This window comes from Gemella sp. 27098_8_149 (genome assembly GCF_041433745.1).
In the GTDB taxonomy this organism is placed as follows: Bacteria; Bacillota; Bacilli; order Staphylococcales; family Gemellaceae; genus Gemella.
The window spans coordinates 1-57,589 of record NZ_JAPWCB010000012.1; the positions used below are offsets into that span (position 1 = coordinate 1).

30 protein-coding genes are annotated in these 57,589 nt (G+C 34.0%); 7 read left to right on the forward strand and 23 right to left on the reverse strand.

Going from position 1 to position 57,589, the window contains the following annotated elements; all coding sequences use genetic code 11:
• The 12 genes from O3801_RS06095 to O3801_RS06150 form a co-directional block, all read right to left on the reverse strand.
• Window positions 1–3,105, reverse strand: a 3,105-nt coding sequence (locus O3801_RS06095; RefSeq protein WP_371454403.1) for a hypothetical protein, incomplete at its 3' end; no start/stop codon positions are given.
• A 483-nt stretch (window positions 3,106–3,588) separates the two neighbouring features.
• Window positions 3,589–4,833, reverse strand: coding sequence for a glycosyltransferase (locus O3801_RS06100; RefSeq protein ID WP_371454404.1), 1,245 nt, complete (start codon window positions 4,831–4,833; stop codon window positions 3,589–3,591).
• A gap of 3 nt (window positions 4,834–4,836) precedes the next feature.
• The gene (locus O3801_RS06105; protein ID WP_371454405.1) at window positions 4,837–6,420 is read right to left on the reverse strand and encodes a glycosyltransferase family 52; all 1,584 of its coding nucleotides are present in this window, start codon (window positions 6,418–6,420) and stop codon (window positions 4,837–4,839) included.
• A gap of 379 nt (window positions 6,421–6,799) precedes the next feature.
• On the reverse strand, window positions 6,800–13,711 hold the full coding sequence (locus tag O3801_RS06110) for a mucin-binding protein (protein ID WP_371454406.1): 6,912 nt from the start codon (window positions 13,709–13,711) through the stop codon (window positions 6,800–6,802).
• Window positions 13,712–14,260: 549 nt separating this feature from the next.
• Window positions 14,261–16,201: a PTS fructose transporter subunit IIABC gene (locus O3801_RS06115; RefSeq protein ID WP_371454407.1), complete on the reverse strand. Its 1,941-nt coding sequence runs from the start codon at window positions 16,199–16,201 to the stop codon at window positions 14,261–14,263.
• Between the two features lie 73 nt (window positions 16,202–16,274).
• Complete coding sequence (locus O3801_RS06120) at window positions 16,275–17,192, reverse strand: 1-phosphofructokinase family hexose kinase (RefSeq protein WP_371454408.1); 918 nt, start codon at window positions 17,190–17,192, stop codon at window positions 16,275–16,277.
• Between the two features lie 2 nt (window positions 17,193–17,194).
• Window positions 17,195–17,950 carry a DeoR/GlpR family DNA-binding transcription regulator gene (locus O3801_RS06125; protein ID WP_371454409.1) on the reverse strand — a complete coding sequence of 252 codons (756 nt, stop codon included), beginning with the start codon at window positions 17,948–17,950 and terminating at the stop codon, window positions 17,195–17,197.
• 565 nt (window positions 17,951–18,515) lie between these two features.
• The gene (locus tag O3801_RS06130) at window positions 18,516–19,292 is read right to left on the reverse strand and encodes a hypothetical protein (protein ID WP_371454410.1); all 777 of its coding nucleotides are present in this window, start codon (window positions 19,290–19,292) and stop codon (window positions 18,516–18,518) included.
• Window positions 19,285–22,878, reverse strand: a complete 3,594-nt coding sequence (locus O3801_RS06135; RefSeq protein WP_371454411.1) for an AAA family ATPase — start codon at window positions 22,876–22,878, stop codon at window positions 19,285–19,287. Before O3801_RS06135 ends, O3801_RS06130 begins: the two co-directional genes overlap by 8 nt.
• 707 nt (window positions 22,879–23,585) lie before the next feature.
• The gene (locus O3801_RS06140; RefSeq protein ID WP_371454412.1) at window positions 23,586–24,512 is read right to left on the reverse strand and encodes a nitronate monooxygenase; all 927 of its coding nucleotides are present in this window, start codon (window positions 24,510–24,512) and stop codon (window positions 23,586–23,588) included.
• Between the two features lie 76 nt (window positions 24,513–24,588).
• The gene (locus O3801_RS06145) at window positions 24,589–25,575 is read right to left on the reverse strand and encodes a YeiH family protein (protein WP_371454413.1); all 987 of its coding nucleotides are present in this window, start codon (window positions 25,573–25,575) and stop codon (window positions 24,589–24,591) included.
• A gap of 189 nt (window positions 25,576–25,764) precedes the next feature.
• Window positions 25,765–26,940: a CD0519/CD1768 family membrane protein gene (locus O3801_RS06150; protein WP_294683389.1), complete on the reverse strand. Its 1,176-nt coding sequence runs from the start codon at window positions 26,938–26,940 to the stop codon at window positions 25,765–25,767.
• 479 nt (window positions 26,941–27,419) lie between these two features.
• On the opposite strand from O3801_RS06150, the gene O3801_RS06155 reads away from it, so the two are divergent.
• Window positions 27,420–33,833 (forward strand): ZmpA/ZmpB/ZmpC family metallo-endopeptidase, encoded by a 6,414-nt coding sequence (locus tag O3801_RS06155; protein ID WP_371454414.1) that lies wholly within the window; start codon window positions 27,420–27,422, stop codon window positions 33,831–33,833.
• A 154-nt stretch (window positions 33,834–33,987) separates the two neighbouring features.
• On the opposite strand, the gene O3801_RS06160 is transcribed toward O3801_RS06155, so the two are convergent.
• The 4 genes from O3801_RS06160 to O3801_RS06175 form a co-directional block, all read right to left on the reverse strand.
• The gene (locus O3801_RS06160) at window positions 33,988–34,737 is read right to left on the reverse strand and encodes a DeoR/GlpR family DNA-binding transcription regulator (RefSeq protein WP_294683387.1); all 750 of its coding nucleotides are present in this window, start codon (window positions 34,735–34,737) and stop codon (window positions 33,988–33,990) included.
• A gap of 171 nt (window positions 34,738–34,908) precedes the next feature.
• Window positions 34,909–35,502, reverse strand: a complete 594-nt coding sequence (locus O3801_RS06165) for an RDD family protein (protein WP_294683386.1) — start codon at window positions 35,500–35,502, stop codon at window positions 34,909–34,911.
• Window positions 35,503–35,509: 7 nt separating this feature from the next.
• Entirely contained in the window at window positions 35,510–36,229 is a 720-nt protein-coding gene (locus O3801_RS06170; RefSeq protein ID WP_003144482.1) for a YebC/PmpR family DNA-binding transcriptional regulator, read from the reverse strand.
• 283 nt (window positions 36,230–36,512) lie between these two features.
• A complete protein-coding gene (locus O3801_RS06175) occupies window positions 36,513–36,848 on the reverse strand; it encodes a glycine cleavage system H family protein (protein ID WP_060914166.1) in 336 nt (111 codons plus the stop codon).
• A 294-nt stretch (window positions 36,849–37,142) separates the two neighbouring features.
• Here O3801_RS06175 and O3801_RS06180 point away from each other — a divergent pair, with 294 nt between their 5' ends.
• The gene (locus tag O3801_RS06180) at window positions 37,143–38,057 is read left to right on the forward strand and encodes an Rpn family recombination-promoting nuclease/putative transposase (RefSeq protein WP_371454415.1); all 915 of its coding nucleotides are present in this window, start codon (window positions 37,143–37,145) and stop codon (window positions 38,055–38,057) included.
• Window positions 38,058–38,265: 208 nt separating this feature from the next.
• Here O3801_RS06180 and lplA (O3801_RS06185) read toward each other — a convergent pair whose 3' ends face one another.
• From lplA (O3801_RS06185) to O3801_RS06205, 5 genes are all read right to left on the reverse strand, one after another.
• Window positions 38,266–39,288, reverse strand: coding sequence for a lipoate--protein ligase (gene lplA / locus O3801_RS06185; RefSeq protein WP_294683384.1), 1,023 nt, complete (start codon window positions 39,286–39,288; stop codon window positions 38,266–38,268).
• Window positions 39,289–39,426: 138 nt separating this feature from the next.
• Complete coding sequence (locus tag O3801_RS06190) at window positions 39,427–40,599, reverse strand: NADH-dependent flavin oxidoreductase (RefSeq protein WP_294683383.1); 1,173 nt, start codon at window positions 40,597–40,599, stop codon at window positions 39,427–39,429.
• Window positions 40,600–40,631: 32 nt separating this feature from the next.
• Window positions 40,632–41,654 (reverse strand): lipoate--protein ligase, encoded by a 1,023-nt coding sequence (gene lplA, locus O3801_RS06195; protein WP_294683382.1) that lies wholly within the window; start codon window positions 41,652–41,654, stop codon window positions 40,632–40,634.
• A 126-nt stretch (window positions 41,655–41,780) separates the two neighbouring features.
• Entirely contained in the window at window positions 41,781–42,653 is an 873-nt protein-coding gene (locus tag O3801_RS06200; protein ID WP_294683381.1) for an SIR2 family NAD-dependent protein deacylase, read from the reverse strand.
• Window positions 42,653–43,645 (reverse strand): MsnO8 family LLM class oxidoreductase, encoded by a 993-nt coding sequence (locus O3801_RS06205; RefSeq protein WP_371454416.1) that lies wholly within the window; start codon window positions 43,643–43,645, stop codon window positions 42,653–42,655. Before O3801_RS06205 ends, O3801_RS06200 begins: the two co-directional genes overlap by 1 nt.
• Window positions 43,646–44,107: 462 nt before the next feature.
• Here O3801_RS06205 and O3801_RS06210 point away from each other — a divergent pair, with 462 nt between their 5' ends.
• Both O3801_RS06210 and O3801_RS06215 read left to right on the forward strand, forming a co-directional pair.
• Window positions 44,108–45,286 (forward strand): NADH-dependent flavin oxidoreductase, encoded by a 1,179-nt coding sequence (locus O3801_RS06210; RefSeq protein ID WP_371454417.1) that lies wholly within the window; start codon window positions 44,108–44,110, stop codon window positions 45,284–45,286.
• 583 nt (window positions 45,287–45,869) lie between these two features.
• Entirely contained in the window at window positions 45,870–48,980 is a 3,111-nt protein-coding gene (locus O3801_RS06215; protein WP_371454418.1) for an SIALI-17 repeat-containing surface protein, read from the forward strand.
• A 105-nt stretch (window positions 48,981–49,085) separates the two neighbouring features.
• Here O3801_RS06215 and O3801_RS06220 read toward each other — a convergent pair whose 3' ends face one another.
• Together O3801_RS06220 and O3801_RS06225 are read right to left on the reverse strand one after the other, a co-directional pair.
• Window positions 49,086–51,494, reverse strand: coding sequence for a mucin-binding protein (locus O3801_RS06220; protein ID WP_371454419.1), 2,409 nt, complete (start codon window positions 51,492–51,494; stop codon window positions 49,086–49,088).
• A gap of 304 nt (window positions 51,495–51,798) precedes the next feature.
• The gene (locus O3801_RS06225; protein ID WP_371454420.1) at window positions 51,799–53,739 is read right to left on the reverse strand and encodes a KUP/HAK/KT family potassium transporter; all 1,941 of its coding nucleotides are present in this window, start codon (window positions 53,737–53,739) and stop codon (window positions 51,799–51,801) included.
• Between the two features lie 510 nt (window positions 53,740–54,249).
• Here O3801_RS06225 and nagA point away from each other — a divergent pair.
• The 3 genes from nagA to O3801_RS06240 all read left to right on the forward strand — a co-directional run bounded on the left by nagA (window position 54,250) and on the right by O3801_RS06240 (window position 57,291).
• Complete coding sequence (gene nagA / locus O3801_RS06230; protein WP_371454421.1) at window positions 54,250–55,398, forward strand: N-acetylglucosamine-6-phosphate deacetylase; 1,149 nt, start codon at window positions 54,250–54,252, stop codon at window positions 55,396–55,398.
• Window positions 55,399–55,416: 18 nt separating this feature from the next.
• A complete protein-coding gene (gene nagB / locus O3801_RS06235; RefSeq protein WP_371454422.1) occupies window positions 55,417–56,136 on the forward strand; it encodes a glucosamine-6-phosphate deaminase in 720 nt (239 codons plus the stop codon).
• Between the two features lie 120 nt (window positions 56,137–56,256).
• Window positions 56,257–57,291, forward strand: coding sequence for a cyclically-permuted mutarotase family protein (locus tag O3801_RS06240; protein WP_371454423.1), 1,035 nt, complete (start codon window positions 56,257–56,259; stop codon window positions 57,289–57,291).
• The last annotated feature ends 298 nt before the right edge of the window (window positions 57,292–57,589 follow it).

The window sequence follows — 57,589 nt, forward strand, 5'->3', positions numbered from 1 at the left end:
TACGTTGTTGTATTTATCAGAAACTTCATACACTCCACGGAAGACATATTTCTTACCATCTTTAGTGATTGTATCAACTTTCTTCTCAACTGCATTGTAGTTTACATCATTTTCTGTTACTTCATCACGAGTTGATAGTACAACATCACCTGATTTAGTAGCATATGTTTTCGTTGTTTTTACAACTGCATCTGTTACTGGATTTTCAGCATCTTTGATTTCATTGCCATCAGCATCTACATATTTAACAACTACTGAACCTTTCGTGTCAGTTACTGTTGGTGTTGTTTCTTCTTGTTTATCTAGAGTATAGCTGTAGATAACGTGTTTCTCACCTTCTGTTACGTCCCCTGTTGCTGGAGCTGAGTCAGATGTTGGTCCTACATATTTGTAAACTAATCCTGTAGCTTCATCTTTTAGAGTTAGGTATTGTTTATCTGTAGTGTTATATGTTTCTTTAACTGTGCGTTTTTCTTTACGTTCAGATACTTTCACACCTTTTGAGTAAGTTACATAAGTATCTTCATACTCTAGAGGAACATTGTTTTTCACTACTTCTGTTTCTTTTAATGTTTTTAAGCTTCCATCTTCGTTAATCACAACGTGTTTTACATCAACAGAACCTGTTTTTGTAACTTCTGATTTAGACGGAGTTTTTTCTTCTTCACTTACTAGACGGTATTCGTAAACAACTTCTGTTGTTCCTTCTACTACTTTACCACTAGCTGCTGGAGAACCTTGTTTTAGACCTACATACTCATAAGTAAATCCAGTATCCGCATCTACTAAAGTTGGATATTGTTTTAGAGTTGTGTCGTAGTTTTGTTCTACAGTTGCTTTTTCTTCTCGTTCATCAACTTTTGTTTCACCTGAATAACGGCTTACGATAGTTTTAGTTTCTAATGTAACATTATTTTTATTAGGCTCTGATTTTAATTGTTTTCCGTCAGTAGTTACGTACTTGATAACTACGCTACCTTGTTTAGTAGCTGTTGCAGTTCCTGCTTCTTCTCTTGTAATCTTCAAGTTATAGTAGTGAGTTACAACTGGTTTTGCTTCGCTCATTACTTTGTAAGCGCGGATTGGTGTAATTACCTCACGTTTGTTATAAATTGTTTCATTATGAGAGCTTTCAGCTGTAGCTGAGAAACCATTGGCATCATCAGATAAACGTAAAAATCCATCTGAATCAGGTTGCACCTCATTCGAATTTTCATTATCACGATCAAAACTAACACCTTTATAGAACTTATGAATAGGCATAGTTTCTACTGTTGTTAAAGTTACCGAACCGTCATCGTTAACTTTAACTGAACCTTTTTTAACTAAATCAGATGTTGCTTCCTTGGTTACAGTATCTCGACCTTCAAGATAATTAGATAAAATTGCTTCTTTTGTTGTCACATGTGTACGTTTTGTTGTTGTAATTGTTTCCAGTTCTAAACTACCACTATCTACAATCTTATAATTTTTCTCAACTTTTACAGTAGTTTCAATATCACCTGAAATAGATTTTGTTTCTTTAATATTCGAAAATGTTAAATTTTCAAAATTACTAGAAATATTAGGTAAGCTTGGATTAAGTAAATCGTTAGCTTCTTGACTAGCAAGAAAACGATTACCTTCATCTGAACCATCTGAAACAAAGTTGTATTTACCTTGAATATCACTTGAAGTAGAGTTCTTTACGTATGCAACTTTCAAACCTTTGCTCTCTAAAGTAGAAACTACCGAATCCAAATAAGCATCCACTTTAGACTTAGCAGCCCTTATTTTCTCTTTATCTGAATCACTAGTTGCCTGATTTTCTGCAAATTTTAAAATTTCATATAAAACGTAATACGATTCATGATTTTTTAAAGCGTCCTTTATACTAGGATTAGTAGTTATAGGTAAAACATTATAGTCAGGTAAATCAAAGAAAGGTTTCAATTCTTCCTTTAAAATATCTTTATCAGGGAGTTCATTTGAAAAATTAACAAGTTTATCACCTGTGACAGTTCGCTCCACATCATCAGACGTACCAAAAATACCGTCTTTACCTGCTTCTAAAATATTAGCTGTTTGATCTGCACTCATTTGCTGTAATGTATAAGTAGGATTATCAAATCTTACAGAACTATCAGTATCGACAGCATCTGGAAGCACTTCATAAGTTTCTGAACTATAACGTTTTTTAGTTTTCACAAGACTAGAATTTGCCACTGCGTAAGTATCTTTATCAAGAACAAGAACTGAATCACCTTCTCGAAGAGTTACATTTTCTTTCGTGAATTCCTTAGCATCTGCTTGACCTGCTTTCCACTTAGTAACTGCATCCTCATCACTAGTTACCCCATCATTCGCTACAACGTACTTACCGTATTTACCATCAGCCGTTTCTTCTACTAGGTAGACTTTTCCTTTAGTTTTTGTATAGTCAATTTCACCTAAACTATTGTGCATTCCTTCTGGAGAAACTGGTGCTTCAATATCATTAAAACGTGTTTTGTCATAAGCAAGTTTATCGGCATTTTCGACTTCAGAACGAACATACTCGTAAACCTTGTTGTTTGCTTCTACGGTATCTTTTTTACCAGTTGCTTCTGTAACAGCATCCCCAGTTTTAGCCACTGTTGATTTACGGTAGTCTTTACCATCTGTATCGTAAGCAATACCTTTTTTATCGTAAGGAGTTTTTACAGTACCTGTACCCACTTCTACTGTTTCTGCAGGTTTTAAGTCTGACTTATCAGAATCAAGTTTGTAATTTACAGTTGCTTCTGATTTGAAGTTTAATGTATCATTACCATCAACGTCGCCTGTATTGTTGTTGGCTTTTGTTGGTTCAGCTGTACCTTTTTCTAATACTGCGTCCACTTTTACTGTTTTTGTTGCATCTTTATCGTCCGTAAAGGTTGTGGCTGCTGTCGAAGCTACTTTCGATGTATCACTAACTACAGTAACACTATCTCCACCATTTGAACTTACATTAGCTAAGGCAGTTCCTCCACTAGCTAATAATCCCATACCTACTAATAGTGTTGCTCCTATTAGTTTCGAATCGGTACGTCCATCTTTATATTTTCTTAACGAGAATTTTTCTTTCTTATTGTTTTTAAACATGATTCTCCTTCTCCATTTCTTTGAATTTTATAAGCTATCTTTTATGATATATAACTTAAGTCCCTTAATAAAAATCATGCACTTCTTATAAATCAATCTTGAAAACAATAATTTTTATTAAATTTCCTAGTTATTTTTTTCAAAATAACTATATGAAATCTTGCTTATACATCAATAATCTATCTTAAAAATTTTATCATTTCAAGAAATATAAGTCAATTATTTCACTCTCCTTTTATCAATGTATTTAACAACATTTTTCATCTATTAAAAATTATAACCAACTATATTATCATAAACTTTTCTGAAAAATCCTATTTTATAAAATAACATATAAAGAGGAGATACTTTATATTAAACTAAATTTGCATATTTTATACATAAATTCTTGAAAACATAAAAATATCTTCCTGGACTTGCTCCAAGAAGATATTAAGTTAACATATATTTATTTACCTTTTTGATACAACAAGTATCTCTTTACTATAGTTTCAATACTTTCTTATAGCATTCCATCGCTTTACTCTTCACATATTCTCTAGCAAAAGTAGAAGACTTATATTCACCATCCTGTTGATATTTTGCTAGAATCTCTAATAATTCATTAAAAGAACTGAAGGTTTTCGTTTTTTTACAGATACTAGCATAGTACTTATGCCCTAAATCTACATTTGAAAGAAGACAAACCAAACCTTTCGATGATGCCTCTACCGCAGAGTTAGCGAAACATTCACTATATGAACATGAAATATAGCCTTCATGTTTTTCATATGGTACTTTTTCTACAAAACCTGCAAATCTAACATTATTCGGTAAATCTGCTTCTGTGTAACCTTTTGGTAAATTACCGTAAATCGTTAGGTTACTGTTAGGTGTATTCTTAAAGGCTTCTATAGCTATTTCACATCTTTTAATAAAAGTCATATTCCCAACTATACACCAATCTTTCACAGATGTATATACTTCTTCTTCAACCTGTTCAACATATACCGGCGGCAAAAATCTGACCTTATCACTCCCGAGGCATTCTTCCAGCACAGGACTAGCAACAATATTATTACACCAACCTTGAAAGACAAATTTCATAAACGGCGCTAAAATATTATAGTGCGTATAAGCAAAAAGCTGTCTATTAGTATTTTGGAAAAATTTTCTCAGTTGAAGAGGATATTTGTCTATCATATCTACAATAAATCTATCATCTGTGGTTGAATTTTCCGCTAGATACTCACTCACCAATTGCCATTGCGACATTATCGCTCCTGTTTTCTTTATGTGATAACTATGATAATTTTCCGAAACATCACCTTCTAATACTATACTATTTTTGTTAAAAAGAATAAATTTTCTTTCTTTTGATATATATCTATATAATAGTTGAGAAGTATAACATTCTACATTACCGTTATTATATCTAACTAATCCGACAAATCCTTCTTTAGTATATTCTACTGCTCTTATATCTTCTAAATTTTCTAAAAAACTTTTGTCTACAGCAGGCTTATCCCTAGCTATATCAGATTTTTCTAAAATCACGTGATAGAAGTTTTTAAAACCTAAAGTTTCAAGAGTTTCTAAAAAATTCGGCACTAAATTATGAAGATTCGTAATAACAAGTTGTTGTTCGATACCCATTTCTTCAAATATACTTTGACGTGCTAATTGGCTACTTTCAAAGCCGTATATACTACAGGGTACCCCCTCTTTTATTGTAAATACTTTTACCATTTTCTACTCCAATACATCATCTAACCTCAAACCTCGACTCTTTGCAAGCCTACTTCTAAAGATCATTCCTCTAGCTTTTTTATCAGCTACCCTATAATACGAGGTAATCGTATTAACCACCAAAGCATTATCCTTAGTAACCATCCTTGCCCAAAGATGCCAATCCTCAAACCCATCACACTGCGAATCATATTTCCCTGCTTTTTCATAAGCAGATTTTTTATAAATTACTGTAGAATGATTAAATACATTTCTATATGCCAGCTCCAACCATAGCTTTTCTCCGAATAAGTTATAATATTCTCTTCGTCTTATCCCACTATCCATCTTAGCCTTGTCGTCAATAACTTTCGATCCTATTATATCCAATTTATCATTTATTTCTAGTTCATACAATAGGTAGTCTAAATGCCACGGCATCCATTCGTCATCTGAGTCCTGCCTTGCGATATACTTCGCAGTCGCATGAGATATCCCGGTATTTAAAGCCCTAGAGATACCTCCATGTAAAATTTTATAATAGTTCACCCTAGGATCGCTTAGATATTTTTTACATATTTCTTCAGTAGCATCAAGAGAACCATCATCAACAATAATCAATCTGAAGTTTTTATACGTTTGATTTAATACTGACTCTATCGCATCTGCTACTGTCTTTTCACTATTATAAACCGGCATAACTACATCTACGGTAAGACTCGATAATGATAAGTCCGTTGATTCTATACCGTAACTACTTAGAATTTTCGCCTCATTAGTTGTTAAAAATGTTCTAAAACTATGAACGCTAACCCCTGGAATATCTTTTGTCAAAAGAAGAGAGGTAGAATAAAAACCATAAACCTCGACAAATTCATATTTAGCTAGCAATTCATAGATTTCTTCTTCGAAACATTTATCAGATTGAACAGTTTCAACACCTTCTACATCGACAAAAACGCGTGGATGTTGATAATACAGAGCATCCCCTAGACTTTCTAAAGCTTTCTTAGTAAGTTTTTTTGTAATTATAATATCTTTCTCATCTATACATGCTCCAAGAGCCTGGCCTAAGAACACCTTTACCCTTTTCCCATTAGTCGCTCTTATAAAATCTTTAGGTCCAGGATTAAACGAGATTTTTATAAGTTTCTCCACTGGAAATACAGTATTATTTTCAAATATTGTATAATGTCCTTGCGATAAATTAATTACATGTTGTAAAGTCAGACCATTTTTGGCTACTTTTCTATCAGTATATTCTGTATACATATTCGGCGAAATAACAGAAGTACTGCCATCATCAAAAGTAAAGAGATGCATAGAGTTGTAATTAAATATACTAAGTGCCACCGGATTATCCAAACTTGCCAGATAAAACTTTTCAATTTTTATATTTTCTAATTTGTTTTTAAGTTTTTCAGGCCAATGTTTATCTTCTATAAATAAAAAATCCTCACAAAACTCTGACATTTTTTCTGCGTATATTTTCTGTCTACTATCATGAGACATTTTTAAATATATACCAAAAAACTTCTCACCTGTAGCCTTAGCAATCTCTCTCGCTACTAAGACTTGAAACGGTGAAGTACAAAAAATAATATTCATACACTATACCTCTCTATTAATCACTCTATTAGGCGCAAAAAACTACGCCAAAAAGCCTGTTTCTTTTATAATTACAAATATTTTATCACGTGGAAAAATTCTAGTCAAATGTGGTAGGTGGGGAGTACCAAGAGAATAGCGTGGGGTTTGAAAGTTTATATATTAGAAACGACTGGGATTATGTAAATAACGGACACATCTCCTCTACAGTTGTAATAGTCGTTGAGATTACGTAAATAAAAATTAATATCTAATTCGTAATTAACTCCCTTTTATACTTTATAAATCCAAAAAGAAAGCACCCTCGAAAATTATCAAGGGTGCTTTCAAGCCATTTATTTTATTTACTACTTTGTCTTTATGATTTTATTTTTTATTCTTATTTTTCTTTACGACGTCTTGATGCTGCAAGCATTCCAGCAAATGTCGCAAGTCCTAATCCTGCTAGTCCAGTGTTAGTTTCTGTTGTTCCTGTGTTAGCTAATCTCTTAACTTGAGCATTTGCTTTTGGTTGAACTGGAGCATTGTTTTGACCTGATTTTTCAGGTGTTACAACTGGTTTAGGTTGAGGTTTTTGATCTTTGTCTTGTTGTGGTTTTGGATTTGCCACGTAGTTGATCGGTGTATCTTGACCTGGGTTTGTTGGGATATCTGGTACGATGTATCCTTTAGTTGGGTCTTGTGGATCTACTGGTTTAAGTGGGTTTCCATTTCCATCAACTGGAGTGTATCCTGGTACGTATGGTAATACCGGTCTATCACTTCCTGGTTTTGTTGGATCTTGTGGATCGTTTGGATATTTGATTGGGCTTGTTGGTTGTCCTGGGATGTTTGGTACCCATGATCCTAGTGGTTGATAAACATACGTTACTGTCGAACCATCTTTTCCAATCTTACCTTTAGCTTCTCCGTCTACACGTACAAGCACATATCCTGGAATCACTTTTCCACTTGTAGAGTACTCATCACCTTCATGTCCTTCTGTTGTTTCTGAAGGGATTAAATCTTTCCCATTTTCATCTACATATTTAACTACTAATTTTGCTTTATTCGCTACGTAGTTAATTACTGTATCTTGACTTGGATCTGTTGGAATGTTTGGTACTACATATCCTTTTGATGGATCTTTCGGATCAACCGGTTTAAGTGGGTTTCCATCTTTATCTTCTGGAGTGTATCCTGGTACATATGGTAACACTTCTGTTGGTTGTCCTGGTTTTGTTGGATCTTGTGGATCGTTTGGATATTTAATTGGACTTGTTGGTTGTCCTGGGATATTTGGAATCCATGATCCTAATGGTTTGTAAACGTATGTTACTGTTGAACCATCTGTTCCAATCTTACCTTTAGCTTCTCCATCTACTCTTACAAGCACATATCCTGGAATAACTTTTCCAGTTGTTGTGTACTCATCTCCTACTTTTCCTTCTGTTGTTTCTGCAGGGATTAAGTCTTTTCCTTTTTCATCTACATATTTAACTACTAATTTTGCTTTGTTCGCTACGTAGTTAATTACTGTATCTTGACTTGGATCTGTTGGGATGTTTGGTACTACATATCCTTTTGATGGATCTTTAGGATCTACTGGTTTAAGTGGATTTCCATCTTTATCTTCTGGTGTAAATCCTGGTACGTATGGTAATACTTCTGTTGGTTTACCTGGTTTTGTTGGATCTTGTGGATCATTTGGGTATTTAATCGGATTTGTTGGTTGTCCTGGGATATTTGGAATCCATGAACCGATTGGTTTATAAACGTATGTTACTGTTGAACCATCTGTTCCAATCTTACCTTTAACTTCTCCGTCTACACGAACAAGTACGTACCCATTGATTACTTTTCCAGTTGTTGTGTACTCATCTCCTACTTTTCCTTTTGTTGTTTCTGCAGGGATTAAGTCTTTTCCTTTTTCATCTACATATTTAACTACTAGGTTAGCATCATTTGCTTCGTAGTTAATTACTGTATCTTGACTTGGATCTGTTGGAATATTTGGTACTACGTATCCTTTTGTTGGATCTTGTGGATCTACTGGTTTAAGCGGTTGTCCATTTCCATCTTTTGGAGTGTATCCTGGTACGTATGGTAATGTTTCTGTTGGTTTACCTGGTTTTGTTGGATCTGTTGGATCGTTTGGATATTTAATTGGGTTTGTTGGTTGTCCTGGGATATTTGGAATCCATGATCCGATTGGTTTGTATGTTACTACTTCTGTAGTATCTTTTGAATCTGCAGTTACTTTTGTAGCTGGTACAGTTGCTTTGTCAGCTAAGTATCCTTTAACTACTGGTGATTCAACTTCAGCTAAATCTTGTTCTGGTGTCCAGTCTCCGTATGTAACTTCTCCTGTAACTAAGTTTACTTTTGCTTCACGTGTGAATTTAGCTTCTTGTGTTACTGTTTTTGGTGTTCCATCTTCATTTAACACTGGAGTTCCATCTGCGTATACGTATGTAATTGTACGCGTTACTGTTTTATTTAGATCTTTTTCTTCTAATCCAGCTGGGTATTTAGGTCCTTCTGGGTTGTTTGGATTTACTGGTGTTCCTAGTGTTTTCGGTTGATCTGGTGTTACTGTAACTTCTTTAGCTTTAAGTGTTACTTTGAACTCTTGATCTGTATCTTTATCTTTATCGAACTTACCACCTTCTGGGTATGTATTAGATACTAATTCATATCCTTTGTTTTCAAGTTCTTTAATCTTAGCTTTTACTTCAGCTTCTTTTGTTAATGGTGTATCTGAGTCACCTTCTTCTGTAATTGCGTCTACTCCTGGAATTGGGTTTCCTTTTTCATCTACGAAAGTTGTTTTCGCTTTTTGAGTATCTTTTACGTAGTTGATTGGAGTGTCTTGACTTGGATCTGTTGGAAGATCTGGTACGATATATCCTTCTTCTGGATTGTTTGGATTCACAGGTTTAAGCGGATTTCCATCTTTATCCTTCGGTGTGAATCCTGGTACATATGGTAATGTTTCTGTTGGTTTACCTGGTTTTGTTGGATCTGTTGGATCGTTTGGATATTTGATTGGACTTGTTGGTTGTCCTGGGATATTTGGCACCCATGATCCGATTGGTTTGTATTTTATCACTTCTGTAGTGTTTTCTGAGTCTGCAGTTACTTTTGTTGTTGGTACTGTTGCTTTATCAGCTAAGTATCCTTTAACTACTGGTGATTTAACTTCTGCTAAGTCTTGTGCTGGTGTCCAGTCTCCGTATGTAACTTCTCCTGTAACTAAGTTCACTTTTGCTTCACGTGTGAATTTAGCTTCTTGTGTTACTGTTTTTGGTGTTCCATCTTCATTCAATACTGGTGTTCCATCTTCATTCAATACTGGCGTTCCATCTTTTTCGTATACGTATGTGATTGTACGTGTTACTGTTTTGTTTAGATCTTTTTCTTCTAATCCAGCTGGGTATTTAGGTCCTTCTGGGTTGTTTGGATCTACTGGAGTTCCTGGTGTTTTCGGTTGATCTGGCGTTACTGTAACTACACGTTCTTTAAGTGTTACTGTAAACTCTTGATCAGTGTTAACATCTTTATCAAATACTCCGTCTGTTGGATATGTATTAGATACTACTTCATACCCTTTGTTTTGAGCTTCTTTAATTTTGTTAGCAACTTCCTCTGCTTTTGTAAGTTTTTCTCCATTTGTACCTGTTTCAGAAATAGGTTCATTTCCTTCTACTTGTTTAACATTTCCGTCTTTATCTTGGTAAACAAATGTTGTTGTTGCCTTTTGAACTGGTGTATATGTAACTACTTCATTAATATCTTCTGAAGCGCTAGTTACTTGCACTGTCGCTACTGTAGCTTTATCAACTGTGTGTTTAGCTATTTCTGGTGATTTAACTTCTGCTAAATCTTGCGCTGGTGACCAGTCTCCATATGTAACTTCTCCTGTAACTAAGTTTACTTTTGCTTCACGTGTGAATTTAGCTTCTTGTGTTACTACTTTTGGAGTTTTGTCTTCATTTAATACTGGAGTTCCATCTGCATATACGTATGTGATTGTACGTGTTACTGTTTTGTTTAGATTTTTTTCTTCTAATCCAGCTGGGTATTTTGGTCCTTCTGGATTGTTTGGATCTACTGGAGTTCCTGGTGTTTTTAGTTGATCTGGTGTTACTGTAACTTCTTTTTGTTTTAATGTTACTTTGAACTCTTGATCTGTATCTTTATCCGTATCGAACTTACCACCTTCTGGGTATGTATTAGATACTAATTCATATCCTTTGTTTTCAAGTTCTTTGATTTTAGCTTTTACTTCATCTTCTTTTGTTAATGGAGTTTCTGATCCACCTTGTTCAGTAATTTCAGCTACTCCTGGAATTGCATTTCCTTTTTCATCTACAAATGTTGTTTTCGCTTTTTGGATTGCTGTATATTTAACAACATATTCATAATCTTCATCTGTAGCTGTTGTTGCTTGTACTGGTACTTTTTCAACACTTGCGATATATCCTTCTTTTTGAGGTACTGCAAGTTCTGGAAGATCAGTACTTTGACCATCAGTTCCTTTCCAGCTAGTATAAACTGGTCTGTCATTAGAGTTAATTACCGCTTTCCCTTCTGCAGTTAACTTGATTGTACCTGTGTAACTTACAGTTTGTTTTTGTGATGGGAATACATCAGTACCCGCTAAACCTGCAACATTATCAGCGTATACAAATTTAATTGTACGGTTTACTTCTTCTACTTTTGTTTTCTTAACATAATTATATTCTGCTGGGGTAACAAATGCAGATCCATTTATGCCTTTAGCTTTTAATTCTTCTTCAGAATATAAATCTCTTGCTCTTGTCTTCGTAACACTTAGTGTTCCTCTTGCATTTTCAGCAGGGATATCTGCAAGAATGTATTCTTCCCCATTAACTTCTTTAACTAAGTCTACAGGATCATTACTTACATCATATTTATTTCCAAGTACATTAGTATAATCTTTTGCACCATCTTCACTTAAAGGAATATTCCCCGTATATCTTGTTGGTGCAAAACCTATAACTTCACCTGTCACTAAATCTTTGAATGTTCTAACAACAGCTCCTGTTGGTGGCTCACCCTTAGGTGTACCATCTCCTGTTATATTCCAACCATTTGGCACTTTAGTTATAACATCTTCTTTCTCACCGTTAACAGATTCTCCACCTGATACAGTAAGAGTTGCCGCAGTTTTATCGTTTCCTACATAACCTTGTTTAATTAATCCATTTTCATAAGTAATATTAGAATATTCACTTGTTAAAGTTTTGTCTTTTACTACTTTTTCAATACCTAAAGATTGTAAAGGCATAGATACTGTAGAACCTTCTTGAATAGTTCCTTCTGTAACTGTAAGTTCTAATTCTGTTGGCGAAATTAATCTAGGTGTTAATGTGAATCCAGTGTCACGACCATCGTTCAGAATCCAAACGTTGTTTTCATTAGCTTTAACATTAGCCCATCGACTAGCTGGACGATATGTAATACTATCTCCTTTATTAGGGTTAATAGTAGACGCTGTATTTAATCCATTTACAAAGTTAGAACTTCCTTCAAGTTCTTTAAATTCAGTAAAATTTGCATTTGGAAGTTTAATAGTAAATTTAGAACCAACTCCATAACGAATATCTGAATCAGTTTTTAATACGATTGAATCACTTCTACTTTTTAGCTCATTGTTAAGGTAGTTCAATCCATTATTTTCACTTAGTGATGCACTAGTACCTTGTTTTTGATAGTTAGCCTGTTGACCTTTTCTTGTATAAGTATGTTCAAGAACTGTACGCCCATCAATTTTAATAGTTGCTGTATACGGAGTATCTTTTGAAATTTCTGGTGCATAGTATCCACTCCCCGATAAGTTACTCGCTCCAAACGACACATTCGGATAGTCTTTTACTTTATCGTTCCACTCAATGTTGTAAGTATATGTACCAGTTTCGTTAGCTACCGCTGGTTGCTCAGCAAGACGCTGATCATAAGTCATTCCACGTTGTGTACGTTGGGCCCAATATGGTGTAGATTTGTTATTGTTGTTTCCTGTAGTTGTTTTAAAGTCGATAGATTTAACTTTACCAACTACCGTTCCATCAGCCGCTGTAATTTTCGTATTTACTGCTAAACCACTACCTAGCTCAGCTAAGTTAGTAAGTTCAATTTTTGTAATAGAACCTGCTTTAAGTGTAGATGTACTAATAACAGTGTCAAATCCCCATCCTACAGGTTTTGTGTTATCAGCATTCATATCAACATAAGCATTTGTTACAGCATTAACTGTTTCTCCGTCTTTAAGAACATCTTTTCCTGTGATTTTTGAAGCAGTATCAGCTAATACTGTTTCTACTCTTCCACGGTGTCCAGCACGTTGCATTGTTACATACACTGCTTCGATTGCTTTTTCTAATTCTTTACGTTGTTGATCTGCATCTTCTTTTGTTGAAGAATCCGAGTTGAAAATATCTAATGCTTTTGCAACTTCTTTTTCAGATGTCGCTACCGCTGCTTTGATTTCTGCTTTTGGTGCTTCTTCTTTAACTTCTTTTGTTGCGAATGTTGTTGCAGCTTGGTTTACTGCTTTTGCTTCTGAAACTGCTTTTTCTAAGTTTTCTTTAGCTACTTTTGTTTCAGATTTTTCTTCTTTTTTAGCTTCTTCTTTTTTGTCTGCTACTTTTTCTGCAGTTTTTTCAACTTTGTTTAAGTTATTAATAGCTGCTTCTAATGCTGCTACTTGTGCATCTACTTGTTCTTGTGTAACTGATGCTTGCGCTACTAAGTCTTTAGCTTTGTTTAATTCTACTGCAGCACTTACAGTTTTAACTTGTTTGTCTTCTGATAACTCTTGTCCTGCTAATGACACGAATAAGTTATCTAATTGGCTAATTTTTGCTTGAAGAGCAGTTTTATTTACTTCTTTAGCTTTTGCTTTCTCAGCTTTTGCTTCTTCTGTTTTTTCTTCTTTAGCAGCTGCTTTTTCTGTAGTTTCTTCTTTAACTTCAGCTTTTGGTGCTACTTCTTTTGTTTCTGCAGTTTTTTCAGCTACTTTTTCAGCTACTTTTTCAGCTACTGCTGGTGTTTCTACTTTAGCTGTTTCTGCTTTTTCTTCAGTTGTAGTTGCTGCTGCTTTTTCAGCTACTGCTACTGTTGTTTCTTGTTTGTTAGTATCTGCTGCTTGCGCTGCTCCACCTAGGAACATAAAAGCAGATGCGATAAGAACAGATGCTGTTCCTGCATTAAACTTTTTGATACCGTAGTGGTTAACTTTCTCATATTGTTTTTTATTATTCATTTTTGTATTGTTTTTACTAAACATTACCGTCTCCTTTTTCCTTTAAATTAAAATTGAATAAAATATAAATCATAATGACTACAAAAGATATTCTACAAAACTTAACTTAAACGTACCTAAAATTCTAACTATAATTTATATATTTTTTATAGCTAATATTTTCATTTTAAAACACAAGAAAAATACTGTTACATCAATATTCTTGGAATTGAAAAACATCCAAAACCCCTACTATACAAGTAAATTTTAAGTTTGTTTTAAGTTTAAACTTAAATTGTTTCATCTTGAAAATTATGAAAATATAATCGAAAAATATATTTTTGACTTTATTAAATAATTGACATTTATTTTATTTTTACTTTAAATATAATTTAAATTTTAAAAGAAAACGTTTTTAAAATTGTTTTTTATGTGCAATTATTTGTTTTTCTTCTATATAATTATATATTCTTTAAAAATTACTTCTCTATGGACTTAGTTTTATAACTTATAAAATTCATTATAGTTAAAAAAACACCACCTCAGTTTGCACTGAAGTAGTGTTTTCTACTATATTATATTTAATTTAATATCTTATTCTACTATCTTTTTACCAAAGCTTAATGATGCGATTAGTAGTAATGCACCTAATACTGCACCGATTACTAAAGCTAATAGATACATAAGCGGGTTACTTACTGCACGGGCAAGAACAGCGAAGATTCCTCCGTGCGGAGCTTTCGATACAATTCCGAAAGTCATACTTAACGCTCCAGCGATACCACTTGAGATGAATAATGGTGGAATAACACGTGCTGGGTTACTTGCTGCAAATGGGATAGCTCCTTCTGTAATGAATGATAATCCCATTACGTAGTTTACTAATGCTCCACTACGTTGAGCTTTTGGCCAGATGTTTTTGTTGATTGTTGCTGATACAGCGATTGCTAATGGAGGTACCATACCACCGATCATAACCGCAGCCATTACGTCACTTCCTGCTGAACCTGCAGATGTTAACAGAGCTGTTCCTGTTACGTAAGCAGCTTTGTTAATTGGACCACCCATATCGATAGCCATCATAGCAGCTACTACGAATCCAAGGATGAATTTACCGCTTCCGTTAAGACTTTCAATAAAGTGTTTTAATCCTTCCATTACACTTGCCATTGGCGCGTTAATTAGGAAGATCATTAGTAATCCCATAATTAGCGAACCTAAGATAGGGAATAGGAAGATTGGCTTAATACCATCTAATGAACGAGGCATCCAGCTGAATGCAATTTTTAACACGTGGATAATTCCACCAGCTAAGAACCCGGCTACCAATGCTCCTAAGAATCCTGAAGGAGTGTACGCTAATAAGTCACTTTTCAGACCTAAAATACTTGGGTCTGCCAAAATACCACCGATCATACCAACGATAAATCCAGGACGGTCAGCGATAGAGCGACCGATGAATCCAGCTAGGATTGGTAACATCATACTAAATGAAATTTTACCAAAGTAGAATAACACTTCTGCAACTTTGTTGTAAGATGGGTCTTTCGGATCAAATGAGTTAATACCCCAGATGAATGATAATGCGATAAGAATACCACCAGCTACTACGAATGGTAGCATGTTACTTACACCTTCCATTAGGTGTTTGTAAGCACGACGTCCGATACTTTCATTTGCTGAAGAATCTTCTGAAGCATCTACAGCTCCGTCGTGTTTGTAAATAGGAGCTTTTCCATCTAAGATTGTTTGGATAAGTTCTTCTGGTTTGTTAATTCCATCAGCTACTTTTGTCATAATTGTTGGACGTCCATCAAAACGTGCAACTTCCACTTTTTTATCAGCCGCAACGATGATTCCCGCTGCTCTTTCGATATCTTCTTTTGTAAGTTTGTTTTCTACACCGATTTGACCATTTGTTTCTACTTTAACATCTAGCCCCATCGCTTTAGCTGTTTCTTTGATTTTTTCTGCAGCCATGAATGTGTGAGCAATACCTGTTGGACAAGCTGTTACCGCAATGATATATGGTTTTTCTCCACTTGGAGCTGTTGGTTTTTCTTCTTTTGGAGCTTCTGTTTTCGCTACGAAGTCTGAAAATACTTTTTCTACATCTGCTTTCGTAGTAGCTTTATCTAATTCTGCTTTTACATCTGCATCCATAAGAGCTTGTGATAGTGAAGCTAGCGCTTTAAGGTGCTCGTCTGCTCCACCGTCTGGTGCACAGATCATAAAGATGTGTTTTGCAGGTTGTCCATCAAAACTTTCCCACTCAACACCTTCGTCACTTTTCGCGTAAACAATCATTGCTTTGTTGAAGTCTGCACTTTTTGCGTGAGGGATAGCTACGTTTTCTCCTACTCCTGTAGTTGATTGAGCTTCACGAGCTAGTAAGGCATTTAAGAAGTTTTCTTTACTAGCGATAATATTTTTTTCCACTAACATACTTGTTAGTTTGTCCAGAGCTTCTTTTTTGTCAGCAGCGCTGAATCCGAATTGAACTAAGTCATAATTTAGAACATCTGTTAATTTCATTTCTTTCTCCTTTGTTAATTATATATTTCCGAGGAAATATTTTATTTTTTTCTATAAATAATTTATTAAAATTTTATTTTAATTTCTTAACTTCGATTTGTGGTAGTAATTCTTCAATTAGCTTTTTACTTCCTACTCCTACTGAGAATGATGTCGCACCACCTGCAGCCGATGCATAGCGTAGGGCTTCTTGGTAATCTTTTGTTTCGTTGTATTTTGCAACGAACATCGCAAGCATACTATCTCCTGCCGCAACAGTCGATACTATTTTACCTTTAGCTACGTTAACTTCGAATACTTCTTTATCTTCAGTTAGTAGTAAAGCTCCGTCTGCTCCACGTGAAACAAGGACGTTTTTCGCACCGCGTTCTTGTAGTTTTTCAGCGTATTGTAAGATTTCTTCTATACTATTTAAAGTTACACCAAACATTTCACCAAGTTCGAATTCATTCGGCTTAACTACAAACGGTTTATACTGAAGTGTGTCTAACACTAACTCCTTATTACTATCTACAACTAATGTTGCCCCTGATGCCGATACTTTCTTAGCGATTGCTTTAAAGTCTTCAACACCCATCCCCGCGATAACATTACCTGATAAGAATACTACATCTTCTTTCGTCAATACTTCTAGTTTTGTAAAGAAGTCACTCACGTTATCTAGATTTACACTACTACTTTGACCGTTAATTTCTGTCTCAGTTTCTGTAGTTAACTTCATATTGATTCTAGTAGCTCCACGTGTTTCTACAAAATCATGTTTTACACCTAAGTTATCTAGTTCTGATTTTATAAAATATCCCGTGAATCCTGCGACAAACCCCCACGCTTTACTATCAACATCAACGTTGTTTAGTAAGATAGAAATATTAATACCTTTTCCACCTACTACGTACTTCGCTTCTTGTGTTCTATTTAGTTTCCCAAGTGAGAAATTTTCCGCCGTTGTCAGCATGTCAACAGCTGGGTTTAAAGTAATTGTATAATACACTGTTAGTCCTCCTTTATACTTTTTACTTCTATTATATTTTCAAATTTCTTATATTCTTCTGGAACTTCATACGATACTATAATCACATCGTCCAATTCAGCAAATTTTTGGAATTTTCTATGACCGAATTTTGATTTATCGGCAAGAATGTATTTCCTCTTACCGTTTTTTAACGCCGTAGCTTTTATAAATGCTTCATTCTCTTCAGCAGTTGTAATCCCAAAACTCTCATCTACTCCATTGCAACCTACAAAGCAAATATCAAAACTATATTTCTTCAGTTGTTCAATAGCGACAGAACCGATGACAGCTTGAGTAGAATGTTTTATCGTCCCACCTAAGATTATCGTATGAATTTTATTATTAATAAGTTTCGGTAAATGATATGTTGAATTCGTCACAACAGTGATCCTTCTATCACGAAGGTATTCTATCATTTCATATGTCGATGTCCCCGCATCAAGATAAATCGTCTGTCCTGATTGTAAGATATTATCGCAAAGGTACTTCGCGACTGCTCTTTTTTCCTGTAGGAAGTCTGCACGTTTCGCTTCGACACTTTCTTCACTACCTCGGGCCGCTGAGCGTTTCATCGCTCCACCATGTGTTCTATATAATAAATTTTTATCTTCTAGATTCGTAAGATCTCGTCTTATTGTAGCTTCTGAAACATTACAATGCTCCATCAACTCCTTTAGATTCAATGAACCTCTCTCATCTAATAAATCTAAAATCTTATTCCATCTTTCATTCAACATTTTCTTCTCTCCTAACTCCCATTGATTATTATATCTAATATAATATAGCTATTCAATCAAATTCAAGCAAAAACACTCATAAATAATCAGAATTAATGATTAAAATGAGCGTTTTAGTTTTAATATTTGATTGTTTTTCTAAATAATGAGCGTTTTTTATTTTTTCAAAGTTATTTCTAAAGAGTTTTCATGACGGAGATAAATGAACCCTAGTTAATTTTTTCAAATTCTCACTGTGAAGATTTTTTCGCGCAACTTATGAGCGATTTCTAGTATCTATAATCTAAAATAAGCATCTAAATACTGTTTTCCACTTAATCCGCAAAATTATTTTTTAATTTAGTTTAATCAATTTTTTACTACTCGTGAGTATTATACTTTAGAGTAGTAAAATTATCAAATTAGAAAAAACAAGAATTCATGTTAAAAACACCCAAAGAATAATTAATTAAAAATTATTTCTTTGAGTGTTTTCTTAATTTCAGAAGGAAAATATATTAATTCGGTAGACTCAATAAAATCGATTTTTTCGAAATTACAATTTTTGAGCCACTCCCTCAGTTAATTAATAGTCTCCTCTTTCTTCTATTAAAGCAGTATATTTTCTTAACGTTTTTTGGTGAGTGAATAATGTGTAGAACGCAATAGGTATGTTTATTAATAATTTTAATAATTCCATTGCAAGATACGTTAACAAGAATGTTGTTACTGTATCTGATATACTTCTTCTTGAGCTCATTTTATAACCACCAGTCCATGTTTTTTTCACACTTCCTGTAGTATGATTCATTCCGCTTGCGATCGAAGCACTCGCTGATATTGAGTAATATCTTTGGAATAATTGTGATCCTGGACCACCTTTATATCTTTGATAATCCGCAAACCAACAATACGTAAAGTTTGAAGCCGCTATATAAAGCGTTAGTATCACTTTTGTAAAATCACCAAAACTTCCAAATACAACAAATATCAATAGCATCCAAATTAAATATCCTGATAAATAGAACTTAATCCCCATTTTAGGAGTTTTAATTTTATCTTCATTCATTTGTGTTTGTCCTGCGTTTCGACCATTCTGTGGTGGTGCTACCACATTACCTGGTCTTTGCGGCGGCGCTACTACATCACTTGGTCTCTGTGGTGGTGCTACAACATCACTTGGTCTTTGCGGTGGCGCTACTACATCACTCGGCCTTTTTGGTGGCGCTACTATATCATCCCTTTTTGGTGGTGCTACAACATCACTCGGCCTTTTTGGTGGCGCTACTACATCGTCTTTTTTGGGCGGTGCCACTACATCATCTTTTTTCGGTGGTACTACCACATCGTCTTTATTAGCCATCAATTCTCTCCTTTACTTTTTCTATATCTTCATTTGTTATTTCATCAAGGTTATCTCCACCTTCTCGCGCTATACGAGTCGACATATTAGTAATGATTTTTTCATTTATATTTCTTACCCAACGACCATTACTTCCGTCATTATTTCTGTATAGATTTTTAACTACTTCTCCATAGTATTCGCGGTCCAGCTCATAACCATATTTATCTAATCCTAGAAGTCCAATCTCTACGATTTCTTCTTCTCTATAGTCTTCAAAATCAAATGTATTCGGAATTCTACTACGTAATCCTGAGTTCATATTCAAGAACTCTCCCATTTCTTTTGTATATCCTGCAAAGATTATTACGATATCATCTCTGTGATCTTCCATAAACTTAAGAATCTCATCTAGTGCTTCTTGGCCAAAATCATTACTACCTCCACTATTTAACGTGTAAGCTTCATCTATAAATAACACTCCTCCTAGGGCACTTTCTAAAACTTTTCGAGTTTTTTCAGTTGTTTGACCTACGTATCCTGCCACTAAGTCTGTTCTACTTACTTCTACAAGTTTATCCTCAGATATTACACCTTTTTGATACAGAACTTTTCCTACTAATCTAGCTACAGTTGTCTTACCTGTTCCTGGGTTACCTAAGAACATTGAGTGTAATGAAAACGATGAATTTGTTTTTCCTTGTTCAGCACGTCTCTTATTGACTTCTGCAAGTGCAACAAATTGTTCAACCTGCTCTTTAACTTTCTTAATTCCAATAAGTTTGTTAAGTTCTGTCATAGCATCTTTTTCAGATATATCTCTAACATCCTGCTCAACTAATTTACCGATATCTTCATTTGTTATTTCATCAAGAACTTCCCCACCTTCACGCGCTACTCGTGTCGACATATTTGTAATGATTTTTTCATTTATATTTCTTATCCAACGACCATTACTTCCGTCATTATTCTTGTAAAGATTTTTAATTACTTGACTATAGTACTCTCGATCTAGTTTGTAATTGTATCTATCTAATCCTAGAAGACCTATTCCTACAATTTCTTCTTCTGTATAATCTTCGAAATCAAATGTATTCGGAATTCTACTACGTAATCCTGAGTTCATATTTAAGAACTCTCCCATTTCTTTCGTATATCCTGCGAAGATTATTACGATGTCGTCTCTGTGATCTTCCATGAATTTAAGAATTTCATCTAACGCTTCTTGTCCGAAGTCATTACTGCTTCCACTATTTAATGTATACGCCTCATCTACAAACAGTACTCCGCCTAAAGCACTTTCCAATACTTCTCGTGTTTTAACCGCAGTATGCCCTATATGAGTTCCTACTAAATCTGTTCTAGTTACTTCTATAAGTTTATTTTTAGCTATTACACCTTTTTGATACAATACTTCCCCTACTAATCTAGCAACAGTAGTCTTACCTGTTCCTGGGTTACCTAAGAATAGAGAATGTAATGAGAATGACGAGCCAACCATCCCTTGTTCCTCACGCTTTTTATTGATTTCTGCAAAAGCAACGAAGTTTTCAACTTGTTCTTTAACTTTCTTAATTCCAATAAGTTTATTAAGTTCTGCCATCGCATCTTTTTTAGTTCCATCATCTTCATATCTTCCGATGTTCTTAACAGCTTCAATATCAATATTTTTAATTGTTGTAACGTCATCATCATCATTTTCAATAACTCGACTCGCTAAAGCTTTTAAGATGCTTTCATTTGTATTTCTGATCCATCTCGCATTACTCTTATCTAGGGATGCTTTATACGCATTCTTAACATAATTATTGTAATAAGATTGATCTTCTAATACATAACTCTTGCTTTCTAGATATTTATTACCGATCTGAACAATCTCATCTGGTGAATAGTCTTCGAAATCAAATGTATTCGGTACACGAGATTTTAATCCTGGATTTGATTTTAAAAATTGATCCATTTCTTTTGTATAACCTGCAAAGATTATCATTATTTCATCACGATAATCTTCCATAAACGCTAAAATTGTATTAATTGCCTCAATACCAAAATTCACGTTACCTTTTTTATCTAGAGTATAGGCTTCATCTATAAACAACACCCCACCTAAGGCTTTGTCTAATAACCTTCTAGTTTGTAACGCTGTACCACCAACATTAGATGAAATCAAGTCTGATTCTTTCGCTTCTACAAAGACGCATTTTCCATCTCTTCCTGGTAAAACTCCTTTTTCAAATAAGATTTTACCCATTAAACGCGCAACAGTAGTTTTCCCTGTCCCTGGGTTACCTACGAATACTGCATGCAATGCTTGTTTTTCTGGAGTATGCCCTTGAGCTATTCTCTTATTGTTAAAATCAACTATACGTAACATCTTAGAAACTTCTTCCTTAACTCTTCTAAGACCAATAAGATTATCAAGTTGTTGGATAGTAGGAACACTTTCTTTAACTTTTCCAGTTGACGGATCGTTTTCTGTTGCTACACTTTCTTCTTTAGTTAAACTATCTAAGTCAATAATTTCACTCAAATCATCTGTTTTAAAATTCAGGTCTTTTTTATCTACATTTTCTGTATATAGTTCTTTAATTCGCACTAATGAATTACCAAATACATTCACATTTGGATAAGCGATTCTATTCAAAATTAAATTCTCAGCACTAAACACAGAGTTGTCATCTACTGCTATATCTATTTTTTCTGAATTTTCACCTTTAATATCTAACTCTCCCTCAGAAATACATAAACTAAAATCTCCGATAGAAAGTACCTCTGATATAATATTGTCACGTAATATAGCTCGACTTCCAACTATTCCCATATTTGACACTAGACTATTCTCTAATTCCAAGCTTGAATTATCGCGTATAAAAATCGCAGTTGTATACTGTGGTTGTATGATTGTTGAATTTTTTATAACAACTTTACTATTACCTCCCCAGACAACTGGATATCGTTTTTCTACATCGGCTGGACTACCTTCTATATATGAATCTATTATTTCTAATTTTGATTGTTTAGAATTGATTCCATTACCTGTGTGATTAATAATTCTGCTATTAACTATACTTGTTTCTGAATCGGTAGAAAAAACCATAAATAAATTATTACTATTTCTAATATTTAATATACCCTTATTTGTAACTGCTATTAATTTTGATTTCCCTTCTAATGTAAGTGTTATATTGTCTATGTCTAATTGCCCACCATTGTTCCAAATTAAGTCATAGTCATTATCAGTTACACTCGTTCCTATAATAGAACCTGCTAACTTTAATTTACCCCCTTTTCTTACAACTACAGTCGTAGTTGCTTTATTAGAATACAGACACATATCTTCTATTACTACATCCGCATTTTCCGCTATTACAATTTTCCCATAAAATGAACTAAATAGCATTCTTCCACCATTTTCATTCATCTCAACATAACCACAAACGGTAATATTCTTTTCAATAACCCAACTATCACCTGATAAATTAAAGCTGAAGTCTCTTTCAAATTCAATGATATCGCCATCTACAACAGCAGCATATGCATCCGCCAGATTCCACGTATCAGAACCATTACCTACTATATATCTTCCCATACAAACTTTTCCTTTCATTAATTTATCTAAATTATTTTCAACTACTGTCTCTTACTTTATTAACTACAAAAATAACTATTTCATATATTAATACTTTAATTTTCTACAATTAGCTAAAAAATACCATCTAAAACCCACACACTTTTCACCAAATAAAAATAAGAGATGACATTCTCTATCTCTTACTCTACTCTTTACTACATTTAAAAATAAATTTTTTGATTTCATTTTGACTCTAATATTCAATAACAATTTAAAATTTCGATGTACCTAAAATTTATTCAGTATTTGCATTAGAGAGCTGTTTTATTTCACTAAAAATAGATTTTTACTTAAATTAATTATTTAACAATAAACTCTATGCTAGAATAATAATTATCTCTACTATTTTATCAAAAAAGCATGAATTATTCAACAGCTACAGGGACAAAATAGAAATATATTAATTCTAATAAACAAGCATGTTATCAAGAAAAAATAGGATATTTTAACTACTTTCAATCTGCTAAACATAATAAAAAATATGTTATTTTATATCTATATAATCTCTCTTTGTTTTTCTTAGTTTATTTATGTTAATTACGAAAAATCCCTAGAGGCTAATATCATATTTTTATGATAAATATTCCTCCAGGGATAGTTTTGTTGTTTTTATATCTTTGTAATATTATTCTTTTTTAAAATTATTGCTGAACTTCATCAAATGCCAAAAAAATCTTATTATCTTATATTTCTGTTTTTTTCAACACTTCTCGCGCTTCTTTTATTACATCTTTTATTATGTTCTTAACCGGACGAATTTCATTAACTAGTCCTGCGATTTGTCCTGCCATAACAGAACCGTTTTCCACATCTCCATCATATACAGCGCGTCTTAACGACCCTAATGTCAACTCTTCTAACTCCATAAGAGTTGAAGATTGTTCTTCTAGTTCATGATATCTTTTTGTAAGTTCATTTTTAATACCACGCACAGGCGCTCCGAATTTTTCTCCAGTTAAGGTAGTAGATGTATCAACCGCTTCTAAGATCATATTTTTATATGCATCTGTCACCGGACATTCTTCTGAAGCTAAGAATACAGTTCCCATCTGAACTCCACTCGCTCCTAAGCAATATGCCGCAGCCATTCCACGTCCATCAGCAATACCACCAGCCGCAATAACCGGGATATTCACCGCACTTGTTACTTGCGGCAATAGCGCCATAGTCGTGCTAGTTCCAACATGTCCTCCAGCTTCCATTCCTTCGACAACAATCGCATCACAACCTAACTCTTCCATTTTCTTCGCAGCTTTCACAGAAGGAATAACCGGAATAACTTTTATCCCAGCTTCTTTTAGGCGTGGCATGAACTTTCTAGGTGTTCCTGCTCCTGTTGTGACGATTTTAACACCTTCTTCAATAACAACATCGATTATTTCATCGATATTCGGCATCATAAGCATTAGATTAACCGCAAATGGTCTATCAGTAAGCTCTTTACACTGTTGAATCTCTTTGCGTAGTTCTTCAGGACTCACTCCTCCTGAGGCTAGTATTCCTAACGCCCCAGCATTAGAAACAGCAGAAACAAGTTCATGACGCGCAATTTGCGCCATCGCCCCTTGAAAAATCGGATACTTTATCCCTAAAAGATTAGTAATTGTCATAAATGTTCTCCTCTATTGATTTTTTATTTTTATTCCACCTAGCTACTCTTCCTAGAAAACACTCTTAATCTTCTCATTAGAAAATAAATCTAGCAACTACGTAGCAAACTATCATCAAGATTGCTGATGATAAGAAGCACGCTGTGAATACTCGTGCACCTCGTTCTTTAATAACTTTAAAGTTAACACTCATGCCAAGAGCTGCCATCGCCATACCTAAGAAGATATACGCTGCATCAACGAAGTAAGGCGCTAGAGGTTTTAAGAAAGTAACATAGCTTCCTAAAATACTCATAAAGATAAATCCTAAAATAAAGTACGGCATTGGAACTTTACCTTTTGTTTCATCTTGAGTTTTTTTATTAACAACAATCAGCACTCCCGCTACAACAATAAGCATAAGAACACGTGACAACTTAGCAAGAATCGCAGCATCAAGAGCTACTTGTCCACCTGCACCACCTGCCGCAACTGCGTGAGCTATTTCATGAAGACTTCCTCCAGTAAATACTCCGTAGCTATACGCATCGAGCCCTAAATAAGGTTGTAAGGCTACTTCTATCAAGGTAAACACTGTACCTAAAATCGCAACTACCGCAACAGCAAGGACACTGTTATCAGTTTTCGCACGAAGTTGACCACTTACCCCCATGACAGCCGCAGCACCACAGATACCACAACCACATGAAGAAAGCAATGCAAGTTCATGATCTACTTTAAACGCTCGGCACATAAAGTACGTTAAAGTAATCATGAATAGTACAATAAAGAAGGCAACAACTAATGTTTTCTTCCCTTCGGCTAAAAGTCTATCTAACGCCAACTTAAATCCTAATAAAATTATCCCAAGGCGCAAGAACTTATTACTTATAAACGGAATATCCGCCTTAACCTGTTCTTTCAATCCTTTTGACATTTGTAGCGCCATACCGATAACAAGTGCAATTACCAAGTGTCCAAAAAGTTTTAACGCTGGTACTTGCGCAAGATATTTCGCAGCTAACGAAATGACTAACATTATACCTAAGGTATAATAAAAATTAACACTCTTAAATCTTTCCATAAAAGATTTCCCCTTTTATAATATTTGTAAAAAAGTACATATAGTTTAATTATACTACTTCCAGTACTTCTCTTCAAGGAATCATAAGAATTAATAACGTCCATCAATGGTTTTTCAAATAAAAATTTCTAAAATTTTCTAACAACAAAGAAAGACGTAACTTTCAAAGCTACGTCTTTTATAATTCTATTACCCTAATAGTACGAATAAGTAGTGGGCTACAATTCCTGCGACTATACCACCTATTGTGTGAGAAAGAATGGCTTTTGAAGATAGTTTTCTAACTCCAAGTGCATCCATCATACCGATGTGTGTACTTAAGTATCCACTCCAGCACATTCCCATCGCTGTAAATACTGCGATATCATTTGGTCCGATAAGACCACTTCTTAAGAATTCTGGTACTAATGAGATTGCTCCTCCTACAGCTCCTAACGCTGTGATTGGGAAGGCAATTGCTTCTGCAGAATGGAATCCAAATAGTGGTTCAAGAATAAATCTTAATTTCTCACCTAACCAAGGTAGGAATCCAACTCCTTCATACGCTGCTCCAGTATATCCTCCAGCAGGCATTTTGAATGTTAACATCATTACAAAAGTACAAACGATAAGTACTCCTGGAATAATCGCCATACCCATTTCTACCCCCACTTTTCCACCTTCTAAGATAGTATCTAATGTACGTTGGAATAAGTTACCATCACGCACGATTCTAACTTTATCTAGTGATTGACCTTCAACTTCAGCATCTACAACTGGATCTTCAGCTTCGTCTCCGTAGTATTTCTTAGTTTGTCTTAACATTAGACGTACACTTATTATACTTCCTATAATAGCTCCGACATTTCCGATAATCGCGGCTTTAACGAAACCAGCTCCTTGCCCCATCATAAACATCGTTACAATAAGTCCCATACCGAATGCTGTCCCTAAGTTACATAATGCTGGAACTTGGTATTTTTTGAAGAAAGCTATAAAACGTTTATCTTTTGAGAATGGAATAATTGCTGGGTTATCTGATAAGTACGTCGCTACTGCTCCAGTTACACTGGCCCCAGGCATTCCCCAAAGAGGTTTCATAAGCGGTGCAAATATTTTATTAATTAACGCTATTGCCCCGAACTCTGATAACAGAGCACTCATAGCTCCGGCAATAACAGCCATCGCCATAATGAAAAATACTGTATTCAGTAATAAATCATGAGCTGTTGCCATCATTGTTTTAAACATAAGCGGTGTTCCCATTTTTCTCGCCATCAGTCCAAATATCGAGAAGAATATTGCTAAAAAGACAAATGTTTCTAAGCTTACAGCCTTTTTAACAACTACATTCTTTTTATGTTTTTTTGTTGTTTCTTCGCCCATAAAAATCTTCCTTTCATAATTTTTTATTCTAATATTTTAATTTCAAATTCAATCTCCTCAAACTGTAATAATACAATTTAATTTATATATTATACCATAAAACCTATGTAGTCGCAACTATTTCAATATTTTAGTAACTATTTAAACCTTCCCTTTCAATACACGTACGTTGACTAATAAACTAACTATTATTTCCTATACACAATATATGTCAACAAACTATAATCCACTCTTTTTATAAAAGTTAATTTTTTATAAATTTTATCATTTACTATACTTCTGTCTTAACATATTTTATTTTTATATATTCTATAGAGCTAACTTTTATATAAAATAACAATATTTACCATTCTAAACTTTTTAAAACTAAAATAATTATCAAATTTTCATCAGTTTATGTAAGCTAGATTAATTGCAATAACACGCCTTTTTTGGTAGAATTAAGGAGCAACAAAAAAATGTATAGGAGAAAAAATTTAATGCGATTGAAAAATGAAAATAATAATAAAATTTTAAAGTTTTCAATTAGAAAATTATCTCTTGGTGCAGCACCGGTTGTTATCGGGGCTTTATTTTTTGGAAGTCATGCACCGAGCGAAGCGCTTGCCAATGAAAACAACTCAAGCGTTAAGTATACTTACTTAGCTGAAAATGAATTGACCGAAGCTGAAAAAAGCTTAATCAAGAGAAGTATACCTGAAAATGTAAAAAACAACGAAACATACTACATGGTTTATAAAAAAGAAGCTAAACCTTCTACAGAAATTAAATCATTACCAAATACTGGACAAAGTTCACTACCTGTAGCTGGACTTGGAATTGGGACTGCAGTATTAGTAGTTCTTCTAATGTCGAAAAAACACAGAAACAAAGTTCTTAGCGTTGTGTTAATCGGAGCTATGGGACAAAGCATGGTTATGCCTTATCAATCATTCGCTTTCGAAAACAAAGAATTAGTACGCTACAACACACAAACAACAGTTGCTAATTCTAGTGAACTTGCGAATGGTGTAATCAACATCGATGGATATCGTTATGTTGGATATTTCACACTTAGCGATTTAGGCGGATTACCTCAACCAGAACAAAAAGTCCTACCAAAACAAACGCAACCTATCGTTGAGCCGACACAACCTCAACCAGAACCAACTCCAACACCTAAAGTTGAATATAAAACTACACCTGAAGTAGCACCTAAAACATTAGTAGAAAACAAACCTGAACTTAAATCTACTACTGAAGCTGTTCCTTTCAAAACTGTAGAACAAGCTGATGCTACTCTTCCTAAAGGGCAAACTAAAGTTGTTCAAGAAGGGGTTAACGGTGAACAAATCGTATTTAGCGAAGTGACTACTGTTGATGGTAAACAATCTAGCAAAGTTATCAAAACTTCAATTACAAAACAACCTGTAGATAAAGTAATTGCTATTGGTACTAAAGAGGAAGTTGCACCTACTCCAGTCGTTACTCCAACAACTAAAGTAACACCTACTGAAGGAGAAAAAAAACCATCTGTAAAACCTGAAGTTGTAACTTCTACAGAAGTAGTTCCATTCCAAACTATCACTCAAAATGATGCTACTTTACCTAAAGGACAAACTAAAGTTGTTCAAGAAGGGGTTAACGGGGAACGTACTATTTTAACAGAGGTAACTACTGTTGATGGTAAACAAACTAGCAAAGTACTAGAAAATACAATCACTAAACAACCTGTGAACAAAGTTATCGCTGTTGGAACTAAGGAAGAAGCAGTTTCAGCTCCTCAACCTGTTAAACCAGAGGAAACTAAACCAACTCAACCTGAAAAACCTGAAGAGACTAAACCTGAGGAAAAAGTTGATAAAACAGCATTAAAAGCTCAAATCGATAGAGCTCTTGCGCTTGTTCCTGCTGATTATTCAGCTGCAAGCTACGAAGCTCTTAAACCAATTTTAGCAGCTGCACAAAATGTCTACGCTTCTAACTCTGTAAAACAACCAGAAGTAGATAACGAGACTGCTAAACTTAAAGCTGCTATCGATGCTCTAAACGTCGACAAAACGTACTTAAACAAAACTATCGCTGATGCGAAATCAAAAACTAAAGAACACTACAGCGATGCAACTTGGGCAAATCTTCAATCTGTATTAGCTGAAGCTGAAAAAGTTACAAGCAACCCAGCAGCAAAACAAAGCGAAGTAGACCACATTAACGAAAAACTTAAAGCCGCTATTGCTGGATTAAATACAGATAAGACTGAACTTGAAAAACAACTAGCATCTGCCAACTCTAAAGTTTCTACAGACTTCAGCCCTGCAACTTGGTCTGCATTAGAAGAAGCGAAAAAAGCTGCTCAAGCGGTAGAGGATAACGCTACCGCTACTCAAGATCAAATTGATGAAGCTGCTAAAAAACTTAAAGCTGCTATCGATGCTCTTAATGTTGATAAAACAAAATTACAAGAACAAATATCAATTGCAAATACTAAACAAGAAGCTGATTATAGCCCTAAAACTTGGAATGATTTCAAAAACGCTGAAATAAAAGCCAAAGAAATCAACAACCAAACTACTCCACTTCCTAAACAAAGTGAAATAGATGCGGCTACTAAAGCTCTTCAAGACGCTATTAAGGCTCTTGCTGTAGATAAAACTGCATTACAAAATGCTATTAACACAGCTAACAGCAAACGTAAAGAAGAATACACTACTCAAACATGGAAAGCTTTAGAAGAAGCTCTTGCAGCAGCAAACCCTGTAAATGCAGATGTAGCTACTACTCAAAGCAAAGTAAATGCAGCTACTAAAAAATTAGAAGAAGCTATCAAAAACTTAGTTCCATTAACAGAAAAACCAATACTAAAATTCATAAATACTAACAAGAAAGTATTAGATAAAGAAGTGGTTGCTAAGTATTCTCTAGAAAATCCAACTAAGACAAAAATTAAATCAATCACAGCTACTCTGAAAAAAGATGGACAAGTTGTTAAGACAATCAATTTATCAGAAAACAACTTAGATGCATTATTAGATAATCTAAAATACTACCAAAAATATACTCTATCTACTACCATGGTTTACGATAGAGGTAATGGTGAAGAAACTGAAACTTTAGAAGATCAACCAATTCAATTAGATCTTAAAAAAGTTGAAATTAAAAACATTAAAGAAACAAGTTTAATAAGCGTTGATCCTGAAGGTAACGAAACTGACATCAGTCTACTTTCAGAAAAACCAGCGAATGTTGCACCACTTTACCTACGAGTTACAACTCATGATAACAAAGTGACAAGACTATCTGTTGATAAAGTTGAAGAAGTAGTTAAAGATGGAAAAACTTTATACAAAGTTACTGCAACTGCTCCTGATTTAGTTCAACACACAGATGCTTCTAAATTAGCTAATGAGTACGTTCATTACTTCGAAAAACAAAAATTAAAAGAAGGTAATGTTTACTATAACTTCAACGAACTTGTAAAAGACATGCAAGCTAACCCTACTGGAGAGTTTAAACTTGGTGCAGATCTTAATGCAGCTAATGTAAAACCTAATGGGAAATCTTATGTAACTACAACATTCAAAGGTAAATTACTAAGTAATGATGGTGGAAGATTTACTATCCATAACTTAGCACGTCCTCTATTTGGTAGAGTCGAAAATGCCCATGTTCATGATATTAACTTAGGTAATGTAGATATTAACTTACCTGGGGACAATAAAGTTGCACCTCTTGGTGAAATGTTCAAAAACTCAAATATCGAAAATATTAAGGTAACAGGTAATGTTGTAGGTAACAACGATGTTACCGGTATGGTTAACAAACTTGATGAATCAAATATGCGTAACGTTGCATTTATCGGTAAGATTAACAGTCTTGGAGATAAATCTTGGTGGTCTGGAGGTCTTGTAAGTGAAAGCTGGAGAAGTAATACAGATAGCGTTTATTTCGATGGTGATATTGTAGGTAACAACTCTAAATTCGGTGGACTTGTCGCTAAAGTTAACCACGGTGGAAACCCTAACGATTTCAAACAACGTGGTAGATTAACAAATTCATTTGTTAAAGGTACTATGACACTTAAAAACCACGGTCAAAGTGGTGGTTTAATCCACGAAAACTATGACTGGGGATGGGTTGAAAACAACGTTAGTATGATGAAAGTTACAAACGGAGAAATCATGTATGGAGCAAGTTCAGTTGACACTGGAGATTCATACTTCGGATTCGATAACTTCAAGAATAACTTTTATGTAACTGATGTAGCTACAGGATTATCTTCATACAACAAATCTAAACAAATTAAAGGTATTACTGAAGCTCAAGCATTAGAAAAATTTGCTAAAATGGGAATCACTGCTCATGAATATGCAATTAACGAACCAGTAGTTAATACACTTAACAACATCAAACCAAAAGCTGACACTTATAAAGATACAGAAGACTACAACGCTGAGCGCGAACTTGCTTACCGTAACATTGAAAAACTTCAACCGTTCTATAATAAGGAGTGGATCGTTAACCAAGGTAACAAGATTCCAGCTGGTTCTAAATTATTAACTACAGAAGTTTTATCTGTTACTGCAATGAAAGATAATGAATTCGTAACTGAACTTGGCGATGCCAACCGCATTATCGTTCACTATGCTGATAAGACAAAAGAAATCTTTAACATCTCACCTAAAGAATCTCAAGTGAAACAAGTTAAAGAATATAGTATCGCTGAACTTGGAGAAATAGTTTATACTCCTAACATCGTTGATAAAGAGCGTAGCGATTTAATTAGTGCTATCGAAAGCAAATTAAGTCCAGTAGAATTACAATCTGATCCTGTTTATCAACTTTTAGGAAGAACAGGTGGTAACAAAGTAAATGCAATTAAGGATCTTTACTTAGAAGAAAGCTTCAAGTATGTTAAAGATAACCTTAATAAATTCGTTACTAAGTTAGTTCAAAATGAAGACCATCAACTAAATACTGATGAAGCTGCTAAACGTGCATTAATTAAGAAAATTGATGACAATAAAGCTGCAGTTCTTCTTGGATTAGCTTACTTAAACCGCTACTACGGAGTTAAATTCGATAACTTTAACATTAAAGAATTAATGCTATTCAAACCTGACTTCTATGGTAAGAACGTTAGTGTCTTAGACTTCTTGATTAAAGTTGGTTCTAAAGAAAGTAACATTAAAGGTGATAGAACTTTAGAAGCTTATCGCGAAGCTATCGGTGGAACTATCGGTATAGGTGAGTTAAACAGTTTCTTAGACTATAATATGCGTCTATTCACAAGTGATACTGACTTAAACGATTGGTTCATAAAAGCAACTAAAGATAATGTATATATTGTTGAACCGAAAACTACAACACCTGAATTTGCTGATAAGAAACACAGAGCGTACGAAGGATTAAATAATGACATGCACGGTAAGATGATTCTGCCACTTCTTAACTTGAAAGATGCTCATATGTTCTTAATCTCAACATACAACACTATGGCTTACAGTTCATTCGAGAAATACGGTAAGAACACAGCAGCAGAACGTGAAGCATTCAAGAAAGAAATCGATAAAGTAGCTAAAGGTCAACAAAATTACCTAGACTTCTGGTCTCGTCTATCATTAGATAAAGTTCGTAACCAACTACTTAAGAGCAACAACATGGTACCAACACCAGTGCTAGATAACCAAAATTACAAAGGAATCAGCACAGATAAATATGGACACACTAATAGTGGTAAAGACGTAGCTCCTATCCGTGAATTATATGGACCAACAGGTCGTTACCACGCAACTGACTGGCGTATGGGAGCTGTAGCTCGTATTTACGGTAACCCTTATAAAGATGATTCTGTATTCTTCATGGTTACTGATATGATTAGTGATTTCGGTATCTCAGCGTTCACTCACGAAACTACTCACGTAAACGACCGTATGGTTTACTTAGGTGGCTCAAGACACCGTGAAGGAACTGACCTAGAGGCATTCGCACAAGGTATGTTACAATCACCTGCTGAAACAAGTCCAAATGGCGACTTTAAAGCACTTGGATTAAATATGGCCTACGAACGTCCAAACGACGGAAACCAATGGTATAACACTAATCCAAACGACCTTACATCTCGCGCGGAAATCGATCATTACATGAAAGGTTTCAACGACACATTAATGCTTCTTGATTACCTTGAAGGGGAAGCTGTAATTGAGAAACACAGTAAAGAACTAAACAACGCTTGGTTCAAGAAAGTTGCTAAGAAATTACGTAACGCTAATACGAAGAACCAATACGATGAAGTTAGAGACCTAAATGAAGAAGAAAAAGGATATGAGTTAAACTCTGTTAACGACTTAGTAGATAAAAACTTCATGACTAAACATGGTCCAGGTAATGCTATCTATGATCCAACTGGATTTGGAACTGCCTACGTAACTGTACCTATTACTGCAGCTATCTACGGAGGTAACACAAGTGAAGGTGCTCCAGGATCAATGTCATTCAAACATAACACATTCAGAATTTGGGGTTACTACGGATATGAAAAAGGATTCTTAAACTACGCTTCTAATATGTTAAAAGCAGAATCTAAAAAAGCCGGTAAAGATACTCTAGGTGATGACTTCATCATCAATAAGATTTCTGACGGTAAATTTAACAACCTAGAAGATTGGAAGAAAGCATACTTCAAAGAAGTTGTTGATAAAGCTAAAGCAGGATTTAACCCTGTTACAATCGACGGCACTACATACAGTAGCTACGAAGACTTAAAACGTGCATTTGCTGAAGCAGTTGAAAAAGATAAAGCAACTCTTAAAAATGGAGCAGTTAAATCTGACAATACTGTTGCACTTAAAGAGAAACTATACAAAAAACTTCTTCAACAAACAAACAGCTTTAAAACTTCTATCTTCAAATCATAATTTGAATAACAAAAACCTAGATTTAGAAAATTCTAAGTCTAGGTTTTTTAATATTTCAAATAGTGTCTCTTCGAACGGCGAAATTACGTAAACTACATAACCTCAAGACTCATAAAAAATTCAGGACTAATTTTCAAGTCCTGAATTACTGTTTTTATATTATTTCTACTTCTTTTCTGTATTGATCTTTAATATTTTCATCAAGAACATCATCACTGATGATAGCTGTTAGATCTTTGAGTTGGAAAAATGTGTAAAATGCATGTGTTGAAAACTTACTATGATCTGCTAGCACATAACGTTCTGTAGCATTATTAAGAATAGTCTCGTTACAACGTCCTTCTTCTTCATCTGAGATAGTCACTTTTTCTAAATCTATACCATTTACTCCCACAAACGCCTTATTAACACTTATTTTACTAAGTGCATCTTGCGTGAAATACCCTATAAATCCTTTTGTTTTTTGACGATATCTTCCCCCTATGAAGATAAGATCACAAGAAGGGTTATCTTTGAACTGTTCAAATACCGTTAATGAATTGGTTACTATATTAAGATTTTTATCTTGTAAAAATTCTGATAAGTAACTCGTTGTACTTCCAGGACCGATAAAAATAGTCTCATTATCTTTAATTAGCTCTGCTACTTTTCTTGCTATTTGTTTTTTCTCTTCAACATTTACAGAAATCTTTTTATTATAATTATCTTCTTGATAAAAGTTTTTTGGTTTTAATTTTGCTCCACCGTGAATTCTAGTAAGATGCCCATAATCTTCTAATTCTTGTAGATCACGGCGTATTGTCATTTCTGTCACTTTCATATCATGAGCAAGTTTACTTACTCGTACTAAATGTTTAGTTTTCAACTCGTCTAGTATATAACTATGTCTGTCTATTTTTAACATCTTTTCTCCACTCTCAACTTATAAATTTAACATCTATATTTTAACACTTTTTTTGAAAATATAAAACTGAAAACATAAAAAAACATGAAAACGAACGTTAATTCTAACATAAAAATAAAAAAACTAGCTACATCTAGGTTTATGCAAACCTGGAGTAACTAGTTCTCATTATTATTTTTCTTTATCTTCTTGTGTTTTTTCTTCTTTTGGTTGCTCTGTTGCTGCAACTACTCGTACATTCAACAGTCTGTCATACAGCATTATTGAATCTTTACGTTTTAGTATATATGTTTCATACAGCCAGAATAGCGCTGAAACTGGTACCGCAGCCCAACCTACTGTAACTTTAATTAAGAATTCTCTGATTAAGTATCTAGAAAATTCAATTTTCTTGTTGTCAGTAGGAACTAATCTTATTTTAAGAAGTTTTTTCCCGATTGTTTGACCCTTCCATCTTTGTGGTAAGTATCCGTATAAAAGAACCGCAAAAATAACTATTGAAATCGTCATATATAACGCGTTTCTTTCATTTTCCGCTCCACCTTGAGCTCGTAAATTCGCAGTAGTATACTGGAATACAAAAGCTATCGGCAAGTAAATAGCTAAGTCAATTAGATATGCAAAGAAACGTTTAACGATTGACGCTGATTCTCCGTTTATATCTAATATTGGTTCTTCTATTGGACCTGAAATATCACTTAATGTTGGCTTTATATTTCTGTCATTATAGCTATATGAGCTATTTTTTTTAATCTTTTTTACCATGATTCACCTAAGCTTCTAAATCAACGTTGTGGTATACTTGTTGAACATCTTCACAGTCATCAAGCATTTCTAACATTCTTTCGAATTTAGCTTTGTCTTCTTCACTTAATGTTACTTCGTTTTGAGGAATCATTGAAATCTCAGCAACTTCAAACTCTTCGATTCCAGCAGCTTTTAGAGCTTCTTGAATTTCGTGGAAGTTTTCTGGTTCACCGTATACTAATGTTAATTCATCTTCTTCGATAATATCACGAGCATCGATATCAGCTTCCATAAGGATTTCTAATAATTCATCGGCACTTTTACCTTCAACACCGATTACCGCAGTGTTGTCGAACATGTAGTTAACAGAACCAGTAACACCTAAGTTACCTCCGTTTTTACCTAATGCTGTACGTACTTCAGCAGCTGTACGGTTTACGTTGTTTGTAAGAGTATCGATGATTACCATTGTTCCACTTACACCGAAACCTTCATAACGTAATTCATCGTAGTTTTCTTCACTTCCACCTTTTGCTTTTTCAATAGCACGGTCAATAATATTTTTAGGAACACGGTAAGTTTTCGCTCTTTCTAAAACTACTTTTAGATTTCTGTTACTTTCTGGATCTGGTTCTCCAGTTTTCGCTGCTTGGTAGATTTCACGTCCAAATTTAGCATAAATCTTACTAGTGTTAGCGTCTTTTGCCGCTTTTTTTTCTTTAATATTATTCCATTTACGACCCATAGTCTTTTAATCTCTCTTTCTTTATATAAATATTTTCCATAATAGTAATTTTTCTCACCAAAAAATGGCTAGAAAGTTATTACATACCACTCTATATTACTATATTTAGCTTATTTTTTCAAGCATCGACTAAGTAATTTAGCTATCTTCTTTTGAATTTTATCTTAATATTAAATATGGTTATTTTCTAGTGGAATTTTATCCGTATTAAAAGTTTTCAACATAAAAAATTCGGCATATAAGAAAATTCTTATACACCGAATCTATTAAATAACAAATGTTATTATTTGTAGTCTGGTAATTTGTTAAATTCAGCTTCATCAACGTTTGTTAATTTAACGATCCAAGATTCTTTTGGATCAGCTGAGTTTAATACAGTTGGCTCTTCTTCAGCTTTTTTGTTGTATTCTACTACATCACCAGCTAATGGTGCGTTAACGTCTAATACAGTTTTTGATGCTTCTAAACGTAAGATAACATCATCTTTTGCTAATTTTTCATTTTTTGAAAATTCTACGAATCCTACAGTACCAACGTCATCTTGTAATTCAGCTGTTGGTCCAACAATGTAAACTCCTTCGTTCTTTTCAATCCATAAAGCTTTTGCTAATTTTTTCATTTTACAACCTTCTTTCTTTCTTTTTTATAAGTTTTCTTGAGAATCGGCGCTATAATTCAGCACTGATTTTTTTACTCAAAGGCATATTATACATTCTAAATAAAAAAAAATCAACAAAAACTTTAATTCTACAGAAATTGATTTTTAATTTCAATTAGAACTAAACTGTAAATTGACTCTAGTTTTTTTAAAAATCAACTAACAATATACTCTACATCCCCTACCCTTTAACATTCGCATTAACGGTACATATGTGATATACTTTAAGTAACAGCGCAAGGGAGGCGTATTAAAATGGGAGAGCGACATAAAAATATAAAACCTATTTATGATTTAGTTGTTAAAAAGGTATTTCGTAATGAGGAAGTAGCTTTACAATTTGTAAAAGACATTTTTGATTTACCCGCAAAAAGTGCGAAACTTATTGAAGGAAATCAAATCTTTACGGCAAATAGTAATGTAGACTCTGATTTCAATATAGCAGTTGATATTCTTGTAGAACTGGACAATCACGCACAGGTAATTATCGAAGTTCAACTAGCTAAACAGGTATTTTTCATTAATCGTGTTTGGGCTTATTTATGTAAGCAGGTAAATGACAATTTAGAAAGACTAAAGCAAAAAGAGAATGAGAAACTAGCTATTTATAAGAAGCTACCACCTGTTTATGTGGCAGCTATTGTCGATCAAAATTATTTTGATGGCGATGAGGCTATTAGTACTTTTTTAATCAAAGAAGAAACTAGAAATACTGAGTTGAAAATGTATGTAGATAATGATATTAAAGAAATGCCATTGTTAAAAATAGTATTTTTAGAACTAAAAAAATACAAAGAAAACTTGAAAAATGATTATAAGAAAATTAGATGGTTAGAATTTTTCGGGAATAAACAGTATACAAATGAACCCGATGATATTCTTATCCAAGCCGATAATTTATTAAATCTTAGAAACTGGAGTAAGGAGGAAAAACTTATGTATGATGAAGTAACAAGACAACAAGATCACTACTGGGCTTCTTTGATTTATGCTCAAGAGGAAGCGCAAGCTAAAGGTCTTGCTCAAGGGATTGAACAAGGGATTGAACAAGGGATTGAACAAGGAAAAATAACAACAATAGTGAACTTAGTAAAAGAAGGTATAATCTCAAAAGAGTTAGGGGCACAAAAATTAAATCTAAGTGAGCAGGAATTCGAACACTACTTATAGAAATCTCTTATTTAGATACAACATACGTAGTTCACTTTAATTATTCTACTAAAAAAGCAACTGAAATTGCCCTTCAGTTGCTTTTCGTATTTATATGTGAATATACTCATCCAATTCACTTATCTACTTTTTAACACGGTAATTCTTCTAATGTCAAAGGTTTACCTAGTCTATTATATTCACTTTCACTTTTTTATTAGCTACCACCTTAACTCAATATCAAATCTACCAATTCTTGTGCTTCTACTTTTCCGAAATAGTGTACTAAGTCTATACTTTCTAATGCTTCTAGTAAGTCTTCTTCCTTTACCCTTACTCCGATTAGTTTTTCCTCGACATCAGCAACATTACCTTTTCCGAAAAAGTCTCCGTAAATCTTAGCTTTTGTAATTCGTCCCGCTTCTACTTCCAGATTGAATTCGACAGTTCCAATTCCTAGACGAGCATCTCTGTTGTAATTATAACGCGGTGATTTTCCGTAATTCCAATCCCAGTTTTGATATTTTTTAGAAAGTAACTCATCGATTTCTCGCCAATCTTCTTCTGTAAGTTCATAACGTTTTATGTCTTCTAGTCTTTCACAATTAAATAGTCGACATAGGTATAAATCTTTGAAATCTACTACAGATAAATCTTTATACTCCTCATCTAAATACTCTCTAAGACCAGTAACCCTACTTCTCACCGAGTCAATTCCTTTTGATTCAATTTTCTTACGATTAGGTGTTAGTACATTAACCATCGCATCATAATCAATATCTAAAAGTAGCGTATATCCTCCGTAAATTTTTCCATTAACAAGAGTCATCGCAGCTCCGCTAACTTTCTTTCCATCGACAACAAGGTCATTTCGTCCTGTTTGTTCAACCTCACTCACACCTAAATCATGTAGGATATTTACCGCTGGTTCATAGAACTTTTTAAAATTACCATAGACATTACTATCGCCACTCATAATAAGGCAGATATTCACAGCACCTTCGTCTAAAAATACCGTTCCCCCTCCTGTATCACGTCTAACAAGGGTAATTCCGTGGGTTTTCATGTACTCATGGTTAATCTCTTTTTCTGCGTTTTGGAATAATCCTATCTGTACCTTCGGTTTGCAACAATAAGGAAATATAATATCCTCATCTAAATTCAATTTATTCAAAACATGTACTTGTATTGCTAAGGCTACTGCCCCGTCGTAAATATATTGTCCATTTCTTATTGGCTCTATTAAATACATAAGCACTCCTCATTTTTCACATTACAACACAAGCAGCTACCATTATCTAAGTTTCCCCTTACTTAACAGTAGCCGCTTCGCCTTAATAGTTTTTCATTCTTTAGTTACTATTTTCACTCTTCTATCATGGAGAGATTCTTAGTAATTTTCTTCTAATTTTCTAAATTCATCTCTAGTGTGTTGTGGCAGACTCTTACCGTAGTCCATCATAAGCACGATGTCTTTAAACGCAGCTTTTGGTATCGCTAGTCTTTCAATATCCTCCACACCTACATCTAGATTAATATCTTCCTCACGATTTTCTCGGAATTTAGCTACAAAGTCCGGTTCAGCAACAAAGACACTAGATAAACCTATCATCTCAGCATGCATAATAGCTTCACGACTTTTTTCTATACTATTAATTCCACCAGTTGCCATCAAAGGAACACGTCCTGCTAGATGTTCATGAACTACCTCATTAATCAAACGCCCTTCGTTAGGACCTTCAGCACGAACTTTATTTAGATAAATATTTTGACCCCAACTCGCTATCGCAATATAAGATAACGGCACTCTTTCTAGTATCCAATCTGTAAGTTGATTGAACTCTTCGACAGTATAACCAATTATCGCACCACGCGTTTCTTCTGGAGTCGCTCTATATCCTAGAATAAAATCTTCAGGTGCTTCATTTTTTATAACTTCATATACCTCTTCAAACACTTCAAGGATGAATCGAGCTCTATTTTCTAATGAATCTACACCATATTCATCATGGCGTTTATTCGATACTGTTGAGAAAAACGTCTGTAACATTAGTTTTTGTGCTGTTGATATTTCTACCCCTGCAAAACCTGCGCGTATCGCTCTTCTCGTAGCATCTTTGTATTTTTGTTTAATCTCATCGATCATCTCATGAGACAACTCTTCTACCTCATGTTCAAACGGAAGATGCAATTTCAACTTACTAGGACCATAAACTTTATGATTTACCCCATAGTAATTCGCACCCGCACCTGAATAAGTCAGTTGCAGAATAGCCTTTGCTCCAGCGTCCTGCATAGCATTCGCCATCTTAGTGAGTCCTGGAATACAGCTATCATCATGTGCTCCGAAACCAAACTCGAACAACTGCCCATCAACATCGACATAAGCCGCACCAGTTACTTGTAGCGGCGCCGACTTCGCACGTCTTAAAGCATAATCCAAATCCTCTTTTGTTATAATTCCATCTTTTGTAGAAGAATTAGTCGTCATCGGTGATAGTACGAACCTATTTTCTAACTGAACACCGTTTGCTAGTTTTATGGGAGTTAATAATTTTTCCATAAACTCACACCTCTTTTACATAGTTTGTATAACTAGCTTAAGATTAAATCTACTAATTCTTTAGCTTCTACATTTCCGAAGTAGTGAGTTAAATCAACGCTTCCTAATGCTTCTAGTAAGTCTTCTTCTTTTACTCTTACTCCGATAAGTTTTTCTTCTACGTCACGTACGTTACCTTTACCGAAGAAGTCTCCGTAAATTTTCGCTTTTGTAATACGTCCTTCTTCAACTTCTAAGCTGAAATCAACTGTTCCAATCGCAAGGTGAGCATCACGGTTGTAGTTGTAACGTGGTGATTTTCCGTAGTTCCAATCCCAGTTACGGTATTTTTCATCTGCTAATTTTTCAATTGCAGCCCAGTCTTCATCAGTAAGTTCATATCTTTTCGCATCTTTAATATCTTCGATTCCCATTAATCCGCAGATAATTAAGTTTTTGAACTCATCGATTGTTACGTTTTGGTATTCAGGTTTTAATAGTTCACGCATACCCATTACACGTGCTCTTACTGATTCAATACCTTTTGATTCGATTTTTTTACGGTTTGGAGTTAAAGCATTAACCATCGCTTCGTAGTTTACATCAAGAAGTAATGAATATCCTCCGTAGATTTTACCACGAACTAATGTCATCGCAGCTCCACTTACTTTTTTACCACGAGCAGTTAAGTCATTACGACCTCTTTGTTCAACTTCTGTAGCTCCTAAGCTGTGAAGTACATCTACTGCTGGTTGATAGAATTTTTTGTAGTTTCCATATACATCAGTATCCCCAGGCATTAAGAAACATACGTTAACAGCACCGTTATCAACGTACACAGCTCCACCACCTGTATCACGACGAACTAGGATAATATCTTTTTCTTTCATGTAGTCGTGGTTTACTTCAGTTTCAGCATTTTGGAATAATCCGATTTCTACTTTTGGTTCGCAGTAATATGGGAAGATTACAGTCTCATCGATATCGATGTTGTTAAGCACGTAAACTTGCATCGCCATTACTAGCGCTCCATCTGGTAAATATTTTCCGTTTCTAATTGGTTCTATTAAATACATAATTCTTTCTCCTTTATTTGTTAATTTTTGTTAATGTATTTTTTTAGCTAATATTAAATTATATCGCGCGAAATTTATGCGCATTGTACTATGTTTAGAGTTATCTAATAGAAATTCTAATCCACACTATTTTTCCAACAACTCTTCAACTTTTAAAGTTAAGTCCTTACTATTTTGGTTAAACCACAATACTCTAGAAGCAATTCTTTCTGGGAATTGATATTTCTTCTGATTCATAGTAACCATTAAAGCATCTGGATTTTTATCAAGTTCTCTATAAAATGGATATTTTATAAACTGAGGTGTCGTAAACCCTACTCCTATTTCGATAAACAATGTTTTCTTATCACGATTATTTTCTAAAAATTCATTGTATTTATCAAGATGTTCGAAAAAAATTGGATCTTCTACCATTCCTTTTTCAGCATTACGCTTATTGACCTCAAGCGGCGCTCCACATTCTGGACAAAGTGGAATAGATCTATAGTCAACTTCCATATTTTCCTGTTCCACAGCCAGTTTACGCATTAAAGCTTCATCTTGGTAAGTCTTCGCATGGCAATGCTTACTGCACTGCATAAGTCCATACTTCCCTTGAATATGGAATACTTTATCCATATCATAACCCGCAACATCAAAAGCATTATCGGCATTTGTCGTAATGATATGATAATTTTTATCCTTTAGGATATTTTTTAATGCTAAATAACTCGCACCTACAGGTTGATCAAAGTAATTTAGCAAGACGAAACGACTTTGAAATGCCCAATATTCCTGTGAACTTGGAAAGTCAAACAGACTCGCCTGTAACATGTCTAAAAACTTATATTTTTCCACAAAGTCTTTAAAGTTACTCGTAAATCTCTCTCCAATATAAGTAAAACCATCCGCAGCTGACATTCCAGCTCCTATTCCTATGACTATCGCCTCAGCTTCTTCTATTAGCTGTGCTAGTTTTTCGGCATTGTTTTCTTCTAACTCTATCGCCTTCCAAGTCATTAATTTTTCTCCTCTTTTTCCATTAGCTCTTTAGCTAAAATCTCAATAATATTTTTTCTTCTTTCTATCGTTGGTACTAAAGGTATACACATCAACTCTTCTAATTCGAATTCCGTAGCTAAGTTTTTAAGTTTTTCTATCACCGTTTCCTTCGTACCCCAGACTAAACGTGTTCTGTTTTTTTCTACTTTTTCTATATCCGCTTCTGTAAACTCGTACTCTTTCGCTGTTTGGATACCTGGGAATCTGTCAAACTCTGTAAATTCTTTCTTACCAAGAAGCCAGACATCCAAGCAGCGTACTAAGTCTTTTGCCTCCTGTTCATCTTCCCCTATCGCAATAAATACCGCAACCACATCTTGTGGTGTTTTTTGTTGCTTGCGCATTTTAGCACGATAAGTATTTAAGCATCTTTTAGCCGTTTCTATATAATCTACAGCCTGATTAAAGAATAGACCATACACGTAGTTTTGTCCTAGCTCCGCGGCTAGATTCGCACTCTTTTCACTAGTAGATAATAACCACATCGGACTTACCTTCGCTTCCGGTGGTTGAACTAATGTTTCAGTTCCTGTAAGAAGTTCTAGTAATTCTCTACAGCTATCATTGTACTCTTCTCTTGTTATAGGTGTCGTATCCATCAACGTCTGAACTGCTTTGGTTCCAGGATTATTCCCTATCCCAAGATTTACCCTATTTGGATATAGAGCACTTAGAAGTTTGATCCATTCGCTAATTTTATACGGTGAATAGTGAGGAATCATTATTCCTCCTGAACCTATTTGTATCTTTTCTGTATTTTGAAGAAGGTGCAACATTAATAATTCCGGACTACTACTAGCCAGTGCCGGCACCTGATGATGCTCAGCCATCCAAAAACGACTATAACCTAACTCTTCAGCTAGGCGAGCCAGTTCAGTACTCTCTTCTATAGCTTCTATTGCACTCTTTTCTTCATCTACAATAGCATAATCTAAAATACTAAGTTTCATATTATTATCCTCTTATGTTTTACATTTATTTTATAATCAGGTCTGACTCGAAAATCATGATTTCGAAGAAATCGATTTTTCCGTGTCATCCCTCTTCTTACATTTTTATTATGATTTACATAATTCTTAATACTTATTTTTTTATAAGGCTAGTAAAAAATTTATCTATTCTTAAATTCATTTTCACCTTTTTATTCGTCTAATAATCTGATATAATAAATTGTAAGAAAACCTTTTCTGAAACTACAAACTTATTATAACACATTTTCAGTAAAAGTACAGGCACCTAGCACCACTAGTTTAAATTTTTTATAAAAAAATTATGGTGATTTAATCTATTTAACTTTTATAGATTTACATAAATAAAAGAGAAGTTACTGCAGATTTTAGTACTTCATTTCTTATCACTTATATATTGGTTCTAGCTGTATGTTATTTACATTACTTAAAGGGGTATTTTTTATGAAATCAAAATTATTAACACCTGTTAAATTAGCTAACGGAATAGAACTAGAAAATCGCTTCGTTCTTTCTCCTATGACTACGAACTCTTCTACCGCAGAAGGATTCATTACAGAGGAAGATCTTCTTTATGCCGAAAGACGAAAAAATACAGCGCCTTTACAGATCACCGGAGCCGCTTATATAAATCTTGAAGGTCAACTTTTTGAATATGGTTTTAGCGTCCATGATGATGCTTGCATTCCAGGACTTAAAAAGATGGCACAAGCTATGAAATCTGGTGGAGCAAAAGCTATCCTTCAGTTAACACACGCAGGACGTTTCGCTAACCATTACGTTACTACAAATAAGCGCGCTGTCGGTCCAAGCTATATGGAACTTAACTCTCCTGTAGAACATATCGTTCATCCTCTTTCTATAGAAGATATACAAAAAATAAGAGAAGATTATAAGCGTGCTGCAAGTCGTGCTATTGCAGCTGGTTTCGATGGTTTAGAAATCTCTAGCGCACAACGTCTTCTATTACAGACATTCTTCTCTACCTTCTCTAATGAACGTCATGATGAGTACGGAGTGGATACATTAGAAAATCGCTCGCGCTTCATCCTTGAAGTTTTTGAAGATGTATATGAGGTAATCAAAAAAGAAGCACCGAAAGACTTTATCTTCGGTTATCGTGCAACACCTGAAGAAACACGTGGTGAAGAAGTTGGTTATACTGTTGAAGAATTTAATCAACTTACAGATTGGTTATTAGAAAGAGTCCCTCTATCTTATATGGCCATTGCCAGCTGGGGCCAAAATATTTATCTAAACACAGTACGTGCTGAAGGTCCACATCACGGTCGTCTTATCAACGAAGTTGTCTATGAGCATTTAAATGGAAGAATTCCATTAATCGCATCGGGAGGAATCAATACTGTAGAAAAATGTGAAGCAGCTATACTACACGCAGATATGATCGGATTATCTTCACCATTTGTCGCAGAACCAGACTTTGTAGAAAAATTAAAATCAAATCATATAGAAGATATAAATCTAGATGTCGGTGTTGAAGACATAGAACGTCTAGCTATTCCTAAGGCTGCATTTAAAGATATCGTCCTTATGATGGACTACGGTAAAAGTTTACCTCAACACACTAGAGATGAATTTAGAAAATTAGAGGAAAACTATTAATACTATATACTTTAGAAGAAATTCAAAAATTCAGATTCGAACGTCTTAATTTTTGAGTTTCTTATTTTATTCAATAAAAATTTGATACTTTATGTAACCTACATATTCTTTTAAAAATTTAACACTTATTTATCTCATCACATATAAATTTCCTTTTAAAATACCATTTTTCTTAGTTACATAAATTAATATTTAAACTACTCATAACTTTTGTAACAGAAATTTAATATTTAATTTTTTTAAACAATTATGCTCTCTTATTAATAATTATATTTATATTTTTATCAAGGTTTCAAACCTTTACAAATCTCTTTATTAATATGCTTACATTTTATCTTTCAATAATTTATTGTTTGTTTTTTAATATAACAATATTTAATTTATAATTATATAATTTCTGGTTTACTATATACATTATAAACTTATATAACTTACCAAAGTCCTTGTTTTATAGCTTTTTATCTAGTATAATAGGAATTATGAATACACTAATTGTCTCTGAACGTTCTATTTATAAAATAAAATCGAACATTTTAGAAACGAAGTCATTATTATAATTTAAAGAAAAAGGGGATTTGTTTTTATGATAACAAAAAGAAAATATTCATTACGTAAATTTAAGGTTGGTGTAGCATCTGTACTTGTTGGTATCGGTGTTGCGACTACTGGAGCAGCTGTAGCTCATGCTGCAGAAACACAACCAACAGCAACAGAACAACCAGCAGCATCTCAACCTGCAACTGGAACTACAAACACAACTGCTGAAACTCCTAAATCAGAAGTTACAAGTCCAGAAATTAAACAAGCTGAAGCTGACGCTAAAGCTAAAGAAGCAAAAGTTACTGAAGCTCAAGCAAAAGTAGATACAACTACTACTGCAGCTACTGAAGCAACTACTAAACTAGAAGCTGAGAAAAAAGAAGCTGCTGACGCTAACACTGCAAAAACTGAAGCTGAAAAAGCTAAAAAAACTGCTGATGATGAATTAGCTGCGGCTAAAGAAAAAGCTGCTGAAGCTGACGCTAAAGCTAAAGAAGAAGCTAAAAAAGAAGAAGACGCTAAAAAAGAAGAAGCTGATTCTAAAGATGCTTTATCAAAAGCTTTAGATCAATTAGAAAAAGATATCGATGCTGATGCTAAAATTACAAATAAAGAAGAAGCTAAAAAAGCATTAGGTAAAGAAGATATCCTAGCTGCTGTTCAATCTGGTGATTTAAAAGCTGGTGATGTTCTTAAAGAATTAGCTGATGATAACGAAAAAGCTGAAGCTAATAAAGAAACTGAGAAAAAATTAAGAAATAAAGAACAAGTTGATAGTGCTACACCCGCTACAACTCCAGCTGAAGAAGCTAAAACTAAAGATCAACTTCCAAAAGATATTAAAGCTGGAATTGATAAAGCTGAAAAAGAAGATGCTGCTCGTCCTGCATCAGAAAAATTACAAGACAAAGCTGATGACTTAGGTGAAGAAATCGACGCTCTTAAAAAAGATGCTGAAGCATTAAAAGCTGAAGAAGATAAAAAAGCTGCAGCTCTTAAAAAACAAGAAGATACATTAAAAGAAGCTAAAGAAGCTTTAAAATCTGCTAAAGACAACGGTTCTTCTAGTGATATCGTTACTTTATTAGATAAAGCTGTAAAAGATATCGAAAAAGCTAAAGAAGCTGCACAAGACGCATTCGATAAAGCTGCTTCAGATACTCAAGCTTATGCTGAAGAACTAAACAAACTTACTGACGAGTACAATAAAACTCTAGAACAAGTAAAAGCTGCTAAAGAAGAAGAAGCTAAAAACCCACCTAAAAAAGAAGAACCAGCACCTGAAGCTCCAAAAGAAAAAACAGAAGCTGAAAAAGCTGCTGAAGCTAAAAAAGAAGCTGACGCTAAAGTTGCTGAATTAGAGAAAAAAGTTGCTGAAGAAGCTAAAAAAGTTGAAGAAGCTACAACTAAAGCTAAAAAAGAAGCTGACGATGTAACAGCTGCTGAAACTGCAAAAACTGTAGCAGACAAAGCTAAAGCTGATGCAGAAGCTGAATTAGCTAAAGCTAAAGAAGAAGCTGAAAAAGCAAAAACTAAAGTTGAAGAACTTAAAAAAGAAGAAAAAGACAACTTAGAAGCTCTTAAAGCTGCTTTAGATCAACTTGAAAAAGATGCAGAAGCTGAAATTAATAAAAATGCTAAAATCACTGACAAAGCTAAAGCTATCGAAGAAGCTAAAGCTGCAATTGGTAAAGACGCTTTACTAAAAGCTATCCAAGATGGTGTTATCACAGCTACTCAAGCTGCTAAAGAATTAGAAGATCAAAATACGACTGCTGAAGCAACTAAAGATCAAAATCCTCAAGCAGACGAAATCGGTGCTACAAAACAAGAAGGTAAAGCACTATCTGAGCTTCCAGCTGCTGATAAAGAAAAATTAGATGCTGCTTACAACAAAGAAGCTAATAAACCAATCGTTAAAAAACTTCAAGATATCGCTGATGATATAGCTGAAAAAATCGAAAAATTAACTAAAATAGCTGATAAAGACAAAGCTGATGCTACTGAAAAAGCTAAAGCAGTAGAAGAAAAAACTGCTGCATTAAATAAACAAAAAGAAACATTAGAAAAAGCTAAACTAGCTCTTGAAACAGCTAAGAAAAACAATGCTGAACAAGCTATTCAAGATGGATTACAAGATGCTGTAACTAAATTAGAAGCAGCTGTTGCTTCTGCTAAAACTGCCGCTGATGAAGCTCAAGCTAAATTCGACGAAGTTAACGAAGTAGTAAAAGCATACAAAGATGAAATCGACAATCTAACTGACGATTACAACGCAACTTTAGGTTATATCAACAACTTAAAAGAAGTTCCTAAAGGTGAAGAACCAAAAGACTTCGCAGGTGGAGTAAACCCTGGTGATGCTCCTACTGGAGATAATGGATCTGACTTTAGCGGTGGAGTAAATGATGCAACACCTCCTACTGTAGCTGAAGCACCTGAGTTCACTGGTGGGGTAAATCCTGCTGATGCTCCTGTAGCTGAAGAAAAACCTGAATTTACTGGTGGAGTTAACGGAGTTGAACCAGCTGTTAACGAAGTTCCTGAATTCACTGGTGCTGTTAACGATGATAATGCACCTACTCAACCTACTGATCCTGAATTCAACGGAGGAGTGAATGATACAACACCTCCTACTGAACCTAACAAACCAGAAGGAGAAGCTCCAAAACCATCTAAACCTGAAGCTTCAAATGGTGATGCACTTGTACAACCAGAACTTCCTGAATTCAAAGGTGGAGTGAACGCTGTTGCTCCTGCTATTAACGAAGTTCCTGAGTACGGTGCTAACAATCCTGAAATCAAAAAAGTCTTAAAAGAATTAGAAGATATTCAACAAGCTATTGATGCTGGAAATAAAGATCCTAAATTACTTGAAAGACGTCAAGAATTACGTGAAGCTTTCGACATCTTAAGTCAAAACTTACCAGCTATCAACGAAGTACCAGCATTTGACTTATCTAAACTTGGAAGTGCTCACCCTGGAGCAGACTTCGGACAAAAAGCTCCTGAAGTTAAAGAACCAGCTAAAGTTGAAGCTAAAAATGTAAAATCATTACCAAACACTGGTATGAATTCTTCTAGCACTACAGCTCTAGGATTAAGCTTAATCGGATTAATCGGTCTTGCTGTAAGACGTAAACTTTCTAAATAAGCAATTAGTGTATAAAAAACTTTAAAGAGTATGGATTTCCATACTCTTTCCCTTTTTCTTTCAAAAAATAATAGGAATCAGTATCGATTCCTATTATTTTTTTAACTATTTATTTTTCTTAGTTTTTAAAACACCTGCTAATAGTAACATAAGCATTCCAAGTGCTGCCGTTTCAGCTTCTTTTTCACCTGTATTCGGTAATTTAACATTCTCTTTTTTATGAACTTCAGGTGTTGGTTTCTCTTCTAATTTTGGAACCTCTGGTGTTGCCGGTTTTTCTGGTACTTTTGTTTGTGGTACTTTTGGTACTTCTGGTGTTTTTGGTTTTTCCGGTACTTTCGGTACTTCTGGTGTTTTTGGTTTTTCTGGAGTTTTTGGTTGTTCTTTAGGTTTCTGTGGAACTTTTGGTTTTTCTACTTTTTTATACACTACTTTTGTATCTACTCCAGGATCTTTCGGTAATACGCTTTTTACTGTTGGTACATACCCTTTTACCTCTGGTACTGGTGTTTCCAATACTTTTGTTGGATCTGCTAAATCATTTAAATACTGTGGTGTCTCTACTTTTTCTATCGGATTTCCTTTTTCATCTACCGGTACTATTTTTCCTAAGTGTTTATACGTTACCGTATCTGTTACCTCTGGTTTCTCTATAGTAACCTCTTTTCCACCTGCTTGTTTTTTATCTGCGAAATATCCTTTAACTACAGGCACATTCACACTACTATATGCATGTGTTTTTTCATTCCAAACTGTTTCTTTTGTTGCGACATGATATTTACCTTTAAATTTATAATCATCTTGAACATTTGTTTCCGGCGCTTTTCCTTCAACTCCAACAAATTCTACGACTTGTTTTGTTCCTTTTTCTACATCAGTAATTTTTTCTTTATATACTACTTTTGTATCAACTCCAGGATCTTTCGGTAATACGCTTTTTACTGTCGGTACATACCCTTCTAACTCTGGTACTGGTGTTTCCAATGCTTTTGTTGGATCTGTTAGGTCGTTTAGATAATCAGGTGTCGGAGCTTTCTCTATTGGATTTCCTTTTTCATCTACCGGTACTATTTTTCCTAAATGTTTATACGTTACCGTATCTGTTACTTCTGGTTTTTCTGGTGTAACTTTTTGTCCACCTGCTTGTTTTTTATCTGCGAAATATTTCTCTACTACTGGAACATCTACACTATTGTAAGTATGAGATTTTTTATTCCAAACTGTTTCTTTTGTTACGACATGGTATTTACCTTTAAATTTATAATCATCTTGAACGTTTGTTTTCGGTGCTTTTCCTTCTGCTCCAACAAATTCCACAACTTGTTTTGTTCCTTTTTCTACATCAGTAATTTTTTCTTTATATATTACTTTTGTGTCTACTCCAGGATCTTTTGGCATCACGCTTTTTACTGTTGGTTCATATCCTTCTAACTCTGGCACTGGTGTTTCCAATGCTTTTGTTGGATCTGTTAAATCATTTAGATACTGTGGTGTTTTCGCACCAGTTATTGGATTACCTTTCTCATCTACCGGTAATATTTTCCCTAGCTCTTTATACGTTACCGTATCTGTTACTTCTGGTTTTTCCGGTGTAACTTCTTTTCCACCCGCTTGTTTTTTATCTGCAAAATATTTTTCCACCACTGGAACATCTACACTACTGTATGTATGTGTTTTTTCTTTCCATGTAGTTTCTTTTGTTTCATCATTATATTCCCCTAAGAATTTGTAATCATCTTGAACGTTTGTTTTTGGTGCTTTACCTTCCGCTCCAACAAATTCCACTACTTGTTTTGTTGCTTTTTCTACACCATTTATATACTTCTCTACATCAAAAACAAGATTATGACCCGGAGCAAACTTATCAGCTTCTATATTTATATTAGGATCAACAGCTAGTTTTCCATTAACTTCTTGAAGTTTAACTTTCACACCTACTTCTTCTGATACGTAAGGTTCTTCCATAAACTTATGAACTACTACTTCTCTAGTTTCTACTCTATCTAACCCTTTATTTACAAATCTATAACCTTTTGGTAAATCAGGTAAAGTTGTTATACCAGCTCTAGTAGCATCCTTTTGATCATTATCATATAATTTTTCCGCAACTATTTCTTTAGTTTTTACATCACGGTATTTTATTTCACCTAATTCTACTAAATCTATATCAACTTCTTTTTCTACTTCATCTGGTGTCGCAGCGGCTTTTGGAGCCTCTTTCTCTAATGCAAAGTACCCTGGAGTTACTGGTGCAGGTACTTTTGAAAGATCTGCTTTATCAACTACATTATTATTACTATCTACTATTTTATCGACACCGTCTGGATTTCCCCCTTCAGGAATTTCTGATATCGGTGGTAACCCAGCATTTACTGTCGATACCGGTACACCTTCGTTACTTGCAGCATATACCCTATCACCCGCATTAGCACCAGCTAAAATAAACAATCCTATTATAACTGATACTACCCCTATACTATATTTTCTAATTGAAAATTTATTATTGTTCTTCATTATATTTCCTCCTAAAAATTACATCTAACATGTAATTATTTCTATATTCTTAGTATACACCCAAAGAAAATAATTGTCAATTTAACATATAACACAAATATTATAACAAACCTACTTATTTCCTTATTTAAAAGCGTTGATTTTCTCAAAAACAAACGTTTTCCAATTATGTAAACAAGATTTTTTTATTAATATATATTACAACCTTAATATATCTCTAATTCCCAAAAACAGTAAAAAATCAGACTCAAAATAAGTGTTATAAATCTATTTTACAACTACTTTTTCTGAGTCTGAGTGTCTATTATTTTATTCTTGTTAATCTTTTTACTGTAGTTTGGACAACATTTAAAGGCACCGCTTCTTTAGTAATTACACTTGTATCTAGACCAAACCATTTTTCCGGCGTCACCGTAATTTTTTTCAGTTTCAACCTTAATCCCATAATGAAATTATCAAATGAAGATAAGCCATTGCTGTTACCCAATACTTCCTCAATTAATACGAATCTGAAGTCTCCTACTGTTTCAGCTTTTCCTCTTAAGTTATACTTAGTTGGTTGCAATTCTAACTCGTTATCTTCTAATAAATCACCTATTACTTGACGCATAAACATATTAACTCTTTGATTTTCTCTAAATCCTAGATTAAAGGTAATTTTGAATATTTTTTTATCACTAAATTTAGTAACCTTATACTCTCTTCTATACGGTTCGTCTAGCACATTTATATGAACGAAGAAGTAGACATTAGCCCTTTTAGGCTGTTTATTCAAAATCGAATATAATACTGCGTAATCTACATCTTCTTCTTGCTTTGCTCCCGTTAAATATACTAGGTTTGTCGCATATTTTGGTACGCTTTTATCCATACTTAATTTCAACAGTTGTTTCGTATAATTTTTGACAGTTAAATACTGACTCTCACGCTCTTTAATTTCTGTTCCTTTATACCAAATAAACATAATTGAGAATATTAACAAGGCAATAAATACAGTTATATATCCACCATTTACAAATTTCAAACTATTTGCATATAAGAAAAACAGTTCCTCTATTCCAAAGAATAATAAGAAAATTAGCGCAAAAGTTTTTCTGTCTTTCACTTTGTATAAATATATACTTAATAGTAACGTCGTTACAAACATCGTTACACTAATGCTTAATCCATACGCAGCTTCCATATTACTACTTGTTCTAAAGAATAATACTACACAGCTACTGCAGATAAATAATATTATATTAACCGCAGATACATAAACTTGACCTTTTAATTCTGTAGGATATTTTATCATTAATTTAGGGAAGAGATTTAATTTTATCGCCTCTGATATTAGCGTAAATGATCCTGTGATTAAACTTTGGCTCGCTATTACCGCAGCAAGTGTCGCAAGTACTACCTGAAATACTATAAAACTATCTGGCACTATCGCAAAGAACGGATTTTTTGTCGCACTATAATTTGTTGATAACAGATATGCCGCCTGACCGAAATAGTTCGCAAGTAAGCACACCTTTACAGAAAACCACGCCATTCTGACATTTTTTCTACCACAGTGACCTAAATCTACATATAAATCCTCGGCACCTGATACACATAAAAATACCGCTCCTAATAGAACAAAAACACCAGGATAACTAATTAGCAACTGTAATGCATATTTAGGATTTACAGCTTTTAATATCTCAGGTCTAGTGCTAATAGATTTCACTCCCCAAAATAATAGTGATAAAAACCATAAACTCATTATAGGTCCAAATAGCGAACCTATTTTTTTCGTTCCAAAACGTTGAAATGAAAAAATAAATACGAAGATAATAAGCACTAAGACTATTACATCGTTAGTATTTATAGAAGGTATAATATCATGTAAACCTTCAACCGCAGATGTAACCGTAATGGCAGGTGTTATTATCCCATCCGCAAGAAGTGTTGCTCCTCCTATCATCGCTAAAAGCGCTACACTACGTCTTGTTCTATTTTTTATTAAAGCGAAAAGTGAGAATACCCCACCTTCCCCTTTGTTATCTGCCTTAAGTGCTATCATTACGTATTTCGTCGTAGTCTGTAAGGTCATTACCCAAAATATTAAACTAACAAAACCTAGAACTAAGTTTTCATTCATCATCGCATCAGTATTATTGACAAATGATTTCATAACATAGAGAACCGAAGTTCCTATATCACCGAATATTATTCCTATTGTTATTATTACACCAAGAAAAGTTAATCTTGATTTATCCATATATTCAACCTCTTATATAATAAGTTAACATAAAATTACTTCTATAAAATTAGTAATTTTATTATAAATATAATTATATTCCTCTTATAGTTAAAGTCAATAGTAAGTATATTGTTTTTTTATCATTACATAAAAGAGATTTTTCTCTATAAAATCAATAAAATTAATATTTAGAAAATAATTATTCTAAAAATATTTTCTAATTTATTATGAGTTTACATAATTTTTTGTGCTTTTAAGACATTATTTTTTTTAAAAAATATTACAATTAAAAAATTTGTATTTTACATTATTAGCTCTCCTACATTAATATAACACCTTAAATTTCCCCATTAAAAAACTATTAATTTTTCTTTTTATAAAAACTACTAAAAACACCTTTAAATTAATTTTGAAAACTTTTACTTTTCTACTTTACAAACCTATTTAAAAAGTGTTAAAATTAACTTAAAGGAAATTTAACACATTAAATTTAAAGATAGAATTTTTTCAAAAAAAAGGGGTGCTATTATGCTAATAAAAAGTAAAAAAGTTTGGTCAAGCGGACAATTTCTTCCTCTTATTGTAGAAGTAGAAGATAAAAAAATTACTGCTGTTTATGACTATGATGCATTCGATAAAGTAGATTATGATTTCGGATCTAATCGTATTTTACCTGGCTTTATAGATGTTCATACTCATGGAGCTTATGGTTATGATACTAATGATGTTAACGAAGAGGGGCTTCGTAACTGGACTAAAAATATCGTTTCTGAGGGAGTAACATCATTTTTACCAACAACAATTACACAAACTGAAGAAGTTCTTCTAAAAGCTGTTGCTAATGTAGCAAAAGTATATGAAGAAGGTTACGAAGGTGCCGAAATTTTAGGTATTCACTTCGAAGGTCCTTATCTTGATGTAGAAAAACGTGGTGCTCAGCCTTTAAGTTGTATCCAAACACCAAGCGTTGAACAATTTAAAAAATTCCAAGCAGCTAGTAAAAATCTAATTAGACTTATTACTATTGCTTGCGAAAAAGACATCGACTACAAACTTACTAAATACCTTGTAAGCCAAGGAATTCGCGTAAGTCTAGGACACTCTGCTTGTAACTATAAAGAAAGTTACCTAGCATTTGCTAACGGTGCAACTTCTCAAACTCACGTTTATAACGGAATGGTTGGTTTCCATCACCGTGACGGGGGTCAAGTAGGCTTCGCATTACGTGCACGTGATGCTTACGGAGAAATTATCTGCGACGGTATCCACTCTACTACAGATGCGTTGAACACATACTTCACAGCTAAAGGACGTGATCACGGAATTATGATTACCGACTCATTATGTGCTAAGGGTTGTGGACGTGGTTCTTACATCTTTGGTGGAGAAAATATGGAAATATATGAAGATGGTAGTGCTCACCGCGATGACGGCCGTTTAGCAGGTTCTACACTTAGAGTTATCGATGGACTACGCGTCTTAATTGAGGATGCTTTAGTTCCTGTAGATGCTGCCATTAACTCTTGTACTAAAAACCCAGCAGAAATGTTAGGCTTTGCCGATCGTAAAGGTAAAATCAAAGTTGGCTACGATGCTGACCTTGTTGTTATTAGCCCTACATACGAAGTACTAACAACTTTCGCCCGTGGAGAAGAAGTTTATAAAAAAGAAGATTAAAAAGTAAGGGGTAATTCTATGAAATATTTAGTTTTTGATTCTAAACAAGAAGCTTCAAAAGAAGCGTACAAAATTTTAAGAAGTTTAATTGATGAAAATTCAACACTAGGACTTGCTACTGGTGGATCACCTACAGGTTTATACGCAGAAATGATCGCAGACCACAAAGCAGGGAATTTTAGCTATAAAAATGTAAAATCGTACAATTTAGATGAATACGTAGGTATCAGCTATGATCACCCAGAAAGTTACCATAAATTCATGGAAACTAATCTATTCGATCATATCGATATAGAAAAAGAAAATACGCATGTTCCTGATGCAAGTGCTGAAGATTTAGAAAGTGCTCTTAAATCTTATCAAGAAACGCTTAATAATGCTAATATAGACGTTCAACTACTAGGTGTCGGCTCAAATGGTCATATCGGATTTAACGAACCAGGTACATCTTTTGACACTGGAGTACATATTGTTGATTTAAAACAAGAAACAATAGAGGCAAATTCTAGATTCTTTAATAATGATATTAATCTAGTACCAAAACAAGCTGTAACAATGGGAATAAACGATATTATGAAAGCTAAACACATAATCTTATTAGCTTTTGGTAAAGCTAAACAACAAGCGATTAAAAGTTTAGTAGCTGGTGAAGAAATAACTGAAGATATTCCTTGTACTGTTCTAAAAAATCACCCAAGTGTATATGTAATAGTAGACAAAGAAGCAGACTTTAAATAACAAAATTTGTGGGAGTGGCCCTCGACTAAACAAAAATCATCAGTCGATCCCTCCCACTATAATAAATACATCAATGTAAGCGTTTGATTTTAAAAAATAATAGGGAGGTACTAAAAATATATGAGTACACAACTTAAATGGACAAATATAGCTACTGTAGCGGCTCAAAAAGGCTACGAAAATAATATAGGTACAGCAGGATTAGTTAAAGGAGTATTAGGTAATAAACTAATCTTTGGTGGAGGTGCTAACTTCCCAGGTGGTCTTCCTGTAGATGGTGGAGTTAAAGTAAATCATAAAGATGTATATCTATATGAAGAAACAGCTGATGGAGTAACTTTATTAGATCAAATTCAATTTGATTACCCTCTAGCATATGGACCAAGTGCAGTGCATAAAGATACACTATACTACATCGCGAATAAAACTGAAACATCATCAGAATTATTAGCATTCACTGTTGTTGATAATAAATTAAAAGTAGAAGTTGTAGATACACTTCCACTTACTGTAGAAAATGTTATCGCAAAAGTTCACGACAGTAAACTATACTTCGGTATAGGATCTATTAATGGCTCAAACAATAATGAACTTTATACATATGATTTAGCAACTAATAAATTTGAAGTCTTTTCAGAATTTCCTGGGAAATTACGTAATCAAGCTGTAAGCTATGTATATAATAATGAACTTTATGTATATGGTGGAGGTGCTAGTGAAACTTATAACGATGGCTTTAAACTTAACTTAGAAACAAAAGAATGGACTCAACTTGCTGATGTTGTTATCGATAATGAAGAGGTATCTCTATTAGGTGCTGATTGGGCTCCTTTAAACGAACATGAACTTCTAGTAATCGGTGGCTTCAATAAAGATGTTTGGAAAGATGCAGTATTTAACTTAACAACATTACAAGGTGAAGATCACGCAAAATACCGTGATGCATACTTCAGACGTCCTGTAAGTGACTATAAATGGAATAAAAAAGAATTAGTATACAACTTAAATGAAAACCGCTGGTATCAACTAGAAGAAATTCCTTTTGAAGCTCCTTGTGGACATGCCTTATTAGCTACAGTTAATAACATTTATTCTATCATGGGTGAGATTAAACCGGCAGAAAGAAAACCATATATCCACAGAACAAAAAAATAATAATTTAGACTACCCTACAATTTAAGTTGGGTAGTCTAATAATTTATTTTTTAAAATTACCAATTTTAAAAACTTTATTAATTGCTCAAATAAATATTAATTAAAAATTCATATAAAAAAGCCATGAGTTTTATTCTCATGGCGGAGTTTTTCCTTATTCATGAAAAAAAGAAAAAACTAATCAAAAAAAGACCGTGTATATTTTCAATACACAGTGGTATTATACAATATTTTTCTTTTTTAGTCAATTTATTATAAATAAAAAAAGAACCTCCCAAAAGAAAGGCTCTCACTATTG

Bases quoted from the DNA above. Each gene is read 5' to 3' on its own strand.
- O3801_RS06105 (WP_371454405.1), bottom strand. From the start codon at position 6,420: ATGAATATTATTTTTTGTACTTCACCGTTTCAAGTCTTAGTAGCGAGA.
- O3801_RS06200 (WP_294683381.1), bottom strand. From the start codon at position 42,653: ATGACTTGGAAGGCGATAGAGTTAGAAGAAAACAATGCCGAAAAACTA.
- O3801_RS06150 (WP_294683389.1), bottom strand. From the start codon at position 26,940: ATGGGCGAAGAAACAACAAAAAAACATAAAAAGAATGTAGTTGTTAAA.
- O3801_RS06115 (WP_371454407.1), bottom strand. From the start codon at position 16,201: ATGAAATTAACAGATGTTCTAAATTATGACTTAGTTCAATTCGGATTC.
- O3801_RS06130 (WP_371454410.1), bottom strand. From the start codon at position 19,292: ATGGCTAATAAAGACGATGTGGTAGTACCACCGAAAAAAGATGATGTA.
- O3801_RS06175 (WP_060914166.1), bottom strand. From the start codon at position 36,848: ATGAAAAAATTAGCAAAAGCTTTATGGATTGAAAAGAACGAAGGAGTT.
- lplA (WP_294683384.1), bottom strand. From the start codon at position 39,288: ATGTATTTAATAGAGCCAATAAGAAATGGACAATATATTTACGACGGG.
- O3801_RS06100 (WP_371454404.1), bottom strand. From the start codon at position 4,833: ATGGTAAAAGTATTTACAATAAAAGAGGGGGTACCCTGTAGTATATAC.
- lplA (WP_294683382.1), bottom strand. From the start codon at position 41,654: ATGTATTTAATAGAACCAATTAGAAACGGAAAATATTTACCAGATGGA.
- O3801_RS06125 (WP_371454409.1), bottom strand. From the start codon at position 17,950: ATGTTGAATGAAAGATGGAATAAGATTTTAGATTTATTAGATGAGAGA.
- O3801_RS06215 (WP_371454418.1), top strand. From the start codon at position 45,870: ATGATAACAAAAAGAAAATATTCATTACGTAAATTTAAGGTTGGTGTA.
- O3801_RS06135 (WP_371454411.1), bottom strand. From the start codon at position 22,878: ATGAAAGGAAAAGTTTGTATGGGAAGATATATAGTAGGTAATGGTTCT.
- O3801_RS06170 (WP_003144482.1), bottom strand. From the start codon at position 36,229: ATGGGTCGTAAATGGAATAATATTAAAGAAAAAAAAGCGGCAAAAGAC.
- O3801_RS06160 (WP_294683387.1), bottom strand. From the start codon at position 34,737: ATGTTAAAAATAGACAGACATAGTTATATACTAGACGAGTTGAAAACT.
- O3801_RS06210 (WP_371454417.1), top strand. From the start codon at position 44,108: ATGAAATCAAAATTATTAACACCTGTTAAATTAGCTAACGGAATAGAA.
- O3801_RS06190 (WP_294683383.1), bottom strand. From the start codon at position 40,599: ATGGAAAAATTATTAACTCCCATAAAACTAGCAAACGGTGTTCAGTTA.
- O3801_RS06225 (WP_371454420.1), bottom strand. From the start codon at position 53,739: ATGGATAAATCAAGATTAACTTTTCTTGGTGTAATAATAACAATAGGA.
- O3801_RS06145 (WP_371454413.1), bottom strand. From the start codon at position 25,575: ATGGAAAGATTTAAGAGTGTTAATTTTTATTATACCTTAGGTATAATG.
- O3801_RS06240 (WP_371454423.1), top strand. From the start codon at position 56,257: ATGAGTACACAACTTAAATGGACAAATATAGCTACTGTAGCGGCTCAA.
- O3801_RS06155 (WP_371454414.1), top strand. From the start codon at position 27,420: ATGCGATTGAAAAATGAAAATAATAATAAAATTTTAAAGTTTTCAATT.
- O3801_RS06165 (WP_294683386.1), bottom strand. From the start codon at position 35,502: ATGGTAAAAAAGATTAAAAAAAATAGCTCATATAGCTATAATGACAGA.
- O3801_RS06220 (WP_371454419.1), bottom strand. From the start codon at position 51,494: ATGAAGAACAATAATAAATTTTCAATTAGAAAATATAGTATAGGGGTA.
- O3801_RS06140 (WP_371454412.1), bottom strand. From the start codon at position 24,512: ATGACAATTACTAATCTTTTAGGGATAAAGTATCCGATTTTTCAAGGG.
- O3801_RS06110 (WP_371454406.1), bottom strand. From the start codon at position 13,711: ATGTTTAGTAAAAACAATACAAAAATGAATAATAAAAAACAATATGAG.
- O3801_RS06205 (WP_371454416.1), bottom strand. From the start codon at position 43,645: ATGAAACTTAGTATTTTAGATTATGCTATTGTAGATGAAGAAAAGAGT.
- nagB (WP_371454422.1), top strand. From the start codon at position 55,417: ATGAAATATTTAGTTTTTGATTCTAAACAAGAAGCTTCAAAAGAAGCG.
- O3801_RS06180 (WP_371454415.1), top strand. From the start codon at position 37,143: ATGGGAGAGCGACATAAAAATATAAAACCTATTTATGATTTAGTTGTT.
- nagA (WP_371454421.1), top strand. From the start codon at position 54,250: ATGCTAATAAAAAGTAAAAAAGTTTGGTCAAGCGGACAATTTCTTCCT.